The 45297-nt window shown below is 38.9% G+C and carries 46 protein-coding genes, 4 tRNA genes and 1 pseudogene; 18 read left to right on the top strand and 33 right to left on the bottom strand.

Annotated elements, in window-relative coordinates; genetic code table 11:
- The 8 genes from J536_RS19545 to tpiA form a co-directional block, all read right to left on the bottom strand.
- Positions 1 to 338: NusA N-terminal domain-containing protein (locus J536_RS19545; protein WP_032063692.1), on the bottom strand; the 338-nt coding region annotated here is incomplete at its 3' end.
- 37 nt (positions 339 to 375) lie between these two features.
- Positions 376 to 900, bottom strand: a complete 525-nt coding sequence (gene rimP, locus J536_RS19540) for a ribosome maturation factor RimP (RefSeq protein WP_002114922.1) — start codon at positions 898 to 900, stop codon at positions 376 to 378.
- A gap of 215 nt (positions 901 to 1115) precedes the next feature.
- Positions 1116 to 1192: transfer RNA gene (locus tag J536_RS19535), tRNA-Met, on the bottom strand.
- Positions 1193 to 1281: 89 nt separating this feature from the next.
- Positions 1282 to 1358 (bottom strand) — tRNA-Met (locus tag J536_RS19530).
- 89 nt (positions 1359 to 1447) lie between these two features.
- Positions 1448 to 1524, bottom strand: a tRNA-Met gene (locus J536_RS19525).
- A gap of 38 nt (positions 1525 to 1562) precedes the next feature.
- Positions 1563 to 1647, bottom strand: a tRNA-Leu gene (locus J536_RS19520).
- Positions 1648 to 1703: 56 nt separating this feature from the next.
- Positions 1704 to 2033 carry a preprotein translocase subunit SecG gene (secG, locus tag J536_RS19515; RefSeq protein ID WP_002115012.1) on the bottom strand — a complete coding sequence of 110 codons (330 nt, stop codon included), beginning with the start codon at positions 2031 to 2033 and terminating at the stop codon, positions 1704 to 1706.
- 12 nt (positions 2034 to 2045) lie between these two features.
- The gene (tpiA, locus tag J536_RS19510; RefSeq protein WP_032063691.1) at positions 2046 to 2840 is read right to left on the bottom strand and encodes a triose-phosphate isomerase; all 795 of its coding nucleotides are present in this window, start codon (positions 2838 to 2840) and stop codon (positions 2046 to 2048) included.
- A 291-nt stretch (positions 2841 to 3131) separates the two neighbouring features.
- Here tpiA and pilB point away from each other — a divergent pair, with 291 nt between their 5' ends.
- From pilB to coaE, 4 genes are read left to right on the top strand one after another with little or no spacing between them, the layout of a single operon-like run.
- Positions 3132 to 4844, top strand: a complete 1713-nt coding sequence (gene pilB / locus J536_RS19505) for a type IV-A pilus assembly ATPase PilB (protein ID WP_032063690.1) — start codon at positions 3132 to 3134, stop codon at positions 4842 to 4844.
- A gap of 26 nt (positions 4845 to 4870) precedes the next feature.
- The gene (locus J536_RS19500; RefSeq protein ID WP_005079343.1) at positions 4871 to 6097 is read left to right on the top strand and encodes a type II secretion system F family protein; all 1227 of its coding nucleotides are present in this window, start codon (positions 4871 to 4873) and stop codon (positions 6095 to 6097) included.
- Positions 6097 to 6957: a prepilin peptidase gene (locus J536_RS19495; RefSeq protein ID WP_017385370.1), complete on the top strand. Its 861-nt coding sequence runs from the start codon at positions 6097 to 6099 to the stop codon at positions 6955 to 6957. The genes J536_RS19500 and J536_RS19495 overlap by 1 nt, the downstream gene beginning before the upstream one ends.
- Position 6958: 1 nt before the next feature.
- Positions 6959 to 7555: a dephospho-CoA kinase gene (gene coaE / locus J536_RS19490; RefSeq protein ID WP_005065869.1), complete on the top strand. Its 597-nt coding sequence runs from the start codon at positions 6959 to 6961 to the stop codon at positions 7553 to 7555.
- Here coaE and J536_RS19485 read toward each other — a convergent pair.
- The 4 genes from J536_RS19485 to J536_RS19470 all read right to left on the bottom strand — a co-directional run bounded on the left by J536_RS19485 (position 7552) and on the right by J536_RS19470 (position 11067).
- Complete coding sequence (locus tag J536_RS19485; RefSeq protein WP_032063689.1) at positions 7552 to 8466, bottom strand: DMT family transporter; 915 nt, start codon at positions 8464 to 8466, stop codon at positions 7552 to 7554. The genes coaE and J536_RS19485 overlap by 4 nt on opposite strands.
- A 35-nt stretch (positions 8467 to 8501) precedes the next feature.
- Entirely contained in the window at positions 8502 to 9251 is a 750-nt protein-coding gene (gene rlmB, locus J536_RS19480; RefSeq protein WP_005079348.1) for a 23S rRNA (guanosine(2251)-2'-O)-methyltransferase RlmB, read from the bottom strand.
- A 102-nt stretch (positions 9252 to 9353) separates the two neighbouring features.
- Positions 9354 to 9680 carry a pyrimidine/purine nucleoside phosphorylase gene (locus tag J536_RS19475; RefSeq protein WP_002115102.1) on the bottom strand — a complete coding sequence of 109 codons (327 nt, stop codon included), beginning with the start codon at positions 9678 to 9680 and terminating at the stop codon, positions 9354 to 9356.
- A 76-nt stretch (positions 9681 to 9756) separates the two neighbouring features.
- Positions 9757 to 11067, bottom strand: a complete 1311-nt coding sequence (locus tag J536_RS19470) for a tetratricopeptide repeat protein (RefSeq protein ID WP_032063688.1) — start codon at positions 11065 to 11067, stop codon at positions 9757 to 9759.
- 114 nt (positions 11068 to 11181) lie between these two features.
- Between J536_RS19470 and recN the strand changes: the two genes are divergently transcribed.
- From recN to ruvX, 3 genes are all read left to right on the top strand, one after another.
- Complete coding sequence (gene recN / locus J536_RS19465) at positions 11182 to 12849, top strand: DNA repair protein RecN (RefSeq protein ID WP_032063687.1); 1668 nt, start codon at positions 11182 to 11184, stop codon at positions 12847 to 12849.
- Between the two features lie 123 nt (positions 12850 to 12972).
- Positions 12973 to 13527, top strand: coding sequence for a YqgE/AlgH family protein (locus J536_RS19460; RefSeq protein WP_002114753.1), 555 nt, complete (start codon positions 12973 to 12975; stop codon positions 13525 to 13527).
- A complete protein-coding gene (ruvX, locus tag J536_RS19455) occupies positions 13527 to 13967 on the top strand; it encodes a Holliday junction resolvase RuvX (protein ID WP_002115066.1) in 441 nt (146 codons plus the stop codon). Before J536_RS19460 ends, ruvX begins: the two co-directional genes overlap by 1 nt.
- Positions 13968 to 14011: 44 nt before the next feature.
- Here ruvX and J536_RS19450 read toward each other — a convergent pair whose 3' ends face one another.
- From J536_RS19450 to J536_RS25440, 4 genes are read right to left on the bottom strand one after another with little or no spacing between them, the layout of a single operon-like run.
- Positions 14012 to 15013 (bottom strand): HlyD family secretion protein, encoded by a 1002-nt coding sequence (locus J536_RS19450; RefSeq protein WP_005065853.1) that lies wholly within the window; start codon positions 15011 to 15013, stop codon positions 14012 to 14014.
- A 39-nt stretch (positions 15014 to 15052) separates the two neighbouring features.
- Complete coding sequence (locus tag J536_RS19445; protein WP_005065851.1) at positions 15053 to 15259, bottom strand: DUF1656 domain-containing protein; 207 nt, start codon at positions 15257 to 15259, stop codon at positions 15053 to 15055.
- Entirely contained in the window at positions 15252 to 17351 is a 2100-nt protein-coding gene (locus J536_RS19440) for an FUSC family protein (RefSeq protein ID WP_005065849.1), read from the bottom strand. The genes J536_RS19445 and J536_RS19440 overlap by 8 nt, the downstream gene beginning before the upstream one ends.
- Positions 17342 to 17473: a hypothetical protein gene (locus J536_RS25440; protein WP_002115031.1), complete on the bottom strand. Its 132-nt coding sequence runs from the start codon at positions 17471 to 17473 to the stop codon at positions 17342 to 17344. The genes J536_RS19440 and J536_RS25440 overlap by 10 nt, the downstream gene beginning before the upstream one ends.
- A gap of 368 nt (positions 17474 to 17841) precedes the next feature.
- On the opposite strand from J536_RS25440, the gene J536_RS19435 reads away from it, so the two are divergent.
- A complete protein-coding gene (locus J536_RS19435) occupies positions 17842 to 18615 on the top strand; it encodes an IclR family transcriptional regulator (RefSeq protein WP_005065846.1) in 774 nt (257 codons plus the stop codon).
- A gap of 184 nt (positions 18616 to 18799) precedes the next feature.
- On the opposite strand, the gene J536_RS19430 is transcribed toward J536_RS19435, so the two are convergent.
- The 6 genes from J536_RS19430 to J536_RS19405 form a co-directional block, all read right to left on the bottom strand.
- On the bottom strand, positions 18800 to 19411 hold the full coding sequence (locus J536_RS19430) for an alpha-ketoglutarate-dependent dioxygenase AlkB family protein (RefSeq protein ID WP_005065844.1): 612 nt from the start codon (positions 19409 to 19411) through the stop codon (positions 18800 to 18802).
- Complete coding sequence (locus J536_RS19425; RefSeq protein WP_005065841.1) at positions 19408 to 20262, bottom strand: methylated-DNA--[protein]-cysteine S-methyltransferase; 855 nt, start codon at positions 20260 to 20262, stop codon at positions 19408 to 19410. The genes J536_RS19430 and J536_RS19425 overlap by 4 nt, the downstream gene beginning before the upstream one ends.
- 126 nt (positions 20263 to 20388) lie before the next feature.
- Positions 20389 to 20976 carry a CDP-diacylglycerol--glycerol-3-phosphate 3-phosphatidyltransferase gene (gene pgsA, locus J536_RS19420; protein WP_002114808.1) on the bottom strand — a complete coding sequence of 196 codons (588 nt, stop codon included), beginning with the start codon at positions 20974 to 20976 and terminating at the stop codon, positions 20389 to 20391.
- 118 nt (positions 20977 to 21094) lie between these two features.
- Positions 21095 to 21889: a thioesterase family protein gene (locus tag J536_RS19415; RefSeq protein WP_032063686.1), complete on the bottom strand. Its 795-nt coding sequence runs from the start codon at positions 21887 to 21889 to the stop codon at positions 21095 to 21097.
- Between the two features lie 121 nt (positions 21890 to 22010).
- Positions 22011 to 23810, bottom strand: coding sequence for an excinuclease ABC subunit UvrC (gene uvrC, locus J536_RS19410; RefSeq protein ID WP_002114749.1), 1800 nt, complete (start codon positions 23808 to 23810; stop codon positions 22011 to 22013).
- Between the two features lie 133 nt (positions 23811 to 23943).
- Positions 23944 to 24474, bottom strand: a complete 531-nt coding sequence (locus J536_RS19405; protein ID WP_025469759.1) for a peptidoglycan hydrolase — start codon at positions 24472 to 24474, stop codon at positions 23944 to 23946.
- A gap of 360 nt (positions 24475 to 24834) precedes the next feature.
- Here J536_RS19405 and J536_RS19400 point away from each other — a divergent pair, with 360 nt between their 5' ends.
- The gene (locus tag J536_RS19400; protein WP_002114678.1) at positions 24835 to 25641 is read left to right on the top strand and encodes an NPP1 family protein; all 807 of its coding nucleotides are present in this window, start codon (positions 24835 to 24837) and stop codon (positions 25639 to 25641) included.
- A 117-nt stretch (positions 25642 to 25758) separates the two neighbouring features.
- On the opposite strand, the gene lpxO is transcribed toward J536_RS19400, so the two are convergent.
- The gene (lpxO, locus tag J536_RS19395) at positions 25759 to 26673 is read right to left on the bottom strand and encodes a lipid A hydroxylase LpxO (RefSeq protein WP_002114943.1); all 915 of its coding nucleotides are present in this window, start codon (positions 26671 to 26673) and stop codon (positions 25759 to 25761) included.
- A 306-nt stretch (positions 26674 to 26979) separates the two neighbouring features.
- Here lpxO and J536_RS25435 point away from each other — a divergent pair, with 306 nt between their 5' ends.
- The 3 genes from J536_RS25435 to fadA all read left to right on the top strand — a co-directional run bounded on the left by J536_RS25435 (position 26980) and on the right by fadA (position 30585).
- Positions 26980 to 27096 (top strand): hypothetical protein, encoded by a 117-nt coding sequence (locus J536_RS25435; protein ID WP_078210141.1) that lies wholly within the window; start codon positions 26980 to 26982, stop codon positions 27094 to 27096.
- Positions 27097 to 27246: 150 nt separating this feature from the next.
- Entirely contained in the window at positions 27247 to 29400 is a 2154-nt protein-coding gene (gene fadB, locus J536_RS19385; RefSeq protein WP_032063684.1) for a fatty acid oxidation complex subunit alpha FadB, read from the top strand.
- Positions 29401 to 29412: 12 nt separating this feature from the next.
- Positions 29413 to 30585 (top strand): acetyl-CoA C-acyltransferase FadA, encoded by a 1173-nt coding sequence (fadA, locus tag J536_RS19380; protein ID WP_005065826.1) that lies wholly within the window; start codon positions 29413 to 29415, stop codon positions 30583 to 30585.
- Positions 30586 to 30632: 47 nt separating this feature from the next.
- Here the strand turns inward: fadA and J536_RS19375 are convergent, their stop codons facing one another.
- Both J536_RS19375 and J536_RS19370 read right to left on the bottom strand, forming a co-directional pair.
- Positions 30633 to 31124, bottom strand: a complete 492-nt coding sequence (locus J536_RS19375; RefSeq protein WP_005065822.1) for a hypothetical protein — start codon at positions 31122 to 31124, stop codon at positions 30633 to 30635.
- A 246-nt stretch (positions 31125 to 31370) separates the two neighbouring features.
- On the bottom strand, positions 31371 to 32018 hold the full coding sequence (locus J536_RS19370; protein WP_068541383.1) for an RBBP9/YdeN family alpha/beta hydrolase: 648 nt from the start codon (positions 32016 to 32018) through the stop codon (positions 31371 to 31373).
- Between the two features lie 71 nt (positions 32019 to 32089).
- Between J536_RS19370 and J536_RS19365 the strand changes: the two genes are divergently transcribed.
- On the top strand, positions 32090 to 32455 hold the full coding sequence (locus J536_RS19365) for a MerR family transcriptional regulator (protein ID WP_032063681.1): 366 nt from the start codon (positions 32090 to 32092) through the stop codon (positions 32453 to 32455).
- A gap of 21 nt (positions 32456 to 32476) precedes the next feature.
- On the opposite strand, the gene J536_RS19360 is transcribed toward J536_RS19365, so the two are convergent.
- Positions 32477 to 33235: a hypothetical protein gene (locus tag J536_RS19360; protein ID WP_032063680.1), complete on the bottom strand. Its 759-nt coding sequence runs from the start codon at positions 33233 to 33235 to the stop codon at positions 32477 to 32479.
- Between the two features lie 177 nt (positions 33236 to 33412).
- Here J536_RS19360 and J536_RS19355 point away from each other — a divergent pair, with 177 nt between their 5' ends.
- The 3 genes from J536_RS19355 to J536_RS19345 all read left to right on the top strand — a co-directional run bounded on the left by J536_RS19355 (position 33413) and on the right by J536_RS19345 (position 36635).
- Positions 33413 to 34114, top strand: coding sequence for a DsbA family oxidoreductase (locus J536_RS19355; RefSeq protein ID WP_002114847.1), 702 nt, complete (start codon positions 33413 to 33415; stop codon positions 34112 to 34114).
- Positions 34115 to 34473: 359 nt separating this feature from the next.
- Complete coding sequence (locus J536_RS19350; RefSeq protein ID WP_005065814.1) at positions 34474 to 35616, top strand: hypothetical protein; 1143 nt, start codon at positions 34474 to 34476, stop codon at positions 35614 to 35616.
- 125 nt (positions 35617 to 35741) lie between these two features.
- Positions 35742 to 36635, top strand: coding sequence for a hypothetical protein (locus tag J536_RS19345; RefSeq protein ID WP_005065811.1), 894 nt, complete (start codon positions 35742 to 35744; stop codon positions 36633 to 36635).
- Positions 36636 to 36721: 86 nt separating this feature from the next.
- Here the strand turns inward: J536_RS19345 and htpG are convergent, their stop codons facing one another.
- The 5 genes from htpG to J536_RS19320 all read right to left on the bottom strand — a co-directional run bounded on the left by htpG (position 36722) and on the right by J536_RS19320 (position 42609).
- Positions 36722 to 38641 (bottom strand): molecular chaperone HtpG, encoded by a 1920-nt coding sequence (htpG, locus tag J536_RS19340; RefSeq protein ID WP_005065808.1) that lies wholly within the window; start codon positions 38639 to 38641, stop codon positions 36722 to 36724.
- Positions 38642 to 38742: 101 nt separating this feature from the next.
- The gene (locus J536_RS19335) at positions 38743 to 39096 is read right to left on the bottom strand and encodes a lysozyme inhibitor LprI family protein (protein ID WP_005065806.1); all 354 of its coding nucleotides are present in this window, start codon (positions 39094 to 39096) and stop codon (positions 38743 to 38745) included.
- Between the two features lie 187 nt (positions 39097 to 39283).
- The gene (locus J536_RS19330) at positions 39284 to 39874 is read right to left on the bottom strand and encodes an OmpW/AlkL family protein (protein ID WP_005065804.1); all 591 of its coding nucleotides are present in this window, start codon (positions 39872 to 39874) and stop codon (positions 39284 to 39286) included.
- Positions 39875 to 40204: 330 nt separating this feature from the next.
- The gene (locus tag J536_RS19325; RefSeq protein ID WP_002114813.1) at positions 40205 to 41629 is read right to left on the bottom strand and encodes a Na+/H+ antiporter family protein; all 1425 of its coding nucleotides are present in this window, start codon (positions 41627 to 41629) and stop codon (positions 40205 to 40207) included.
- A gap of 101 nt (positions 41630 to 41730) precedes the next feature.
- Entirely contained in the window at positions 41731 to 42609 is an 879-nt protein-coding gene (locus J536_RS19320; RefSeq protein WP_080591616.1) for an alpha/beta fold hydrolase, read from the bottom strand.
- A 117-nt stretch (positions 42610 to 42726) separates the two neighbouring features.
- Here J536_RS19320 and J536_RS19315 point away from each other — a divergent pair, with 117 nt between their 5' ends.
- Positions 42727 to 43212, top strand: coding sequence for a DUF4442 domain-containing protein (locus tag J536_RS19315; protein ID WP_005079397.1), 486 nt, complete (start codon positions 42727 to 42729; stop codon positions 43210 to 43212).
- Positions 43213 to 43270: 58 nt separating this feature from the next.
- Here J536_RS19315 and J536_RS19310 read toward each other — a convergent pair.
- Together J536_RS19310 and J536_RS19305 are read right to left on the bottom strand one after the other, a co-directional pair.
- A pseudogene (locus tag J536_RS19310) lies at positions 43271 to 43540 on the bottom strand (hypothetical protein); the annotation flags it as partial.
- Positions 43541 to 43732: 192 nt separating this feature from the next.
- Complete coding sequence (locus J536_RS19305; protein ID WP_002119752.1) at positions 43733 to 44635, bottom strand: LysR family transcriptional regulator; 903 nt, start codon at positions 44633 to 44635, stop codon at positions 43733 to 43735.
- A gap of 119 nt (positions 44636 to 44754) precedes the next feature.
- Between J536_RS19305 and J536_RS19300 the strand changes: the two genes are divergently transcribed.
- On the top strand, positions 44755 to 45297 hold a 543-nt coding region (locus J536_RS19300), incomplete at its 3' end, for a type 1 glutamine amidotransferase domain-containing protein (protein ID WP_212750233.1).

Below are 45297 nucleotides of genomic sequence, written 5' to 3'. Positions count from 1 at the left end.
TGTGCAGCAATACGACCAAACTCAATAGATTCTACTTCGAGTTCACGCACGTCACCAATTGACCATTTAGCTGGATCAACGTCAGAAATTGCATCTTGGCAAGCTGGCATCTCGTGATCTTCATCTGCCACAACAGTCCATTGACGGAACGTACGGTAATCACCAGTTTTACGATCAATTTCTACACGAAGCTGAGCTTCTTCAGCATGCGTACCTTCGTAAAATCTTTTCTTCGTTGCAGCAACTAGAGCTTGTTCTAAAGCTTCGAAGATCGCTTCACGACTAACACCTTTTTCATTACTAACCGTTTCAACAACGGTAAGAATTTCGCGGCCCATAAGTCACCTACCGATTTCTTATAAAATTTAAATAAATTTAATCTTGATAGATCAAGTTTGCTTTATCGATATTGTTGCTGTCGATCACAAGCACATGCTTCCCATCAACTTCAACCTGAATTTCTTCATTTTCAAGGTCTACTGCGATAAGTTTTGCTTGAAATTTACGACGGTTTTCTACTGCTGCAATTAAACGCAAAGCAATTTGTTGTCCGATGTAGCCTTGTAACTGTTCTAGTTGAAAAAATGGACGGTCCCAACCTGGTGAAGAAACTTCTAATGAATACTCACCTGAGATTGGATCATGAACATCCAACATTGCGCCAACTTGTTGTGTTACACGCACACAATCTTGTACACCAATACCACGGCCTAGTTCTACTTCACCATCTTCATTAATTACAGGCTCAGCATCTTCACTTACCGCTTTATCGATATAAATACGCAATAATGAACGTTTACCTTGTGGGAGAAACTCGATCCCCCAAAGGTCGACACCACATGCTTCCACTGCAGGAACAATTAAGTCATGCAATGCTTGGGATTTATTTGATAATTTCATTTACTCTCGTCATTCTCGTGCGATTCAATCGGTTGTTTTAACCGACACAGACCTACTATAGTGAAGCATGACTATTTGACCAATTGATGTCGACACTACACGATAGCGATACGATAACCAATAAAAAAGGGCGTTAATCGCCCCTATTTAGCACAGAAAACAATAGTCCACTGTGCAAAAAGGCCCACCTGTCTGTGAGCCTCTTTTAAGAAACTTGGTAGCGGGAGCTGGATTTGAACCAACGACCTTCGGGTTATGAGCCCGACGAGCTACCAGACTGCTCCATCCCGCATCAACGTGCAAAAATTATATACAAATATCGAAAAAAGTCAATGTAAACTTATCTAATATTCGCTTGATTAAGTTGCACCTTAATCAAATTGGTAGCGGGAGCTGGATTTGAACCAACGACCTTCGGGTTATGAGCCCGACGAGCTACCAGACTGCTCCATCCCGCATCAACGTGCAAAAATTATATACAAATATCGAAAAAAGTCAATGTAAACTTATCTAATATTCGCTTGATTAAGTTGCACCTTAATCAAATTGGTAGCGGGAGCTGGATTTGAACCAACGACCTTCGGGTTATGAGCCCGACGAGCTACCAGACTGCTCCATCCCGCATCAAAAAACTGCTTGCACTCAACTTTCTGGTTCAAAGTTGGTGCGGAAGGGGGGACTTGAACCCCCACGCCCGAAGGCACTACCACCTCAAGGTAGCGTGTCTACCAATTCCACCACCACCGCAGCTTGTGGGACGCATTCTAGTCCTTCCCACTGCAAAAGGAAAGCCCTATTTCGAATTATTGACTCGATTTTGGTGCATTTGGTGAAGTTTCAGGCGATGTCGTTTGAACTGGCGCTGTAGTTTGTACAGTTTTCAAACTATATGCATCAGTAGTCTGTTTTTTCGCAAAAACAGCGAGAGTTAAACTCGTCACAAAAAACAACGCTGTTAAGATAGCAGTAAGTCGAGTAAGGAAGTTACCTGAACCTGATGCACCAAATACAGTTGCTGCTCCGCCACCGCCGAAAGAAGCACCGGCATCAGCACCTTTACCGTGTTGCACTAGAATCAAGGCAATCATCAGTACCGCTAAAATAATATGTACGATCAGTACAAAAGAGTGCATACCCTATCCTCGTTATTTACTTTGTGCAAAGGCTTGTACGATTTGATAAAAAGATACTGCATTTAATGAAGCACCGCCTACCAACGCACCATTAATATCTGGACATGCCGCCAATTCGACCGCATTTTCAGCTTTTACACTACCGCCATATAAAATCGCAATGTCTGAACCCGCTGGGGTAATCTGACTTAAACCTTCACGAATCTTAGCATGCATTGCCTGTGCATCTTGTGGAGAAGCAGTTTTACCTGTCCCAATTGCCCAGATTGGCTCATAGGCAATTACAATTTGCTTTTGCCATTGCTCAGCAGTCACTACAGGAGCAATATCACAAATTTGTTGCAATACAACTTGCTCTGCCAAACCTTGTTCACGTTGTTCGAGGCTTTCACCAACACAATAAATGACAGTCAAGCCCGCATTTAATGCATTTTGGAGTTTAGCTTTCAAAATTTCAACGTTATCGCCAAAAATATCACGGCGCTCAGAATGCCCAACCAGTACAAAATTAATTTGGCTATCTTTTAATAGTTCTGCGCTGACTTCGCCAGTATACGCACCAGTACCCGCTACACGTGATACATCTTGTGCAACTGTATATACTGTTCTTGCAGCATCTTGCAATTGTGTTTGTACCATTGCAAGCGCAATAGAAACCGGAGCAACCCCTACATGACAGCTTTCATCTGCAATTTGGTTTTGTTGCAATAGTTGTTTAAATTCTTCTATAAGTTGTTTGGCATTGGCACGCATTGGGTTCATTTTCCAGTTGCCAACTACCCAAGGCGTAATCGTCGAACCCGACATACGGCTCACCTTTCGTCAAAAATGCAGCACATTCTACACGCATTTATACAAATTTCAGATACTTTTCTTTAACGGCTTTGCCCATATCTTTTCTACTCATTGAAAACAGTTATAAAACTTTATCGAGTCTAAAGAATCGTCTTTCAAAAATTAATGAATAAAAACTTCGACTAGTTCAAGCTTTGGCGAGTGGATCAAGACCAGAGCATCATTTTCTCAGGTAGTAATTTTAGATAACAAAAGTATAATTTTTTATATACCAATTATAAACATATGAGCACAGGTAGGCAGATGTCAGTCATACATACATCTCCAAAATTTTCGGGGTTTTTTCGACGATTAGTCGAAGAAAAACATGTGTCGGCAGCGACCATGCAAACAGCATTAGATGCAGCAAAGAGAGCTAAACGGGATACGGTTGCGTACCTGATTGAAGAGGTTCATCTCTCCCCTTCTTTATTAGCTGAAACAATTTCTATTGAATTTGCTGAACCATATTTTGATCTGGATGTTTACGATACAAGCCAAATTCCCAAAGATTTGGTCGATCAGAAACTGGTTTTAAAACATCGGGTCTTACCTCTCATACAAAGAGGACAGATTTTATATGTCGCAACCAGCAACCCGAGTAATATTGAAGCGATTGATGCCATTCGCTTTAATAGTAAGCTCATGGTTGAACCAGTTATTGTCGAGCACCATAAGCTTGAGAAAATTCTGGCGCAGCAATTTACCGAAGAAAGCAGCTTCGAATTTAGTGATGAAGAGTTTGATCTTGATGTAGACCTTGAAGCTCCATCCTCACAAGAGGATGAGGAAGAAACGCCTCAAGGCGATGAAGCACCTATTGTTAAATATATTAATAAATTACTCATCGATGCAATTCGTATGGGGGCTTCAGACTTACATTTTGAACCCTATGAGAAATCATATCGGGTCCGTTATCGAGTCGACGGCGTGTTACGTCAGATTGCAAATCCACCTTTGCAATTGGCTAACCGTTTGGCTTCACGTTTAAAAGTCATGTCTCAAATGGATATTTCCGAAAAACGAGTGCCTCAAGATGGTCGTATCAAGCTTAAGTTATCAAAAACTAAAGCAATCGATTTTCGTGTGAACTCACTTCCAACCTTGTTTGGTGAAAAACTGGTTCTGCGTATTCTCGATCCATCTAGCGCAATGCTCGGAATTGATGCTTTAGGATATGAAGAAGATCAGAAAGCTCTTTTTTTAGAAGCACTCGATAAACCACAAGGTATGCTTTTAATTACAGGTCCTACCGGTTCTGGTAAAACGGTATCTTTATATACTGGCTTAAATATTTTAAATACTGAAAGCTCTAATATTTCCACTGCCGAAGATCCAGTCGAAATCAACCTTGAAGGCATTAATCAGGTTAACGTTAACCCAAAAGTAGGTCTTACTTTTTCGGCCGCACTGAAATCATTTTTACGTCAAGACCCTGACATTATTATGGTCGGTGAGATTCGTGACTTAGAAACGGCTGAAATTGCGATTAAAGCTGCACAAACCGGTCACATGGTAATGTCCACACTGCATACCAATAGTGCGCCAGAAACACTTACTCGCCTACGTAATATGGGTGTTCCATCCTTTAATATCGCAACATCAGTCAACTTGGTTATTGCACAGCGTTTAGCACGTCGGTTATGCCCACAGTGTAAAACACCTGCCGACATTCCTAAACAGAGCCTATCAGAAATGGGCTTTACCGACCAAGATTTAACCCATCCCGATTTTCAAGTTTTTCAACCTGTAGGTTGTACTGAGTGTCGTGAAGGCTACAAAGGTCGAGTAGGTATTTACGAGGTGATGAAAGTTACACCTGAAATTTCCAAGATTATTATGGAAGATGGCAATGCTTTAGAAATCGCTGCTGCTTCTGAAAAACTGGGGTTTAATAATCTGCGTCGTTCAGGGTTAAAGAAAGTCATGCAAGGTGTTACTTCCTTACAAGAAGTCAACCGCGTGACCAGTGAATAAAAGACAATTTAAAATAAGGATAATTCATGACTGTCAAAAAGGCACAAATGATGCCGACTTTTGCTTATGAAGGGGTTGACCGTAAGGGCGTAAAAATTAAAGGCGAACTTCCAGCTAAGAATATGGCCTTAGCCAAAGTCACCCTACGCAAACAAGGTGTAACTGTCCGTAATATTCGGGAAAAGCGTAAGAATATTCTTGAAGGTTTATTTAAGAAAAAAGTATCAACGCTCGATATCACGATTTTTACTAGGCAACTTGCAACCATGATGAAAGCAGGTGTGCCACTGGTACAAGGCTTTGAAATTGTAGCGGAAGGTCTAGAAAACCCAGCCATGCGCGAGGTGGTACTCGGGATTAAAGGTGAAGTTGAAGGTGGTAGTACCTTTGCTTCAGCTTTAAGGAAGTATCCTCAACACTTCGATAACTTGTTTTGTTCTCTTGTAGAGTCTGGCGAACAATCTGGTGCGCTTGAAACCATGTTGGACCGTGTGGCAATTTACAAAGAAAAAAGTGAATTACTTAAGCAGAAAATCAAAAAAGCTATGAAATATCCAGCAACGGTTATTGTAGTTGCTGTGGTTGTTACTATTATTTTGATGGTTAAAGTAGTGCCTGTTTTCCAAGACCTGTTTTCTTCTTTTGGTGCAGATTTACCTGCATTCACCCAAATGGTCGTGAATATGTCGAAATGGATGCAGGAATACTGGTTCATTATGATTATTGTGATTGGAGCAGTGATTGCTGCCTTTCTGGAAGCCAAGAAGCGCAGTAAAAAATTCCGTGATGGATTAGATAAACTTACACTGAAACTACCTATCTTTGGCGATCTGGTTTATAAGGCGATTATTGCCCGTTATAGCCGTACTTTAGCCACCACGTTTGCCGCTGGTGTTCCGCTCATTGATGCGCTTGAGTCAACGGCTGGTGCAACCAACAATGTCATTTATGAAGAAGCAGTCATGAAAATTCGTGAAGATGTAGCTACAGGCCAACAACTTCAATTTGCAATGCGTGTTTCAAATCGTTTTCCATCTATGGCTATACAAATGGTCGCAATTGGTGAAGAATCTGGTGCACTAGACAGCATGCTCGATAAAGTTGCTACTTATTATGAAAATGAAGTTGATAATGCCGTTGATGGTTTAACTTCAATGATGGAACCTTTAATCATGGCAATTTTAGGGGTGCTCGTAGGTGGTCTAGTGATTGCTATGTATCTTCCAATTTTCCAAATGGGCTCAGTCATATAATGCAAGAAATTATTGCTTATTTTATTCAAAACTTAACTGCACTTTATATTGCAGTCGCACTATTGAGCCTATGTATTGGTAGCTTTTTGAATGTGGTAATTTATCGCACCCCCAAAATGATGGAACAAGATTGGCAGCAGGAATGTCAAATGTTGCTTAATCCCGAACTACCCATCATTGAGCATGAAAAGCTGACATTAAGTAAACCTGCTTCATCATGTCCTGCATGTCAGCAACCGATCCGTTGGTATCAAAATATTCCTGTCATAAGTTGGTTGATGTTAAGAGGAAAATGTGGCCATTGCCAACATCCTATTAGCATTCGTTATCCAGCGATTGAATTACTCACCATGCTATGTTCATTAGTCGTCGTCATGGTTTTTGGCCCAACCCTACAAATGCTTTTTGGACTCGTCCTCACATGGGTACTGATAGCCCTTACCTTTATTGATTTCGATACACAATTATTGCCTGATCGCTTTACCCTACCTTTAGCTGCGCTCGGCTTAGGTATTAATACCTTTAATATTTACACCTCGCCTAACTCAGCTATTTGGGGATATTTAATCGGTTTTTTATGCCTTTGGATTGTGTATTACTTATTTAAAGTGATTACAGGCAAAGAAGGTATGGGCTACGGCGACTTTAAATTGCTTGCCGCATTAGGCGCGTGGATGGGACCATTGATGCTGCCATTAATTGTGCTATTGTCATCTTTACTCGGTGCAATTATTGGCATCATTTTACTAAAATTACGTAATGATAATCAGCCCTTTGCGTTTGGGCCATATATTGCCATTGCGGGTTGGGTTGCCTTTTTATGGGGTGACCAAATTATGAAAATTTATTTGGGAGGTTAAGATGGCTTTTATTCTGGGAGTCACAGGTGGTATTGGCAGTGGAAAATCTGCTGCAACACAATGGTTTGAATCCCAAGGAATCCAAGTCGTCGATGCCGATATTGTTGCTCGCGAAGTGGTTGAAAAAGGCCAACCTGCCCTTCAAAAAATCCAACAAACTTTTGGAGATTGGGTACTTCAACCCGACGGCAATCTAGACCGCCGTGCACTACGTGAATATATTTTTCAAAACCCTGAAGCAAGACAAACACTTGAGAAAATCACGCATCCAGCCATTCGCCAATCTATTATTCAACAGCTACAAAACCCAAAAAGTCCTTATGTGATTTTAGTTTCACCCCTACTTTTTGAAACCAACCAGCATGAATTGGTTAATCACACTCTATTAGTTGATGCGAGTGAACAAACTCAAATTCAGCGTGCAAGCCAGCGAGATGGGCAAAACCAAGAACAAATCCAGAAAATTATTGCAGCACAAATGCCACGCGAGCGTAAACGTGAACTTGCCAATGACATTGTGTTTAATGACGGATTACTCGAACATTTATATCAGCAATTAGAACCTTTACATCAAAGCTATTTGAAGCGCGCCAACTAATCTTGCTTATTTTGCTGCTGAATCTTTTGTGCCAAGCTATCTTGTCGAAACCAGCGCCAAGGTTGTAAGGCACCGATTCCCATTCCAACCAAGCCCACAACAATCGATGGACTTAATGACTCATCAAGTAAAGGTACAGCCAAAATGGCAGCAATAAACGGTGCCAAAGTAACAATACTTCCCGTTTTAAAAGCACCAAGTCGCTGAATCGCTGCTACATAAGTCAAAGTTGCGATAATAACAACAAACACACCGTGGAAAATGCCCTGTATCGCTAGATGAACAGGACTGACTTCCATGAAATGTTTAGGTAAGAATAAAGCATAGATGGGTAAGTAAATAATTGCAGACCAAATCGCAACACTCGCCATAGAGTGCCATGCGGAAAGTTTCCACTGTTTAAGTAATACAGTGAAAATGCCCCACCAAATCGCACTAATAAAAAGAAGTAAATCCCCCAGGCCAAAAGCAGAAGCATTACCTCGCAAGATCAACACACTCATAAGAGCCAAGGCAGTGATCATAATTGCCAGACTCACCCATGTATGCTTATCAAATGGTTGTCTAAATAAAATGTATGCTGCAATTGCAGTACAGATAGGAATACAACCATTTAAAAAAATGGCAGCATGTGCAGCGGGAGCATAGAGAAACGCGGTATATACCGTAAGACAATAAATAACTCCGCCAATGAGCGCCAAAATAACAGCGTGCTTACTCCATAAAAAAGCGAGATCTTTCTTATAGATCAAAATCGGCATCAAAATCAGGAAGGCGATAGCAAAGCGTAGTGCAGCAATGTCCCAAGCACTGATGTGCCATTGTGCATTTAAACGGGCAAAAAGTGTAAACCCGCCCCAAATGCACATGGTCACCAATACAAAAAAATAACCTTGCTTACGGGGAGACATATCAAGACTGCTTACAAACTAGAAAGGCAGCTAGATTATACCTCAGAACGCTGACGGCAAGCCTCATAAAGTGCCATACCTGTTGCCACACTCACATTTAGACTCTGTAAATTTCCAGACATCGGAATATAAACTTTATGATCACACTGTGCCTGTGTAATTGGGCGTAAACCCGTATCTTCGGCTCCCATCACGATCACGACTGGGCCAGAGAAATCACATTTTTGAATTGGCATTGCACTTTCATCAAGCATAGTGCCAATCACACGTGTATGAGTCGTCTCTTTGAGATGGGCTAATGTACGAGCCAAGTTTGTGACTTGAATAAATTTAACTTTTTCAGCTCCACCCGCTGCAACTTTACGAGCTGTTGGGGTTAAACTTGCCGAACGATCACGAGGTACAATCACTGCTTGCACGCCCATTGCAGCAGCGGTACGGATGCAAGCCCCTAAGTTATGCGGGTCTGTCACCTGATCTAATGCCAGCAATAAAGCATCTGGGGTTTCAGCCAAGATCTGATCTAGATCTTTTTCATTTAAAGTCGGATGCGGACGTACTGCTGCAACCACGCCTTGATGAAACGGTAGACCTGCAAGCTTTTCGAGACTATCACGGCTTGCTTTTTGTACACTAATTCCAAAAGGCTCTGCCAATTGCAAAATCTTTTGCAAACGCTGGTCATCCCGTCCTTTTAAAGTAAACAGGGTTAGCACACGTTCCGGTTCAAGTTCTAACAATGACTCCACTGAATGAACGCCATAATAATATTCCGGTTTTGCCATGCATGACCTCTAACAACGTTTGAGCAAAAAAATAAAAATCCTGCAAAGCCAACTTCACAGGATTTCTTTGGGCATAGTGTACCCGATTTGAATAGGAATTTCTTAGCCTTCTAAATGGCACACGTAATCGAGTACTTCATCAGTTTCGATTTTAAAAAGACTATTACCAGGCACATAAAATGATTGGCCTGCACGGAACAACTCACTTTCATTACTGTCCGCAATTGTTACGCGGCATTCACCTGAAATAATTTCCATACGCTCAGGAACATGGGTTTCAAAAGTTAAAGCTTGCTCAGTCGGCAAAATAACACCTAGTGTTTTTTTTGTTCCATCTTCAAATTGCACGGTATGGCTGATACATGCTCCACCAAAATAAACGTTTGATTTTTTGATGACCGTTACATGATCAAATTGGGTTGAACTCATGCACACTCTCCAGATAATGCCGTATTTATATAAATTATGATGAATGTAGTTTAATTGTGCCTAAATAACTAATCAATCAGTTTTCATACGGATAGACTTGTAATTTCCACTGCTGTGCCTGAATTTTTTTGGCAAAAGCATAAGGTAAGTTAATCTCAATATTTCGACTATTCGACACAATTGCATCGTATCTGCAAACTTCGACCTGATTTTCATCTAGAAGTACCCAACACACTCTCTGTGCAGTTGGATGGGCAACTGCTGTAGCAACTACCGGTGAACCGTCATTCATTCCTACATGAAAATTTTCGCTGTCGTTTTGCATTAACGCCAGATCATAAGCTGGAAAATCGATAGCATCTGAATCGAATTGCTGGCTATCGTGTATAAGCACATTTTGTTTTAAAGTCGGCCAAATACAGTAGCGCAAATAATGCTGATCCATCACCCGATTATCCAGATAACGTCCGGTGGCAACATAATCCCTGATATGTGCTTCAATATTATGAAAAATCCCCGTACATCCACCCCACATTCCCGCCAAAATTAACTCGGTATGAGAATAATTGTCTCGCATTAAGTGAAACCATTTATCACTCTTGAGCCAAGCATCTACAGCTGCTTTTTCGCGGTGCGAGACAATGGAGTCGGCATCACGTATCAGAAAACGCTTAATTGTCGGATCATCCATCACCAAAAAGCGCCAAAACAAACCAGATAGCTGTTTTTGAGAATCTGTAACCTGAATAACTTGCGCGCCCTTCTCTTTTAAACGCTGTTGCACCAGTACTGGCACAGTATCATCGACATAAAAGCGACACGTCCATTCAGGATAAATTTGTTTGGCTAACTGAATATTTAAAATAGAGGTTTCACAATAGCGAGGGTTTGCCCCAAACAATGAAAAAGCAATAATATTTTCTTGAGGATTTGCACTAAATGCTGGTGGTGCATGATTGGCAATAGACAAAACAGGTTCGCTCTTCACTAATTCTTTTTTGGTTGCAATTGCCAAGCGTCCAAATTTGATTGTTTCTTCTTTTTTCTTTAAGTGATGACAAACTTCTGTGAGTCCATCATATAAGTTTGTATTTACGTTAGCTCCACTTGCTTGAATCGCTTGTAAATAATGTTGATAGGCATCGTTATAACGGCCTAAGCGTAATTCGGTATAAGCTAAATCTGATAAGGCGCCAGCATGCTTGGGAACCAAATTAACAGCTTGTTTAACATGTTGATAAGCTTTGGCATAATCCCCTTGTGCTGCTGCCTGTTTAAATGCATTAAAATGCTGATTTAAAATTTTATTCATTTCCGCAGGATTATTTTTTTTATGGCGGTTGATCATCCCTATTGGTGGTTTCGGTAAGCTTAATGTTTTTTTCATTGTAAATATCCGCAATCTTGCTGTTCTATAATTTCAGTTAGAATAATAGATCACTTGTAGCAAATTCAAAACTTCTCTATCTTTAACCCATAATTTGGCGCGTTGGATGCGTTTATGCTCACACATTTAACTTTAATTAATTTTGCATTAGCTGATCATTTGGCTATTGATATAGAACAAGGATTTAATGTTCTAACAGGCGAAACAGGTGCCGGAAAATCATTATTACTGGATGCACTCTCTGCCTGCCTAGGGGAACGTACAGATACAAATTATGTCCGTTATGGTTCGGATAAAGCGGATATCACCGCAGTTTTTACCTATCAAAATAATAGTCCTGAAGCAAAATGGCTCCAAGACCACGAGCTAGATGATGATTCTGGGGAAATCCATTTACGTCGTGTGATTTTCGCAACCGGACGCAGCAAAGCATGGGTTAATGGTCGCCCGAGCAGTCTATCTGAACTCAAAGAATTAGGTCGCTTGCTGGTTCAACTCTATAGTCAGCACAGCCAGCAGCAGCTGCTTGAACCGCCTTATCCAAAGCATTGGCTAGATCGTTATAATAATTTTTATACTGAAGCAAATGATGTACGTGAAGCCTATAGCACATGGCAACGTACCATTCGTTTGCATCAAGCAGCCTTAGATGCACAAGCAACCCGACTGCAACGTATTGGTACTTTAGAGCATCAAATTGAAGAGCTCGAAGAGGTCATTCAAACTGACTATAAAGAAATTGAGCAAGAGTTCGATCGCCTCAGTCATCATGAACATATCATGCAAGATTGTAGCTATAGCCTAAATGTGCTTGATGAAGCTGAGCAAAACATTACTCAAGAAATGTCTTCGATTATTCGTAGATTAGAATCCCACGCGGGGCGTAGCGAACAACTTTCCGAGATCTATAATTCTTTACTCAATGCTCAAAGTGAAATAGATGATGCAACGGCAAACTTGCGTCAATTTATTGATCGTCAAAGTTTTGATCCAGAGCGAATGGAGGAGCTCAACTCTAAACTTGAAGTTTTCCATCGTTTAGCACGGAAATACCGAACTCAACCAGAAACGCTTAAAGAAGAATATGAAGCTTGGCAAAGTGAGCTTGAGCAATTACATCAACTTGAAGACCCAGAAACATTGGCAGAACAAGTTGAAAAGTCGCATGAGGAGTTCTTGGAGAAAGCTCAGCATTTAGACAATATTCGTCGTGAAGCGGCTGCTCCACTTGCTAAACAATTAACCGAACAAGTTAAACCTTTAGCGCTGCCAGAGGCACATTTTGAGTTTAAGTTTGAACCACTAGAGCAACCTACTGCTGAGGGTTTAAGTTTTATTCAACTATTATTTACTGCCAATAAGGGTATTCCTCCACAACCATTAGCACGAGTAGCTTCAGGTGGTGAACTTTCACGTATTGCACTTGTCATGCAAGTCATGAACGCTGAAAAAACCGAAGCAGAAGTGTTAGTGTTTGATGAAATTGATGTTGGTATTAGTGGTGGTACAGCAGAAGTTGTTGGACGTTTACTTGCCGACCTAGCCCAACATGTTCAACTTTTATGTATTACTCATCAGGCACAAGTTGCTGCACAATCAGATCAGCATTTACTAGTGAAGAAACAACAAACTGATCCAGCCAGTAGTACAATTGTTGAATTGGATGAAAATCAAATCATTTTAGAGTTAGCTCGCATGTCAGGCGGAGTTGAAATTAATGAAACAACCTTGCAACACGCAAAACAATTACGCCAACTTAAATTTCAGGCTTCTTCAAATTAATAAAAAATGAGAGAAAAAGATTGGCGAAATCCGATTAACTCTTGTATGTTGATAAAAAGAACCTATATAGATAAAAGGGTCGAGAGACCCTCTAGTGACATTTTTTGAGGGAGAACCGCTTAGGTGACCAAACAATATCTGACTCACCGTTGTCTGATTGCCCCGCCAGAAATGGCAGATGACTTTTTCGCAAACACTGTAATTTATCTTGCCCGTCATGATGAAGAAGGTGCTCAAGGCATTATTATTAACCGCCCTTCCGGCATTCAAATTAAAGAATTACTCAATGATCTCGACATTGAAGCAGACAATGTAAATCCACATGTGGTTTTACAAGGTGGGCCATTACGTCCCGAGGCTGGATTCGTTCTTCATACTGGACAACCGACATGGCATTCATCTATTGCTGTAGGTGAAAATGTTTGTATTACTACCAGTAAAGATATTCTTGATGCGATTGCCCACAATGAAGGTGTTGGTCGATATCAAATTGCTTTAGGTTATGCGAGCTGGGGTAAAAACCAGTTAGAAGATGAAATTACGCGCGGTGACTGGCTCATTTGTGATGCCGATATGGATCTGATTTTTAACCTGCCTTATGACGATCGTTGGGATGCAGCTTATAAAAAAATCGGTGTAGATCGTGCATGGTTAGCATCTGAAATCGGACATGCTTAATGACCGAAACACAATCAAAATCGATTATGGCTTTTGACTTTGGTACTCAAAAAATGGGAATGGCGATTGGCCAGTCTTCAATTGAAAGTGCCAATCCCCTCCCTCTATTTGTGATGAAAGATGGTATTCCAAACTGGGATCAGCTCTTAAAAATCGTGAAAGAATGGCAACCTGATCTATTTTTGGTTGGTTTGCCTTTGAATATGGATGATAGCGAGTCAGAACTTTCTACACGTGCCCGCAAATTTGCGAGACGTTTACGCCATCAAACCAATATTGAAACATTAATGGTAGATGAGCGTTTAACTACACGTGAAGCACGAGAAGAACTCGGTTTCTACCAAGAGCAAGGTCGAGCAAAAAAGCTTTCGGCAGATAGTTTTGCAGCCGCCTTACTCATTCAGAGTTGGTATCGAAATCCAGTCGGTTTAACACCGTAAGAACTAAAAAAGGAAGGCTAAAGCCTTCCTTTTTAGTTCTCGTTTTATTTCTCGATAATATGCACAGTTGCCGTACGTCCAGAGATGAAAGCAAGCTGGTTCTTTGGTGTTTCATCCAATACGATTTTTACAGGCACACGCTGCGCTAAACGAACCCAACTGAACGTTGGATTTACATTGGCAAGAAGTTTAGAACTGCTTGAGCGTTCACGATCTTCGATACCAGATGCAATACCTTGTACATGGCCTTTAATTTTCTGGCTATCCCCCATTAACTGTACACTGGCCTGATCGCCGACATGAATACGGTTTAATTTAGTCTCTTCAAAATAGCCCACAACATAGAGTTGTTTACGGTCAAGTAGTGCTGCAACAGCCTGACCAACTTGAACATAGTTACCTGGGCGCATATCAAAGTTAGATAAAGTACCATCAGCTGGAGCAATTACCGCAGCACGATGCATATTAAGCTCGGCCAAATGCAAGTTACTCGTAGCCGCCTCAATCAGAGCCTGTTGTTGTTTAACAGTTGCTTCCGCTTGTTGAATAGCAGCTTGGAGTTGCTCATGTTCAGCATGGGATTGATCACGTGTTGCGAAAACTTGATCTTGTTCTTGTTTAGAGATGGCGCCATCCATAAGATTTGAGTAGCGGCTTGCATTTTTCTCGGCTAACTTAATATTCGTATCTGATTTAATCAGGTTCGCTTTGGCTTGTGCTAAACCAGCTTGCGCTTGGGCAAAGGCTGCATTTGCTTTTGCTAAATCAGATTTTGCCTGCTCTACATCTAAAGCTCGGCGGGAAACATCAATTTTAAAGAGCACCTGACCTTTTTTCACAGTCTGGTTATCTTGCACCAATACTTCTGTCACAAGCCCCGCGACATCCGAAGATACTTGAATAACGTCACCACGAACTCGACCATCACGCGTCCACGGCGCTGCATTATAGTAATTCCATAAATGCACAATGGTATAGACCGCCAGCATTAATGCGACAATCAAAATTACTGGACGGATGACTTTTTTCAAATCCACCTGATTCATTTCACTCACCTAACTCAATCTTTAATTTCGCAAACATCTCTACGCACCGACCCCAACAAAAATTTGATGTATTACCAAAAGTAATAAGAGGTAAAAACACAAATTAAAAATACTAGGTAATGCAATCCAGCCTTGTGCAATCAACTTATTTGTTAAAGGACTTAACCCACGGAAACAGATATATGCCAAGAGTGCTTGAATGAGCAAAGAAGGCACATAAATACCATAAACATTAAACTCACCCATTTGCTGTGGCTCCTCTCAGGGTGCTGTTTTCATTCATTTGCTCTGATGAAACATGGCACATGCTATAAGCAATATTGTTCAGTGAAATGAGTAGTCTTTGTCGCATAGTCATATCTTCAACATTTGAAGCAAGCTGTTTTAATTCAAATAACGCTCGGTAGATTCGCTCTACTAAAGCTGTCGTATCATTTTCATCGTTTTCTTTAGCTCTAAACAGCTCATCCAGATTTTGTTGCAAATCGCCAATATGCTGAGTGAGTTCGGATGTTTGAGGAAACTGATTGGCTAACTCTTGCAATCGGCTTAAATCAACAATACTACTCGACTCAATCAGGGCCTGATGAATTGAAGTTTTAATCTCGTCTGATTGCACCATTTTGCTGTTTAGAATCCCAATCCGATCTAGCATACTGCGTAGATGAACTTTAAAATCAAGACCATATGGCAGATAGATCGCTTGTCGCATGGCACGGTAATGCAAGGCTAAAATACGGCTTGCACTCGTGTCTGGTGACATGGCGCGAACAACATCAATGACAATCAAAGACACTAAAACACCTAAGATCATGGCAAATGAACTATCAAGATAAGACACTGCATCCATGCTATAAGCATTGTGCAGGTTTAGTCCCATCATGGTATTAATACCCAACACCATACCTACTGGCATCAACATCTGGTTAGCCATCATAGACACTGCGAATAAGAACATCGGTAATAAAACCAGTCCAAGTTCCCAAAAAGTTGTGACATGCGGAAAAATACCAAATGCATAAACAAAGACTAAAACTGCTGAAGCTATACTGCCCCAGATAAAAATACGCAGAACCGGAACCGGGTTATCTAAGGCTGTTAAAATACAGGCGGTTACTGCTCCCATTTGCGCCATCATAAATCCAGCTTTCCATCCCGACACAATCCAGACCCCAGTCACGATAAAAGTAATAAGGACTGCACTAATCCCACCTCGTATCGCCACACCATGATCACGGTGTAAACTTGGATATTTGGTCGTCATTGGGGTAATGTTGTCAGGAATTTCTTTATTACCTTGCTGAATTCGCTGCCACAAAACTTTAACGGCTAACACATTGCTAATGAAATGGCGCACATCCATTTTCATAGCTGCAACCAAAACTTGTTGGTGTGTAGAAGCCGACTCCATCAAACTTGCGAAATCGCTTTCAAACTCATCAGGCAACTGCAAAATATTTTCATCAACGATTAGATCTTTTTGCTCTAAAAACTGTACAACATGAGCTGAAAGTTGTTGCAGTTTTTCTGCATGAGTCTCGATAAATCGAAGTTCTTGAAGTTGCTTGATACGCTCAGATAAAGCGACTAGATTAGCAACCACCATTGAGATTTGATGAAGCATTTCCTGCAAGGGTTTGGTCATGCCATGCAGTTCACCCTTTTCATAACTCAAATGTACTGCCAAGGCATGAATATCTGTGGTGTCGCGAGTAATGGCAGCCAAAAGCTGGGTATTGTTCTGCTGCGAATCTGTATTTAATAAATTAGCAAACAGATTTTCTGTATCTTTTAGGGCTTTTATCACCCGCTGTTTAATTGCTGAGCCAATATGCATTGGAAGAATCGTGGCAGAAACCACTGCACTTGAAATCACGCCAATCGAAATTTCTATAACCCGAGCTAAAGCAATATCGAATATATTGTATTGATCAATATAGGTAATCGCATTGAAGACGATCATGGCTGTCGAGTAACCCGCCAGCATAAAAGCATAACTACGTGGAGTACGATCAAGTAACGACACATAAAGCGCAAAACCCACCCACAACGATAACACCACGGTAAATATCCAAGGTGTATTAATTAAATGTGGTGTTAGAGTTAAGGCAATCACAGCTCCACCAATTGTCCCTACCACCCGATAGACACATTTAGAGGACACCATTCCTGAATATGGATTGGCAATAATCAGGACCGTACCAATCGACCACATCGGATTAATCAGATCTAATTCAAATGAAACAAATAGTGCCAACATTCCGGCAATAAATGTTTTTAAGGCAAAGATCAGATCAAGCCTACTCGGGCGGAACGCCAGTATTTGCTTTAATAACATGAACTCATCTCAAATACAGATTTGAACTGATGAGCATGCCCTTCAATATTTGATTGTCTTTCTAAAGACAACACAACTTTGCCATTTGCCTCAAAGCAAATGATATGAGGAGCATCCTTCAATACAATGATTTTTCCACATCTCGCCTGATTGGCAGAGATGATTTCAGTTTGGGCGCCATTTAAACGGCCAAGCTTTGGAAAGAAGAGGTATCAAGAAATCAATCTGGAACCGACCAATTTCTCGATTAGATATTTTGTTTGGCAATTTTTTCAAAATAAAGCGATTTAGTCAACTAAAATATCTCCATTTGATAATTTGATATATTTTTTAATTATCGTATATGATGTATAAGCCAAGAGAAGTTTTCTCTTTGTCAGAGTAAAATACTCAAATCAGGCATTTATTTTAGAATTGAGACAAATCTTCTTTTTTTCTGTTATAAAAAACTCAAAGATGACTCGTTGTTAAAGGATACGAACAAGACATTATGGCAATTTCAAGTTTTGGCAAAATTTTAACCGTACTGGACCTATTTTCAGTTTCGCGTCCAATCATTAATGTCGATATTATTTGCGAAGAACTTGGCTTGTCCAAACCAACGAGTTACCGTTACCTTAAAGAACTAGTATCGGCTGATCTATTAAAACGCATTAATGGAACCTCTGGCGATTATACCTTAGGCTCAAAAATTGCAGTTCTTGACTATATATCCAGAACAACCGACCCACTGGTTCAAATCAGCACACCGTTTATGCGAAATATTGTAGAACGTACCGAACTGTGCTGTTTGCTTACCTATTTAAATGATGACTATTGCATTGACATACATCATGAAATATTTAAAGACACTGAGCTACTTTCATATGGCCGAGGCTGCCCAAGACCGATTTACGTTGGATCATCTCCAAAAACAATGATTTCGCATTTAAGTAAGCAGCGCATGCAGGACTACTACCACCGTTACCAGCAAGAATTAAAACAATCAGGTTTTGCTGAAGATGAACCGAGCTTTATTCAGCGTATGCGTAAAATTAAAAAACAAGGGTTCTATTTCTCACAAGGTGAGATTGACCCAAATGTTTCAGGTCTAGCTGTTCCTGTTCGTTTTTCAAACAAAGAAGTACCTTTGGCTTTAACTTTAGTTGCCTCTAAAAATCGTTTTGATTTTTTAAACGTTGAAAAGCTCATCGAAATTTTGCAAGAAAATGCAGCACTTATTGAACAACGTTTTATGGAATTATCTGAAAAAGGTGAAATCTAAAACTCCACCTTATGATAATTTAAACTTTTCTTACACTTTAAAACATTGAATATATCACAATATTCTCATATTATGATTTTAGCTCCTATTGATGATTCTTTTCATCAGCAGCTCATCAGTAGAAGCATCCCCCTCAGAGGAATAAGCTCATGCTGCCATCATGGGCTTTTTTCTTGTCTTATTTTTATAAAAACTTAAATTGCCGAAAAGTAAGATTAATACGTGGTTGTAAAATCTTTGTTGAGCGATTTAAACGGTGTTGCCAATATTGTTGAGTCTCACCACGCATCACAATGAGTTGGCCTGGCTGTAGCCACAATTCAATTTTCTCTTTACTTTGAATATGTCTAAAAGAAAATTTACGAGTAGCACCAAAGCTTAAAGAGGCGATTGTTGTCGTTCTTGCCAAAGAAACATCCGAGTCACTGTGCCAAGCCATTCCTTGGGTTCCATCTTCATAAAGATTTGCCAAACAAGAATTAAATTTTTCTGAAAGTATTTGCTCTACCTGTTGTTTTAATTTAGCGAGTGCTTTGTCCCACGGTAAAGAATCACGTGCGACACCCGAATATTTATATTGATAGTAGTCATCTCCATACCATGCAACTTTTCGAGCTGTAATAAAGTGCTTGCCATACAACTTAGCCTCGTCATGTTTCCATGCGAGGTGTTGGTAAAGATAATCAAAATATTGTTCAGCTTCTTCAGGGCTTAAAATACAACCATAGTCCTGAACTTCACCATCGTAGGGTAATAAATTCTCACAAGGCTCTGGAGAAAATAAATCCAAGGTCATACGGTCTCTCCATGTTGCTTTGACATCTCCCAAGCTAACAATGCCAATTTACGCCCCTTTTGCCAATGATATTCTCCAACCATCCCTGTGGCACGGATCACTCGATGACAGGGAATCAGATATGCAATCGGATTCTGCCCAATTGCTGTAGCAACGGCTCTAACTGCTTTAGGCTTCCCAATTTGCTCTGCAATATCTTGGTAAGTCCGAAGTTGCCCTTCTGGAATGGTGAGCAAGGCTTCCCATACTTGTAGCTGAAATGGAGTTCCAGCCAAATTAAGAGGAAGTTTCTGCTGTAAGTGTTCTGAAAAATCCTGTTCAAACCACTTTGCAATTTGTTGATGCCAAATCGGTGACTGATTTTTCAATTGAGCTTTCGAAAAGTACTGCTTAATGAGTTGTTCAATATTGGCGTGAGTTTCGATAAACCGTATAGAACATATGCCTTTTTCACTACTGACAACCAACAACTCACCGAAGGGACTTGTCTCAACCGAATAATTAAGAATAACGCCTTCGCCTTTTTGTTTATATTCCCCAGGCGTCATCCCTTCAAGCTGAATAAACAGATCGTGTAAACGTCCTGTGCCAGATAAACCCGTATTTAAAGCGGTTTCTAATAAACTCCGTTGTTGCAACAGATGATATTTGGCCTGTTGCAAACTCATATATTGCACAAATTTTTTCGGGCTAATCCCTACCCATTCCTGAAACTGGCGTTGAATATAGCTTGGGCTTAAATTCATATGACTCGCCACATCGTCCAGACTGGGTTGCTGGTCTAGATGTTCATATAAATATTCAATCACAGTGGCAATTACAGCAAATTGCCGAGAAGAAAGCATTTGCATGTGTCACCTCCTTAGCACTTATATCTTACATTAAAGTAGCCAAAGCCCTATGACGACCCGATTCTTGCACTCTTCAAAAATAAAAAAGCCTTTCATTATAGAAAGGCTTAATCATTCAATATGCACTTAAGGCTGCTTTAAATAAGGCCAAGCTGCTTTGAGGTAAATAAACATTGACCATAGAGTTAAAATGACCGCTGTATATAACAAAGCATAGGCAAGCATTTCTAAAGGCTGCCAATTAAGTAAGAACACACTAATGGCAATCATCTGAAAGGCTGTTTTATATTTACCTACAGTCGATACTGCCACACTGGTTCGTGCGCCAAGTTCTGCCATCCATTCACGTAAAGCAGAAACTGTAATTTCACGTGAAATAATAACAATTGCTGCAAAAGCCATTGAGATCGTTGGATTCCACTGCACTAAAACAATCAGTGCAGCCGCCACCATGAGCTTATCTGCAACTGGATCTAAAAAACGGCCAAATGCTGAAGTCTGGTTTAAAGTTCGTGCCAAATAGCCATCAAACCAATCGGTAATAGCAGCAAACACAAAAATAGCCGTCAAGATAATATGACGACTCATACTTCCTTCGTGCTCACCAATACCCATTGCAGGCGGCCAATACGCGATCACCAAAAATACAGGAATAAGCGCAATACGCGCTAATGTTAGGATATTTGGGATATTCAGGATTCGCCCTGTGGTCATAAACACCGCCAATTAAGTCTTCATGCATCTTGTAACAGACAAAAATACTTTCTTCAATATTGTATCTATCTGTAACAGCCACTTTATACGAAATATATGAATCGAGGAAGTGGACTGCTTAGGTAAATACCGTAACAGTTTGCCGTAAAATTGCAATTAAATGATCATTTTGGTCCCAAAGATGGGCATATTCTGTGGAATAACCTTCACCTGCATATTCAGTTACCACTTTATATTTAAACCAGTCACATAATTGATGTTGGAACGGATGGACATAGGTAATGTGCCAAGTTAAAGAACTTGCAGGAGCAACTTGCTTAAACATCGGCAATACACCAGGTGGCCAAATATCCATCAAGACAATTAAATCTGGCAAAGTCATTTGACGATTTTCATGCTTATTAGGATTAAACCTTGACCATCCTCCAAAGTCAGCATACTGACTTCCTGTAACAGGATAATGACCTTCTGCCCAGCATACATCAAAATGTTGATAGCATTCTGGCATTTGTCTAGCAAAAGGAATAGGTTGTAACTTTTCAGGTTGCCTATAAACTGGAACGATAGGCTCATGTCGCACTTTAATATTCGACGCACGCGGCACACCAAAGCTTGCGACCAAAATCGTTTGTACCGCACCATCTTGCCATAAACGGGTTTCAAGCGTAGTGACCGATTTCCCTTCTCTTAAAATTTCAATAGTCAATTGGGCAGGCCCCTGTTGTACAGGGCCCACGAAAGTAACACTACAACTTAATAATCTTTTATTTGGATCTTGAATATTGCAGCAGGCCTTTTGCATGAGTAATCCAGCGACAAGCCCACCAAAAACAGTTCGCCCTTGTAGCCACCCTTCGGGTATTTCAATCCATTCCTTTTGTTTTATTTCTTCAAATAATTGCAGTAATGACATTCACTTCCCTAAAGCACTCTGACTCTTGATGAAACATCTTTCATCATTTTAAAGGGAATGTGAATGATCATTCTTGTACTTATATACCAACTATTTGGTCATTCAGCATAGAAACCTATCTTTATTCATGCAGAATTTTATAAATCGTTCTTGCCATCATTTCACCAAAACCGGGCACAAGAGTAAGCTCTTTTTCAGATGCTTTTAAAACGCCTTGGATTCCACCAAAATGAGTTAATAAATCTCGACGGCGCTTTGGCCCCAACCCAGGAATTGCCTCTAAAACTGAGGTACTTCGGCGTTTGTCGCGTTTAGCACGATGTTTAGTAATCGCAAAACGATGGGCCTCATCACGCACCTGCTGAATCAAGTGCAATGCCTTATGGTCTTCCGGTAACTGGATTTTTGTGCCGTCGGTAAAATGCAGGGTTTCAAGTCCGGGTTTACGCCCTTCACCTTTAGATACACCCACCATAAAAGCGTCTAACCCAAGCTCTTGCATAACTTCCATTGCCATATGGAGCTGGCCTTTACCACCATCAATCAACAGTAAATCAGGCAATATGGCCTTTTTATAACGACGTGTTAAAGCTTGACGCATAGCAGCATAATCATCGCCTGCTGTGATGTCTTGAATGGCAAATTGGCGGTAGTCACGCTTACGAGCGCCCCCTTGATCAAACACGACACATGAGGCAATTGGAGCTTCACCCATGGTATGACTAATATCAAAACACTCAATACGATCAACGGGTCTTCCCACCACTTGCTCTAACTGATGGAAACGTTCATTAAGTTCTAAATGATTACTCAACTGCCCCTTAATGGCATGTTGAACGTTCATTTCGGCTAGTTCCAGCCACTCGGCACGAGTTTCTCGAACATTACTCTTAATCTGAACCTTTTTGCCAAACTGCTGTGCCAACGCTTCCTCTAGTTCTTTACAATCAGGCAAAGCAATATTTACGATAAGCTCATTGGGAACTTCATCTGCAACCTGAAAGTAAAAGTTCGCCATAAAGTCACTCAGCATTTGCCCAAGATCATCACCAAGCATGTCTGGGAAATAACTTTTTCCACCCAGCATTCGCCCATTGCGTACATACATAATTTGCACGCATGTCACGCCTGCCTGATATGCAATTGCCAGAATATCTGCTTCGCCTTTGACTTTAAATACGGCTTGTTGGGCTTGTACTTCACGTAATAAAGATAAACGATCACGGTAAAAAACAGCTTTTTCAAATTCAAGCTCAGCCGCTGCTTGTTCCATTTTGGCAATGAGCTCTTGATTAAGCTCTTTGGTATCACCTTGCAAAAAGCGAATACTATTATTAACGTCTTCTTTATAATCTTCGGGCGAAATCAGACCTACGCACGGAGCTGAACACCGCTTGATCTGGTATTGCAAACATGGACGCTTGCGCTGTGAAAAATAACTATTTTCGCACTGACGCACATTAAAAAGTTTTTGCAAAACCAGTAACGTATCACGTGCACTATAGGCACTTGGGTACGGGCCAAAAAACTTACCAATTTGGTGCTTACCTTTACCACGCCCACTGGCAAGCCGAGGATAGGGCTTATCTGCCGACACAAAAATATAGACATATGACTTATCGTCCCGCAGCATGATGTTATAAGGCGGTCGATGTTGTTTAATTAAATTTTGCTCGAGGAGTAATGCTTCAGTTTCTGAACGAGTGACTAACGTTTCAATATCATAAATTCTGGCAACTAAAGCCTGAGTTTTAGGATGCTCAATGGTTTTAACAAAATAACTCGATACCCGATTCTTTAGGTTTTTCGCTTTGCCGACATATAACAATTCACCCTCCTTCCCTAGCATTTTATAAACACCTGGAAGCTGGGTCATGTTGGCTAAAATTTTTTCAATATGAGGACGAGCGTTTTGATTCACTATTGGCATGCATGGCTTAATACTGAATACCTAATGTGATGTTTTCACCCCTAATTTTCAAGTGCTTTACTGTGCTAGAACATAAATTTGGAAAGCAATTTAAATATGGTCCGACAGATTGTGTCGTACTCGCTTAAGAGTCTAGACGATAGTAACTATATTTAACGTCTTTTTCTTTATACACCGCATAGGTTTTTTGACGAAAATCCGAGAACCAACCATTGCCTGTATAGCCTGCAATATGACCATAAGTGTGGCCACTAGTTCGCTCAATAATGTAAATGTCACCTTCTTGTGGACGGTTGAAAGCAGGTTTAATTTTCTTATAACCATTCTTTTCTAGCGTTTGCCCCCAATCAGAAGCAGCTACAGGATGCTTTGACACATCTGCTCCAGCCGCTTGTAGAGCAATACGAATATTTTTGGCGCATTTCTCTTTACTATGGTTGGCAGAGATACTTTCGAGCTTACTCGAGAACTTATGCAAATTAATATTTTGGTCTTCAGCTTTATGATTTTTAGTTATAGATCGTTTAGATTTTTCAGTCGTCGAAGCTGCTTGTCTTAACATCACTTTTGTTTTTAAATCACCTTGAGAACTGTCTTCTTTTCTCTCTTCGATATGATGAACATGTGCATGAGCTGCGTGATGAGCATGAGCCATTTTAAAACCTACTTCCGCTGACCAGTCTTCGAAAAAACCGCGCCATTGTAGAATCAAAATTGCCTATTGGCTCTTAATAGTTGTAACAAATTACCAGCACTGTGAAATAGGTCACAAAATTAATCATTTAGATCAATAATCAATACATTTTTCATATTATCTACTTAGTACAAGTTTACATAAATTTATTTTTTATAAAAAAATATTAAAAAATAAAATATTATTAAAGTCTACATAAAATAATATTTTAATAAAACTGAAAAAATAATGTCATTTAACTTTTTTAATATTTGGATTCAACTCTTAAAATATCCATAATATATTAATATATATATCTTAATCTTTACTCTAATCGGTAGCATGATCTACTCAACTCAAGGTTTTTCAAAAGACTGGAGCCAAGTTCCTCTATGCAGTACAGACCAACCAGCATGTATTACAGGCCTTTCTACGTTGAAACCTGTAAATTTAGAAAATGGAAAAATTGTCTTTGATTTCGATACAGATGGATGTTTAGCTTCAGCACCAGTACAAAAACAAGGTGAAAACTATTTCCCTAATAATGGTTTGGATACTTCAGGCACTTTAGAGGGTCAATGCAGCTATAGGGATCAATTGAGCAAAGCAAATATTATTTATAAAGAAAAATGTACGACTTATCAGAATTCCATTTACTGCGGTCGTATTTTTGCACTTTACACTGTTAAAGATAAAGCCGTAAATGGTAGTTTAGACTTCATAGGACACCGACATGATCTAGAGCACGCTGTAGTCTGGATGAAGGATGGTAAAGTGACGCATATAGGTGTAAGTGCACATGGAGAACTAATTAATACCCCCGCCAATCAATCTCCATTAGCAAAAGAATATGGTAATAATGCCTACGCCGTTGTTTACCATAAAGATGGGGTATTGACACATGCTTTGCGTTTAGCAACATCCAAGACATCAAATAATATTCAAGTCGTTAATGAGGTTCCAGAAAATCCAACAGGAAAATGGGTTTTACCTAATGTGATTGAAATTGATCAGGCACCTACAAATTACATTAATACTCTTTTTAGCTCGGACTACGGTCAAGCAACACTTGAAATAAAACCATCTCGAATTATTAATTTTTTAAATAGTAAGAAACCTGCTGAATGGAACAATGTGACTTTTTATTAATTAAAACTTAATAAAAACTTAATTTATTGGAACTTTAACTATTTTTAGAGAATTGATATTTAAAATAATTTAAATAAAATTGCTTAAAGTAAAAAACGCCCTTTGGGGCGTTTTTTATTAAAATACATATGGTCGAACAAAAATCAAAAAGAAAATCCCAAGCATCAAGAACCATTTCAAGAAATAATACAACTTACGGTTCGATGCTTTTAAGGCTTTAGCTTTAATACGAATTTGATAAAGATAAGCAAAAGCTTTATTTAAGCCACCTGTTTGGTCGCCTGTTTCATTCGGTGAACTTGCCGCAGTCATCACTTTACGACCAAACCAATGGTTGAAACGCTCCATCCATTTTACTTTCATTGGACGTTCAACGTCTGCAAAGAAAATAATACGGTTTTGATCAGTCTTATTTTCAGCATAGTGAATATAAGTTTCATCAAACACGACACTTTGACCATCACGCCAAGAATATCTTTCGCCATCGACATCAATAAAACAACGGTCATCATTTGGTGTAATTAGACCTAAGTGATAACGCAAAGAACCTGCATACGGATCACGGTGTCTTACCAAACGGCTGTCAGGTGCAAGCTCGGTAAACATTGCTGCTTTAATTGTCGGCAATGTTTTAAGAAGTGCTGTAGTTTTTGGGCAAAGCTCAGCAGCAGATGGATGACTCGATTCATACCATTTGAGGTAAAAACGCTTCCAACCTGTTTTAAAGAATGAGTTAAAACCTAAATCGTTATAGGTACTTGAAGCTTTAATCCCACCTTGGTCATATAAAGCTTTCGCTTCATCTCGAATCATTTCCCAATTTTCATCCAGCACTTTTAAATCTTTAAAATGCTGTGTATCGATATAAGGTTGATTCGGCACCTTTGAAAAGATGTACATTAAAAAGTTAATCGGTGCGAGCAAGGTTGAATGGTCAAAAAATTGACGATAAAACGAGTGACGCACTTTGCCGCGATGTTGGATATACAATGCTGATATCACAAAAATCGCTAATATGATCCACTTAATCATATTGCTACTCTTTCAAAAGATTAGGGGCAACTTCACCTTATATTTAAGGAGAGAGAAACCGGAAGTTTATTTAATTGGTGCAAATTTTAACAAAATTGACTTAGAAAAAGCGAATGTAAAAAAATTAAGTCAAATAATAGACAGCGCTGGTGTAATAAAAATTTTAAATATAGTGTATTTTTCCATAAATTTAAGGAAGTTAAAATTTATTACTATTATTACTGTTATTTACAGATGATCCCACTAACAATTGACATTTTTGACAAAAAATTAACTTTTAAAACTTATTCGTTTTTATATAAAAAATTGATAATTCCTATGCTTTATCAAGAAAAAGTTAAATTAAAACAAATGTCTTTCGTTATTAGCTATCTTTATGATTTCTTTTATGCATTTCATATAGATGAATTGAATAATAAATAAGATGACCCTTGCGTCACGGCTTGATACAACTTGTCAGGTTTTTTTTAGATATAGTTATCGTAAGATTAGCGAAGCATAAATGTGTACCTAAGATGTGCACACGCTTCATAACATCAACTTAGAAGTCCTCCAAAACTAAGGAGATCAGGCATGATCCACGCTGGCAATGCCATTACCGTCCAAATGCTTTCGGACGGAATTGCAGAATTCCGCTTTGACTTACAAGGTGAGTCGGTCAATAAATTTAACCGTGCAACAATTGAAGATTTCCAAGCTGCTATTGCTGCGGTAAAAGCAAATAATGATATTAAAGGCTTAGTTGTTACCTCGGGCAAATCGACATTTATTGTTGGGGCAGACATTACCGAATTTGGTGAAAACTTCGCACAAGGCGAAAAAGCAATTGTTGACTGGCTTATGCCTGTTCACGAAATCTTCAATAGCTTTGAAGATTTAGAAATTCCAAAAGTTGTTGCTATTAACGGTATGGCGTTAGGTGGCGGTTTTGAAATGTGTTTGGTTTGTGACTATCGTGTGATGTCAGAAGCTGCACAAGTGGGCTTACCGGAAATTAAACTTGGTATTTACCCAGGTTTCGGCGGTAGCGTACGTTTAAGCCGTCTGATTGGTATCGACAACGCGGTTGAATGGATGGCGATGGCTGCTCCTAAAAAACCAGCTGCTGCCCTAAAAGATGGTGCGGTAGATGCGGTTGTAGCTGCTGATAAATTACTTGAAGCTGCAACTGACTTAGTTAAGCAAGCAATTTCTGGTCGTTTAAACTGGAAAGCAAAACGTCAAGAAAAGCTTGAAGCTGTAAAATTGAACCCACTTGAACAAATGATGGCGTTCAATACTGCGAAAGGTGCAGTGCTTGCTAAAGCAAACCCTGCTCAATACCCTGCTCCAAAATTATTACTTGATTCATTACAAGCGGGTGCAAGTCTTGCGCGTGACGAAGCATTAAAAGCTGAAGCTGAAGGCTTTGCAAAAGCTGCGATTACGCCACAAGCTGGTGCATTGATTGGTTTATTCCTCAATGACCAAGTTGTTAAGAAAACTGCTAAAAAATATGAAAAAGGTGCACACCCTGTAAATCAAGCGGCGGTACTTGGCGCTGGTATCATGGGTGGAGGTATTGCTTACCAAGCGGCAAGCAAAGGTACACCAATTATCATGAAAGATATTGGTAATCCACAACTTGCTTTAGGTATGAAAGAAGCGAACAGCTTGTTAACTAAACAAGTTGAACGTAAGAAAATGAAACCTGCGCAAATGGGTGAAACGCTTGCACGTATCCGTCCTACTTTAAGCTACGATGAGTTTAAAGAAGTTGACATCGTGATCGAAGCAGTTACAGAAAATCCAAAAGTAAAAGAAATGGTACTTGCGGATACTGAGAAGAATGTTCATGCAAATACGATTATTGCTTCTAATACTTCTACGATTTCAATCACGCGTTTAGCAAAAGCATTACAACGTCCTGAAAACTTCGTTGGTATGCACTTCTTCAACCCAGTTCATATGATGCCGCTTGTAGAAGTTATTCGTGGTGAAAAGACTTCTGAAGAAGCGATTGCAACTACTGTTGTTCTTGCTCAAAAAATGGGTAAAACACCGATCGTTGTAAACGACTGCCCAGGGTTCTTGGTTAACCGTGTATTGTTCCCTTACTTTGGTGCGTTTGACCTTCTTGTAAAAGACGGCGCAGACTTCCAGCAAGTTGACAATGTAATGTCTAAGTTTGGCTGGCCAATGGGTCCTGCTTACCTTATCGACGTTGTAGGTATCGACACGGGTGTACATGGTGCAGAAGTCATGGCTGAAGGTTTCCCAGACCGTATGAAGCCAGACTACAAAGGTTCAATCCAAGCAATGTACGAAGCTAAACGTCTTGGTCAAAAGAATGACGTTGGTTTCTACAAATACGAACTCGATAAGAAAGGCAAGAAAGCAAAAACTGTTGATCCAACAGCGTATGAAATCATTGCTCCTTTCGTCACTGGTGAAAAACGCGAGTTTGATAACCAAGAAATCATTGACCGTATGATGCTTGCTTTCTGTAACGAAACAGTTCGTTGCTTAGAAGACAACATCGTTGCAACTGCTGCTGAAGCAGACATGGCAATGATTATGGGTGTAGGTTTCCCTCCATTCCGTGGTGGTCCATGTCGTTATATCGACCAGACTGGTGTTGCTGAATACGTTGCACTTTGCGACAAATATGCACACTTAGGTAAGGCTTATGAAGCGCCACAAATGTTGCGCGACATGGCTGCTAACAACAAAAAATTCTACGGTTAAGGAGCAACGTGAATGGCTACTTTAAATCCACGTGACGTTGTCATCGTTGATGGCGTACGTTCTGCAATGGGTAAAACCAAAAACGGTATGTTCCGTAATGTACGTGCTGACAGCTTATCTGCTGAATTGGTTCGTGCACTCGTTGCTCGTAACCAGTTTGATGTAAACGAAGTTGAAGACCTGATCTGGGGCTGTGTAAACCAGACTCTAGAACAAGGTATGAATATTGGCCGTAACATTGGCTTATTGGCTGACTTACCAAAAACTGTTGCTGGTCAAACGGTAAACCGTCTTTGCGGTTCTTCTATGCAAGCGCTTCATACTGCTGCTGCACAGATCGCAACAAACCAAGGTGATATTTTCATTATTGGTGGTGTAGAACACATGGGCCACGTAGGTATGATGCACGGCATCGACTTAAACCCAGAAGCATCTAAACACTATGCAAAAGCATCTAACATGATGGGCTTAACTGCTGAAATGTTAGGTCGCATGAATGGCATTAGCCGTGAAGAGCAAGACGCTTTTGGTGTTGAATCTCACCGCCGTGCTTGGGCTGCAACTCAAGAAGGTCGTTTCAAAAACGAAATCGTTGGTGTTGAAGGCCACGATGCAAATGGCTTTAAAATCCTTTGCGACATCGACGAAGTAATTCGTCCAGATGCAAACCTTGAAGCGTTCAAAGCATTACGTCCTGTATTTGACCCGAAAGGCGGTACTGTAACTGCGGCTACATCTTCAGCTTTATCTGATGGTGCTTCTGCAATGTTACTTATGTCTGCTGAACGCGCACAAGCGTTAGGTTTAAAACCACGCGCTGTAATTCGCTCTATGGCGGTTGCAGGTTGTGACGCAGCAATCATGGGTTACGGTCCAGTTCCAGCAACTCAAAAAGCGCTTAAACGTGCTGGTTTAACGATGGCTGATATTCAAACTATCGAGTTAAACGAAGCATTTGCTGCTCAAGGCTTATCAGTAATGAAAGGCTTAGGTATTTATGACAAGCAAGACATCATTAACTTAAATGGTGGTGCGATTGCTTTGGGTCACCCACTAGGCTGTTCTGGTGCGCGTATCACCACTACGTTGTTAAACGTAATGGAACAACAAGATACTCAAATCGGTCTTGCGACCATGTGTATCGGCCTTGGTCAAGGTATTGCAACAGTAATCGAACGTGTTTAATTAACACCAAGATAAAAAAATCCCCGCTCAATGCGGGGATTTTTATTTTAACGTCCTTTTAAACCATCTTGAATTTGCTGTTGTAATTTTATGAGGTCACTAAGGTTAACTTTCATCGTACCTTCACGATAAGCATCGACATTACTTCGGTTAATGTTCAAAGGTCTTAACATTTCAAAAATACCGTTGGTTGGATCAGAAGACTGTATCCCACCCGCTACCGCTAAGATATATTCTTGTAAGAATGGAGAAAGTTGAGACAAATCAGGTTGTGCCATGACTGGCTGATAATCTACTGTAGTCATGCCTTCAGGGACTAAAGCATTTTGTATATCATAATGCGTTTTATACTCATGATGTTGCAGAGCCTGACGTACTTTTTTATCTTCTTGGAAAGGTACAAAACCCACCTCTTCACGTAACTCAGATTCAGCCATAACGCGAATTGTTGGTAAAGTCGCTACTTCCTCTGCTTGAACAGTCGGTAAACCCATAAAAGCAAATGCAGCAATGAAGGCTGATTGTTTTAGAAAGTTCATAACTTGCTCCAAAAATCACTCACCCTATTTCAACTAAAAGATGATGATTAAATTAAAAGTATCTATAAATAGGCTACAACAAAGTCGAATTTGATTCAGTAAGGCTCAGATAAACGGTAAATATAATTAAAATTTTTAATGTAATAGTAGGGTTCTTCTATTTATTAAAACCTGCAAGCTATATAAAGCACACTATAAATTAGGCAAAAGTGTCTAGTTTATAGTGTGCTATTCATCTTATAAGTTTTATTTACTGTCTAGCATCTCTTTTAGAGAATTCACGACTTGTGGAAACGACGTATACCCTTCACGACCTAAAAAATGTCCACCATTAGGAACGGTAATGTACGGTGCATCAATTTCTTTCGCCAATTCAATCGTCAGTTTGGGCGGAACCAAATCATCATTATCAGACAAATACACCAGCTTTTTCTTTATGTCCTTAAAGTAATCCGTGTTGACTTTACTTTTTGTTATATAAGCATCGAGTGGAGAAAAGTCTGAGATTGGTCCAGAAAATCCAGATACTAAAATCATTCCTCCAATCTTTTGGTAATCATGTCTTTGTAAAAAGTGCAGTAACGTAATCACCCCTAAACTGTGCGCAACAAAATAGGTATTTTCATCCACCTTAGGGACCTGTTGATCTAAAACCTTTTGCCATGCATTTACATCAGGATTCTCAGAATCTGGAAATGGAATTAAGGTAACGGTTGTATGCTCATCTTCTATTTGATGTTTTAGGTCTAAAAACCAGTGATCATCTATAGAAGCTGAATAACCATGAAGTACAAATATTTGACGCATGCTCTTCTCCTGAAGTTCAATTGTTTTGGCATTTGCAACAAATGACATGAAGCCGAATAACACCAATAAAATGAGTTTTCTAATCATGGAACAATTACCATTTTGAAAGATATAAACATGCTAAACTATGACACCACTGTTAAGGTCAACCCTATTTTATGAACCTTGCCAAAGTTGCCGAACTCACAAAGGTAAGCCCTCGTATGCTGCGTTATTATGAGAGTTTAGGGCTTATACAGCCTCATCGAGCAAGTAATAACTATCGAAGTTATACGCAAAAAGATATTGAAAATATTAAGAAAATTAAAATATTGAATGATGCAGGCATGAACTTAAAAGATATTCAGGTCTTGCTGCCTTGTTTTGATTTAGATGAACGCGTATTTACTCTATGTTCAGTAGTTCAAGAAAAGCTGCAAACTGAGCTCATGCATGTGTCTGAGCAGTTAATCAAACTACAATCTTCTCAAAGTTTATTACAATCTTTTTTAACCAAAGGAAAAGTCGAAAGCACCAAACCATAATTTTTGATGCTCATGCTTTGCTTATTCTTTTAAATCTCCTTCGAGAGCGGCCACATTCTTTTTCTTAATTTTTTCAATTTTTGCATTTAGTTTTAGAACATCTTGATAAAGCCCATTAAACTGTTTGACCTGAGCATTTTCATGAAAAAGAATCATCTGATCTTTTTTTTGCCATTCATAATTTTTTAGAAGCTTAAACATTTGTTCAGCTTTATCTAAAATTTCTAGTTCAATCATAAAAATTGCATGATCTTGATCGGCTTTTTGCTGTGTTCCCAATTTCATTTCAAGGAGTTGTCTCATCTCTGCATCAACCGATAATTCCTGAACCTTTGCTAAGAAAGTTTTATGAATCTTTTCATATTCAGTCTGGTACTGATCTGAAGCTTTACGAACATCAGCTAGCATTTTTTCGGTTTCTACAAATTTTTGCTTTTTATCAAGATCTAAACGATCCACATTTAAAAAAGTATCCCATTTTGCTGCTTTAAGTTCTCTCAAGTATGCGTTTCGTGCATTTATATTTTGAATCCAATAACTTAAAAGGAATTCTGAAATTTGCTTATAGTGTCCTGCCAAACGCTTATCATGAATATCGAGCTGGACGGGCTTAGACCAGTCTTGTGCTTGGTCATAAAGCTGGTTCATTTTTTCAGTCATGACCACATCAAACATTTGACTACTGTCTTTGGCCTGCTGCTGTTTGATATGTTGATAGGTGAAAAAAATAATGCTTGTGATAACAATCAGACTTGCAATCGCAATCAAAACTCGGCGCATACACACCTCCTATTTCCCTTCTTATAGTTTTGCTCTTTATAGTTATAAAATAGAGCTTATTCTTCTTTATATGCCATTTATTTCACAATACGCAACACTGTATTCGCTACCCAAAGCTTTAAATCCTTATCCATCATCCCTATTATGATGGGTAATTAAAATTTATGAGATTCTCCCATGCGTGTTGATGTCTGGTCTGATGTAGTTTGCCCTTTTTGTTATATTGGTAAAAAACGCCTTGAGCATGTAGCTGCTGAAGCAGGTATTGATCTTGAAATTCACTGGCATAGTTTTGAATTAGATCCTGATGCGCCAGCTAAACATGACACTTCAAATACTGAACGTCTAGCTAAAAAATATGGCCGTACCTATGAAGAGATGGAAGAAATGGAGCGCAATATTGCGGCCATGGCTGCTTCTGAAGGTATTGATTTTCAATGGCAAAAAGCCAACTCAGGCAATAGTTTTAATGCACACCGTATTATTCACCTTGCGCAAAGCAAAGGTTTAGGTAATGAAGCTAAAGAAGCTTTTTTCCATGCTTATATGACCGAAGGTCTCGCAATTGGCGAACGTGAAGTTGTAGAAGAAATTGCATCTCGTATTGGTTTAGACAATGCTGAAGTTGAATACGTACTAGATACCAACGAACTATCTGACTTTGTCCGTCATGATGAAAAAATTGCACGTGAGCAGCTTAATGTAACTGGCGTGCCATTTTTTGTATTTGACCAAAGAATCGCTCTTGCTGGCGCTCAACCACGTGAAGTCTTTTTACAAGTTTTGGAAAAAGCACAAATCAAAGCAGATAGTGAAGAAGTCGAGCAAGATGATGCAGCTGCTTGTACCGATGAAACTTGCGATATTCCAAAGAAATAAATGAACACAATTAAAATGTGATCAAATCGTATGTTTTATCATCATTTTAGCAATAGAGCGTTCTAAAAAAAGAACTATCTAATTGCTAAAAATCAGTTTATTATTGCCGCTTAGAATATTCGCGCTGTAATGTTCTGTTTTTTATGTGTTTAATGATCGGAATTTGAAGTTTCCTTGATCTATCATCCCCCTTCACTGGGGGATTTTTTTTGGCTAAAAATAATCGCTAATAGCTTAAACTTTTTCATTTATTTCAAATATGTAAAAAAAGTTAAATTTACTTAACTTTTGTGTCTCCCTCTTGATTTTATTAGAAAAATCAACAAAAGTGGAAACAACAACAAAACATAAAGATAGATATGAAAACATTTCATGTAATGCCGTACTGGCAGCTTTTTGCACTTTTAACGATTGGATTTGGTTCAGTATGCATCGCTCATGCAGAGACCGCCTCTTCTTCTACAAACCAACAAATAGGAAGTACATCATCTGGAGTACAAACTGAAGTCACCACAGACGAAAATCTCTTAGATCAAATTCCGCGTTGGGTAGACGCAACCCCAACCATTTTTCCAGAGCAGTCTAATGAGCCTATTGTTCCGCCTACCGAACAAACCGAAGATCAAACCTGGGTTGATCGTAAGCAAAAGAAAATTCGTAATTGGGCCGATCGTACTTCTGAAAAAATTGATAATTGGTTTGGTGAAGTTGATCCACAAAAACCAGCTAGTGCAACTATTCGGGTAATGGTTGATAACTATTGGAATGAATACGACAACTTTGAAATTAAGCCCAGAATTCGCGGTAAAATTAAGCTCCCTACGCTAGAAAAACGTTTAAGCGTGGTATTTGGTGATGATTCTTTAGATGATGAATTTAATAACAGTCCAGCTAATATTAACCAAAACCCAAATCAAGACTCCAATAAGAAGTTAGATGGCAAACGAACTCGAGATGACAACAGCTCAATTGCCTTACGTTGGTCAAATTTTTCTAAAAAACTGCCTTTCGAAACCGATGCCGACTTAGGTATTCGTTCTGGGGACGATATTTATGTTCGTTTAAAAGCATCGAGAGATTGGCAACTTCGTAATGATTTTAAGTTTTATGCTGAACAAATTTATCGTTACGGCATAGACAGCGAAAACTACTTACGTACTAATCTTGAACTTACCCATGCTAGACCGAATCAACCGATTTTATCCAATCAGTTCAGCCTAACCTATGCCGATGATCAAGATGACGATCTAGCTTGGGAAAACCGAACATTCCGCGAGCACAGTTTCTTTGCAAACAACCGTTTTAACTATGGTATTTATACTAGCGGTTATTACAACGACAATGACTTACGTTTAAACAGTTGGGGACCCTTTGTTTCATGGCGCCAACCCGTTTTACGTGAATGGTTCTTTGTACAAGGCGATGTAAATTACTTTAATGACCACCGCGAAGACCGTAATCATTTTGTCAGCACCTTCTTACGTTTAGAAGCACTTTTCTAAGCTAGCAAACATCACCTTGGACCTCATCCAAGGTGATAAATAACAAAATACTTTTAAATAAAATTTTAAGCTTAGCCTTCTAAAGTACTGTTCTAATTTTTGTTTTTGATTCCTTATCTTTAAAAATGAATCAATTTTCTTCTCCATTTCAAAATAAATCGACAGTCTTCATTTGTATTTATAGTTTAGGTGTATTAGCTTTACTTCCACATACTCATTTTTTTTATAACTCTTTAAAACACCAACGGTCACGGCGTTATCCCTATTCTTCTACGAGTTTCGCTAAAGTAAAAAGACAATCACTTTCACGCTCACCTTGTGAAGTAGAAGCAAACAATACTTTATCTGATGCTGGTTTAATTCAAGAGCTTATGGCTGTATTTGGAAATGATACGTTATGGAAACGTGCGACTCAACCTGAACAAACGTATAAAGCTTTGGGTAAAAGAAAGAAGAAGAATTCATCAACTCAGGTTTCAGTCACAAATCCACTGAGTGCGAGCTGGGCCACCATTTCAACATGGATGCCTTTTGAAAATGACCTCGATTTAGGCTCAAATTCAGATAGTGATATCTACGTACAATTTTTAGCAAAGAAGAAATGGAATTTGAGACATAACATTAGAATTGATACAGAACAGATCTTTCGTTACGGCTCTACCAGCCGAAATTATTCTGAAACTACCCTAAACTTAACGCAGAAAATGCAAGATAACACATTATTTTCTAATAAATTTAATGTGAACAAGAGCGAAAATGAAGATTACAACTGGGGCAATTGGACTTTTCAACAATTTGAGTTTGTGAAAGATAATAGCCTGACTTACGGTATTTATAGCGGTGGCGTATATACTAAAAATGATATTCGACTAAATAGCTGGGGGCCTTATATTTCATGGCGTCAACCGATATGGAGAGATTGGATTTTTATCCAAAATGATCTTAATTTTTTTAACCATATTGATGATGATCCGAAACACCAACTCAGTGTGCAAATGAATCTTGAAGCTAATTTTTAAACAAAAATCATCAGGTTGTGGATAACTCTTTCTTTATCCACAAAAAAGCCCCTGACAGTTCAGAGGCTTTTTTTTATATCAAAAAATTATTTCAACAATAAGCTATTAATGCGTTTCACGTAAGCTGCTGGGTCTTCAGGTAAACCACCTTCAGCAATCACAGCCTGATCGAAAATCACATTTGCCAAGTCATCAAATTGCTCTGAGCCTTCAAGTTTTTTCACTAAAGGATGCTCAGGGTTAATTTCTAAAATTGGCTTAATTTCAGGTACGGCTTGCCCCGCTTGTTTAAGCATACGAATAAGTTGTGGAGACAATTCACCTTCACTTGTTACTAAACACGCTGGAGAATCAACTAGTCGTGTAGTTACACGTACTTCTTTAGTTTTAGCCTTTAATGAGTCACTTAGTTTCTCAACAACAGGCTTAAACTGTTCAGCTGCTTGCTCAAGTGCTTTCTTCTCTTCAGCATCTTGCAAATCGCCTAAATCAACAGCCCCTTTCGACACATTCTTTAATGGTGTACCGTCAAACTCTTGAACAAAATTCATTGCCCATTCGTCAACACGCTCTGCCATTAATAACACTTCAATGCCTTTTTTCTTAAACAACTCAAGCTGCGGCGAGTTTTTCGCTGCTGCTAGACTGTCAGCAGTCACATAATAGATGGCTTTTTGGCCCTCTTTCATACGTGCCTTATAGTCAGCAAAAGAAGTCGTTACTTCATCATTTGTTGAAGTCGCATAACGTAATAATTTTAAAATACGTTCACGGTTACCAAAGTCTTCACCCAAGCCTTCTTTAAGTACTGAACCAAACTCACTATAGAAGGTCTTGAATTTTTCTTGGTCTTTTTCATCTTCCGATTTAGCCAAACTATCAAGTACAGTTAATACACGGCGTGCATTACCTTCACGAATCGTTTTGACATCACGGCTTTCTTGCAACAACTCACGGCTAACATTAAGCGGTAAATCAGCGCTGTCCACTACACCTTGCACAAAGCGCAAATAGTTTGGAATTAAATTATCCGCATCGTCCATAATAAAGACGCGTTTTACATATAGCTTAATTCCCGCTTTTGCTTCACGAGTAAAAATGTCATGTGGTGCTTTACTTGGAATATAAAGTAACTGGGTATATTCCGTACTACCTTCAACACGGTTGTGTGCCCAAGCGAGTGGTGCTTCAAAGTCATGAGTTAAGTTTTTATAGAACTCAATATATTGCTCTTCAGTCACTTCGCTTTTGTTACGTGTCCATAAAGCACTTGCCGAGTTAATCGCTTCCCACTCGTCAGTTTTGACCATTTGGCCGCCTTTAGGCTCTTCACCTTCAGCAACTTCTTCTTCCTGCCAAACTTCTTTTTGCATTTCAATTGGCAAGCTAATGTGGTCAGAATATTTATTAACGATTTGCTTAACTTTATAAGATTCTAAATAATCAAGCGCATCATCACGTAAGTGAAGAATAATGTCAGTACCACGTGAGGCTTTATCAATTTGCTGAACTTCAAACTCGCCTGTACCACCACTAATCCAGCGCACCCCTTCAGATGCCTCTAGACCCGCACGGCGTGATTCAACCGTAATCTTGTCGGCAACAATAAAACCTGAATAAAAACCCACACCAAATTGACCAATCAACTGAGCATCTGCTTTTTGATCGCCAGTTAATTTTGACATGAAATCTTTAGTACCTGACTTAGCAATTGTACCTAAGTTATCAATTGCTTCTTGCTGGCTTAAACCAATACCATTATCAGAAATCGTTAACGTTTTATCTTCTTTATTTAAACTGATTCGTACATGTAAGTCTGGATCATTTTCATAATATTCAGGATGATTAATTCCTTCAAAACGTAACTTATCACATGCATCTGATGCATTAGAGATAAGCTCACGTAAGAAAATCTCAGGGTTAGAATAGAGAGAATGCGTCACTAAATGTAAAAGCTGGGCAACTTCTGCTTGGAAACTATAATTTTGTGATGCTTGTTCACTCATAAATCACTCCTTAAATTTTGAAGCTGTTTGTTCTCGAATGCTTTATGAATGGAGTACTTCTAGAATTTTTCAATCCTGAATATCAAAAATTTTTACTCTAATTAAAATGGGCCGTGGCTTAACACCCTATCTTGCAATATCGTATCTAACTGCTTTTGACGTTGTTGGTAAGCTTTGCTAATACAACTGACATTGGCAGCACAAGCATTTCTTTTTTTCAGCCATTGTTGCTGAGTATCTTTCTGGTTATCTCGCCCACCCATAGGTAAAGCATGCAAAACGATTTGATACGTCGTTGCCATTTTTACATCTGCATCATTTAAAGAACGGTTTTTACAAATACTTTTTTCCGTTTTCGTTTTTGCAGTATCGCACGAAAAACTTGCAGCTTGTAAATTTTGAGTAAAAGCAATACCACTCAAAAGTGCTAAACAAATCGCTAATTTGTTATTCATGTTTTTATTCCCATGCTTGTAATGAATAGAAATTAGTTTAGAAAAAAACTTGCAGAAAATATGTATAAAACTGTCTGTTTTATGCTTTTTTTAGTGCAAATAAAATCCATAAAAAAACCTCACATAAAATATATGTGAGGTGCCTGAGTCTAGGTTTATTATTATATTTTTCTATTTATTATTATGCTTAAAATTTATAGCTATAACCCAAAGTATAAACAAAAGGATTAATATCTAGATCAAACTTGTAGTTAGCAATTGATGGATCAATTGTTACTTCCGGACTAATATCAGCATAACGTACATCTACAAATACACCCCAGTTTTTAGCATCAGCAGGTTGGAAATTAAAACCAACTTGACCTGCCAAACCAAAATCTTCTTTAACCTTTACCGCTGCACCTTCTTCATCCCAAGGAATAAATGCTGTAGCACCAATACCAATATACGGTGTGAAACGTGTAGAGTTTTTAAAATGATATTTTGCAGTAATTGTTGGTGGTAATTGTTTTATACGTGCTGCATTTTTACCATCTAGCAATACATCATGATTAATAGGTGTTGCTAATAATAATTCTGCCGAAAATGGAGACTGACCAAAAAAGTATTCTACCGATGGTGTAAATGCATATTCATGATCTGCTTTTACCACGCCTAAAGGTGTTGTTGTATCTTCAGATGGAGCAATAACACTACCACCAAATTTCACTTGCCAGTTACCAGCAAAAGTAAAAGAAGACATCCCCATTAATGCAATAACCAAAGCTTTTTTGAACACTTTAATATCTCCAACCTTATTTATATTTATAATAAACATTTATTTTAAAACCATGCAATACTCATTATAAAATTATTTTATAGTTTATTTTTAAACTACTGTTTTAAATAAAATTATATATTATCCAACTATTTTAATAGGTTTTTATCCCAACCTCATTAATCAAGATTATTTTATATTACCAACCATTTTAATATACTTTTAAATTCCGAGTATTTTAATATAATTTATTTTGAATACATGTTTTATTTAGACAATAAAAAAACCTTCTTAATTTAAATCTAAAGATCGTTATTAAGAAGGTTTACACTTTAATATTTTATGAAAACTTTATAAAACCATTGCAGCGATCCAGCCAAAAATTAATAGCGGAATATTAAAGTGAATAAAGGTAGGTACGACTGTATCCCAAATATGATCGTGTTGCCCATCTACACCTAAACCAGCTGTTGGCCCTAAGGTTGAGTCAGAGGCTGGCGATCCAGCATCACCTAATGCTGCTGCTGTACCAATAAGTGCAATCGTTGCTAATGGTGAGAAACCAAACTGCACACATAAAGGCACATAAATAACAGCTAATACAGGAACACTCGAGAAAGATGAACCAATACCAATTGTCACAAATAAGCCAATACAAAGCATTAAGAATGCTGCAAGCGCGCGGTTATCTCCAATAATCTCGACTACACCATTTACTAACTGATTAATATCACCAGTATGAGTCATTACTGAGGCGAAACCGGCAGCAGAAATCATGATGAAGCCCACTAAAGCCATCATTCGCATGCCTTGTACAAAGACATCATCTGCATCTTGCCATTTAAAAATTCCGGCAGTAGATAGAACAGCAAAACCGACTAAACCACCCAAAATCATCGAACCTGAATATAGCTGCGCAGCGAGCGTTAAGCCAATTGCGAGTAGTGCCATCAAGATCGTTTTCTTTGCAATAACTGGTGCTTGCTCTGCTTCATGCTTTAACTCTTCAGCATCTGCTTTTAAGTCGGCTGTTTCAACTTGAGTAGTTGCACGAATAGGTTTATCTAAATCAATCGTGGTCACAGGCGTAATCGCACGATCAGCATAAATTCTTGGTTTACGGTAGCTAATAAATACGGCAACCAAGGTGCCTAATACCATACCTAAAACAGGAATGGCCATGCCAATTGGCATCATTGCCCGATCAACATGTAAGCCGTACGCTGCCCCAATTTTGTTGATATTTCCCATCAGAATCTGTTCAAGGAAAATTGCACCAAATCCAACCGGAAGAAAAATATAAGTACCAACCAAACCTAGCGTAAGTACACAGGCTGCGGCGCGGCGGTCTAATTTTAAATGGTTCATTACCCTTAATAGTGGCGGAACCAGTACAGGAATAAAGGCAATATGAACTGGAATAAGGTTTTGAGAGAAAATAGCAGAAATTAATAAAATACCTAAGAGGAGATATTTCACTTTAGTCTGACGGCTTTTCCCAGCTTCCATTCCCAATAAACCAATCAGCTTATGAGCAAGTAAATCAGGTAAACCAGATTTTGATAGAGCAAGAGCAAATGCCCCTAACACTGCATAGGCAAGTGCAACTTCAGCACCGTCACCAAGACCAGCGTTAAAAGCTTCAACGGTTTGAGAAAGGCTTAAACCTGCTACGAGGCCGCCCACAATGGCAGAAACCACTAAAGTCAGTACGACAGAAACGCGCGCCAGTGATAATAAGAACATCACTGCAATCGCAATAACGACAGCATTCATGAATAAGTTCAGAGCAAAACAAAAGGCGATATTCTAGCAGATTCATATCTATGAAGCCGAAAATATCGCCGAATTAACAGTTTTATGCAGTTATTTAGCTGTTACGCTTGAGCTTTAATAAACTCACGAATATGAGTTGCTATTTTCTCTGGCTCACTCAGAATGGCCCAGTGATTTGCGTTAAGCTCTACATATTCAAATTTTTCAACCCACTTTGGCATGGCCTCAGTGATGTATTCTGGGCTTACAAAAGTATCATATTTTAAAATAACAGCCTTAACTGGACACTGTGCATAACGTTGACGTGGGCCAGTTAAGCGAGGAATAAAATTGGCACGGTATAAATTAATGCCATATTTACCATCAGCATTAATATTATTATTTAAAGGTAAATTACTTTTCCTTTCCAACTGAGTAAGAACTTTACCCCATTTTTCAGGACTAAATAGAGACCATACGGTGGGTGCTAATAACGGAAGATGGAATGCCCCGATATACCAAGATTTGGTTAATATTTTTAAGATTTGAGCTGGTGAAGATTTAAATTTATCACGTAAAAATAAAGCGGCATGATCAAGACATGGTCCAGAAATGGTGGTGTATGATAATAAACGACCTTTGAACTTAGGCTCAGTGACCGACTCCCAAGACTGAATCGAACCCCAATCATGTGCAGCCATATGGAATTGACGATTTGGTAATAACTCATCAACAACTTCTTGGAGATCTAGAGATAAACGCTCTAAACGGTAATCACGTATACGTTTTGGTATAGATGACAAACCAGCTCCACGCACATCGTAAGTAACAATATAGAAGTCATTAATCAAATGCTCAATGATTGATTCCCATACTTCTTGATTGTCTGGATAGCCATGTACTAAGACCAAGGGAGTATTTTTTTCGTCACCCCATGTTTTAGCACAAAGCGTTTGTTGATCACTTGTTGTTACTGTATGAACTTTTGGCTGCATAATCATTTCCTATCTTGTTTTTCAATCGATCATGTCGTTAGTCGGATAGAGCATTGCCATCAATATAAAAAAGATGATACTTATCTAGTATGAATACTGTTGCAATAAAAAAAATTGACTATTATGGCTATTTTAAGAAGACTTCAGAACAATCCTACGATTTCAAAATTTCTATTTAATCACTATCCCCCTTATCGTGGCGCAGGGATTTATATTGAAATCATGAATTTAGAACTTTGCCATGTGCGCGTAAAAATGCCACTGACTTGGAAAAATCAAAATTTAGTCGGTACACATTTTGGTGGAAGTCTTTATTCAATGGTTGACCCATTTTATATGATGATTCTTATGCATCATCTCGGATCAAAATATATTGTTTGGGACAAAGCTGCCGAAATCAATTTTTTGTCCCCTGGCCGAAGTACTGTACATGCAGATATTCGAGTTGATTTAGCTGAAATAGAACAAATTCGTGAACTTGCCGAGAACTATGAACCTGTTTTAAGAACATATCATCTAAACATTTTTGATGAATCTGGGGTAAGAATTGCAGAGGTTCAAAAAACGCTTTATATCAGACGTAAAAAAGCGAAACCTTTTCCTCAATAAAAAATAAGCGCTAAAAGCGCTTATTTTTTTATTTGTTAATTTTTTATCTTTTCTCTTCAATCGCAGCACCAGCACCACCACCTAAAGCACCGCCAATCGCAGATTCAGTACGGTGACGACGGTCACTTGCAACAGCTGCACCACCAGCACCGCCTAAAGCAGCACCAATTGTTGCGCCTGATGTACCGCCCATGCTTTTACCAATTGCAGTACCTGCTACGCTACCTAAAGCAGAAGCGGCTGCTACATGTGTTGTATTGTCAGCATGTGCCACAGTAACCATTGAAGTTGCTAGAACAGCGCTACATAACCAAGCATTTAATTTCATTTTTGACTCCGTGTCCCTAGTTGCAGGACCCTATATCTTTTGTTACGGCAAATGTAACAAAACACTTCTCCCCAAATATGGAGAACCATCTTTTGATTATTGCAGTTTAGTGTCTGGTTTGTATGTTTTCTATTAAAATAGAATATTTAATACTCATATAGATAAATTAAGCTTTATTTAGTTTTGAAGGGGTTACTCATGATCAGAACATAGAAAATTTATTAAAGCTCTTGTCGCAGACGACATATGTTTATGTTGTGCGTACAGTAAAGAAAAGGGCCGTGTGTGACCTGCATAACCCTCAAGTACGGGCTGCAATTTTCCTTGTCGGATCTTTTCATTAACAATAAAGCTATAACTCTGACATATTCCTAATCCACTTTCAGCAAGAGAAACTACTCCCAAAATATCTTCTTTTACTAAAATCCGATTTGATGGTATCCATTGAATTTCATTATCACCATTTTTAAAAAACCATGGAGTAACCTTACCCGTGCTAGGTAATTCAAAGGCAATACATTGGTGATGGTTTAAGTCTTCCAAAGTTTGAGGAACACCCATACGTTTTAAATATTCAGGTGAGGCAACAAGTTGAAGAGGGGCAAGCTCCAAAGGTCTGGCAATGAGAGTGCTACTAGGAAGCTGACCTTGACGAATAGCTAAATCAAATCCTTCCGCAATTAAATCGACATTTCGATTAGAAATACTGACTTCTATTTGAATATCTGGATATTGCAAAAGAAATTTTTGTAGTAATTCTGGAAGGCGATAGTGTCCATAGGTAGTGGGTACACTTAATTTAATTTTGCCGGAAATTTGCAGTTGCTTACCTTGAATAGCACGCTCTGCATGGTCAATTAACTGAAATGCATGTTGCATCTTTTCATAATAAAGTTGACCAGCTTCAGTCAGGCTCAAATGACGAGTTGTTCTTCTAAAAAACTGAATGCCAAGTTTTTTCTCTAGCCGCGTAATTGTTCTACTAATGACTGAAGGAGTTGTTGCTAAATAAATTGCAGCTGCACTAATAGAAAGCTTCTCCGCCACAATTAAAAACACTTCAATATCGGCAAGATGGTCAAATTGACGTGACATTTAGTCCTCAAACGCAAAAAAGATTTGCAAAAGTGGTTGTTTATCTACCTGATTGGCAAAAATAGAATATATCCATCCCAGTTATAAATCCAGCAAATGGTTGGAATGAAGGTCGAATGATGAAATCTCTAAATAAAATAATGCTTGCAGTAGTTGCCGTTTCAGCAGCATTCAGTGCAAATGCTGCTCATGTGTTGGTTGTATTGTCTGATGAGGCGCATTTAGAGCTAAAAAAAGGTCATATTTTTAAAACAGGCTTTTACTTAAATGAGTTGATGCAACCTACAAAAATGCTTTTAGATGCAGGCCATACAGTAACTTTCGCTACACCAAAAGGGAAAGCTCCAACCTTAGATGAATCATCGAATAATGCGATGTATTTTAACCAAGATGAAAAAGCATTAAAGCAATATGCAGATTTATTGCATGATCTAAAATTAACATCTGCTCAAGATTCTCCAGTTGTGAGCCTATCTCGTATTGAACAAATTGGTGTAGGTCAGTTTGATGCTATTTATATTCCAGGTGGACATGCACCTATGCAAGATCTCTTAAAAGATAAACAACTTGGAAAAGTACTTACAGCTTTCCATAAAGCTGGTAAACCTACTGCGTTGGTCTGTCATGGTCCTATTGCATTAATGTCTACTTTACCTAATGCC

Source organism: Acinetobacter sp. 809848 (assembly GCF_000581275.1).
GTDB classification, from domain to species: domain Bacteria; phylum Pseudomonadota; class Gammaproteobacteria; order Pseudomonadales; family Moraxellaceae; genus Acinetobacter; species Acinetobacter pittii.
Note: the sequence above shows the minus strand (reverse complement) of the source record. Positions and strands in the feature narration are given on the sequence as shown.

Excerpts from the sequence above, each read along its gene's own strand:
- J536_RS19365 (WP_032063681.1), top strand. The coding sequence starts at position 32,090 with ATGAACCTTGCCAAAGTTGCCGAACTCACAAAGGTAAGCCCTCGTATG.
- J536_RS19500 (WP_005079343.1), top strand. The coding sequence starts at position 4,871 with ATGACTGTCAAAAAGGCACAAATGATGCCGACTTTTGCTTATGAAGGG.
- J536_RS19470 (WP_032063688.1), bottom strand. The coding sequence starts at position 11,067 with ATGAAAAAAACATTAAGCTTACCGAAACCACCAATAGGGATGATCAAC.
- pilB (WP_032063690.1), top strand. The coding sequence starts at position 3,132 with ATGTCAGTCATACATACATCTCCAAAATTTTCGGGGTTTTTTCGACGA.
- J536_RS19320 (WP_080591616.1), bottom strand. The coding sequence starts at position 42,609 with ATGATTATGCAGCCAAAAGTTCATACAGTAACAACAAGTGATCAACAA.
- coaE (WP_005065869.1), top strand. The coding sequence starts at position 6,959 with ATGGCTTTTATTCTGGGAGTCACAGGTGGTATTGGCAGTGGAAAATCT.
- J536_RS19445 (WP_005065851.1), bottom strand. The coding sequence starts at position 15,259 with ATGGGTGAGTTTAATGTTTATGGTATTTATGTGCCTTCTTTGCTCATT.
- lpxO (WP_002114943.1), bottom strand. The coding sequence starts at position 26,673 with ATGATTAAGTGGATCATATTAGCGATTTTTGTGATATCAGCATTGTAT.
- fadB (WP_032063684.1), top strand. The coding sequence starts at position 27,247 with ATGATCCACGCTGGCAATGCCATTACCGTCCAAATGCTTTCGGACGGA.
- rlmB (WP_005079348.1), bottom strand. The coding sequence starts at position 9,251 with ATGGCAAAACCGGAATATTATTATGGCGTTCATTCAGTGGAGTCATTG.
- J536_RS19360 (WP_032063680.1), bottom strand. The coding sequence starts at position 33,235 with ATGCGCCGAGTTTTGATTGCGATTGCAAGTCTGATTGTTATCACAAGC.
- J536_RS19415 (WP_032063686.1), bottom strand. The coding sequence starts at position 21,889 with ATGTCATTACTGCAATTATTTGAAGAAATAAAACAAAAGGAATGGATT.
- J536_RS19475 (WP_002115102.1), bottom strand. The coding sequence starts at position 9,680 with ATGAGTTCAACCCAATTTGATCATGTAACGGTCATCAAAAAATCAAAC.
- J536_RS19325 (WP_002114813.1), bottom strand. The coding sequence starts at position 41,629 with ATGAATGCTGTCGTTATTGCGATTGCAGTGATGTTCTTATTATCACTG.
- htpG (WP_005065808.1), bottom strand. The coding sequence starts at position 38,641 with ATGAGTGAACAAGCATCACAAAATTATAGTTTCCAAGCAGAAGTTGCC.
- J536_RS19350 (WP_005065814.1), top strand. The coding sequence starts at position 34,474 with ATGAAAACATTTCATGTAATGCCGTACTGGCAGCTTTTTGCACTTTTA.
- J536_RS19315 (WP_005079397.1), top strand. The coding sequence starts at position 42,727 with ATGGCTATTTTAAGAAGACTTCAGAACAATCCTACGATTTCAAAATTT.
- secG (WP_002115012.1), bottom strand. The coding sequence starts at position 2,033 with ATGCACTCTTTTGTACTGATCGTACATATTATTTTAGCGGTACTGATG.
- J536_RS19440 (WP_005065849.1), bottom strand. The coding sequence starts at position 17,351 with ATGTTATTAAAGCAAATACTGGCGTTCCGCCCGAGTAGGCTTGATCTG.
- recN (WP_032063687.1), top strand. The coding sequence starts at position 11,182 with ATGCTCACACATTTAACTTTAATTAATTTTGCATTAGCTGATCATTTG.
- J536_RS19355 (WP_002114847.1), top strand. The coding sequence starts at position 33,413 with ATGCGTGTTGATGTCTGGTCTGATGTAGTTTGCCCTTTTTGTTATATT.
- J536_RS19405 (WP_025469759.1), bottom strand. The coding sequence starts at position 24,474 with ATGGCTCATGCTCATCACGCAGCTCATGCACATGTTCATCATATCGAA.
- J536_RS19335 (WP_005065806.1), bottom strand. The coding sequence starts at position 39,096 with ATGAATAACAAATTAGCGATTTGTTTAGCACTTTTGAGTGGTATTGCT.
- ruvX (WP_002115066.1), top strand. The coding sequence starts at position 13,527 with ATGACCGAAACACAATCAAAATCGATTATGGCTTTTGACTTTGGTACT.
- J536_RS19450 (WP_005065853.1), bottom strand. The coding sequence starts at position 15,013 with ATGAATCAGGTGGATTTGAAAAAAGTCATCCGTCCAGTAATTTTGATT.
- J536_RS19345 (WP_005065811.1), top strand. The coding sequence starts at position 35,742 with ATGAATCAATTTTCTTCTCCATTTCAAAATAAATCGACAGTCTTCATT.
- J536_RS19375 (WP_005065822.1), bottom strand. The coding sequence starts at position 31,124 with ATGAACTTTCTAAAACAATCAGCCTTCATTGCTGCATTTGCTTTTATG.
- J536_RS19305 (WP_002119752.1), bottom strand. The coding sequence starts at position 44,635 with ATGTCACGTCAATTTGACCATCTTGCCGATATTGAAGTGTTTTTAATT.
- J536_RS19370 (WP_068541383.1), bottom strand. The coding sequence starts at position 32,018 with ATGATTAGAAAACTCATTTTATTGGTGTTATTCGGCTTCATGTCATTT.
- J536_RS19400 (WP_002114678.1), top strand. The coding sequence starts at position 24,835 with ATGATCTACTCAACTCAAGGTTTTTCAAAAGACTGGAGCCAAGTTCCT.
- J536_RS19430 (WP_005065844.1), bottom strand. The coding sequence starts at position 19,411 with ATGACCTTGGATTTATTTTCTCCAGAGCCTTGTGAGAATTTATTACCC.
- pgsA (WP_002114808.1), bottom strand. The coding sequence starts at position 20,976 with ATGACCACAGGGCGAATCCTGAATATCCCAAATATCCTAACATTAGCG.
- J536_RS19495 (WP_017385370.1), top strand. The coding sequence starts at position 6,097 with ATGCAAGAAATTATTGCTTATTTTATTCAAAACTTAACTGCACTTTAT.
- J536_RS19425 (WP_005065841.1), bottom strand. The coding sequence starts at position 20,262 with ATGCAAATGCTTTCTTCTCGGCAATTTGCTGTAATTGCCACTGTGATT.
- tpiA (WP_032063691.1), bottom strand. The coding sequence starts at position 2,840 with ATGTCGGGTTCGACGATTACGCCTTGGGTAGTTGGCAACTGGAAAATG.
- J536_RS19435 (WP_005065846.1), top strand. The coding sequence starts at position 17,842 with ATGGCAATTTCAAGTTTTGGCAAAATTTTAACCGTACTGGACCTATTT.
- J536_RS19485 (WP_032063689.1), bottom strand. The coding sequence starts at position 8,466 with ATGTCTCCCCGTAAGCAAGGTTATTTTTTTGTATTGGTGACCATGTGC.
- rimP (WP_002114922.1), bottom strand. The coding sequence starts at position 900 with ATGAAATTATCAAATAAATCCCAAGCATTGCATGACTTAATTGTTCCT.
- fadA (WP_005065826.1), top strand. The coding sequence starts at position 29,413 with ATGGCTACTTTAAATCCACGTGACGTTGTCATCGTTGATGGCGTACGT.